At 61.5% G+C, this 57368-nt stretch carries 51 protein-coding genes; 27 read left to right on the plus strand and 24 right to left on the minus strand.

All coding sequences use genetic code 11. The features are described from left to right. Positions 1-240: 240 nt before the first annotated feature. From QRN36_RS12180 to QRN36_RS12190, 3 genes are all read left to right on the plus strand, one after another. The gene (locus QRN36_RS12180; RefSeq protein WP_285424299.1) at positions 241-696 is read left to right on the plus strand and encodes a MaoC family dehydratase; all 456 of its coding nucleotides are present in this window, start codon (positions 241-243) and stop codon (positions 694-696) included. Between the two features lie 139 nt (positions 697-835). Continuing rightward, positions 836-2530 carry a C13 family peptidase gene (locus tag QRN36_RS12185; RefSeq protein WP_285424300.1) on the plus strand — a complete coding sequence of 565 codons (1695 nt, stop codon included), beginning with the start codon at positions 836-838 and terminating at the stop codon, positions 2528-2530. A gap of 236 nt (positions 2531-2766) precedes the next feature. Then, entirely contained in the window at positions 2767-3408 is a 642-nt protein-coding gene (locus QRN36_RS12190; RefSeq protein WP_093469047.1) for a nucleoside-diphosphate sugar epimerase, read from the plus strand. 100 nt (positions 3409-3508) lie between these two features. On the opposite strand, the gene QRN36_RS12195 is transcribed toward QRN36_RS12190, so the two are convergent. The 4 genes from QRN36_RS12195 to QRN36_RS12210 all read right to left on the minus strand — a co-directional run bounded on the left by QRN36_RS12195 (position 3509) and on the right by QRN36_RS12210 (position 8146). Continuing rightward, positions 3509-3799, minus strand: coding sequence for a YceK/YidQ family lipoprotein (locus QRN36_RS12195; protein ID WP_093469044.1), 291 nt, complete (start codon positions 3797-3799; stop codon positions 3509-3511). Beyond that, complete coding sequence (gene ubiX, locus QRN36_RS12200) at positions 3792-4421, minus strand: flavin prenyltransferase UbiX (protein WP_285424301.1); 630 nt, start codon at positions 4419-4421, stop codon at positions 3792-3794. The genes QRN36_RS12195 and ubiX overlap by 8 nt, the downstream gene beginning before the upstream one ends. Next, on the minus strand, positions 4418-5767 hold the full coding sequence (gene mpl / locus QRN36_RS12205) for a UDP-N-acetylmuramate:L-alanyl-gamma-D-glutamyl-meso-diaminopimelate ligase (RefSeq protein ID WP_285424302.1): 1350 nt from the start codon (positions 5765-5767) through the stop codon (positions 4418-4420). Before mpl ends, ubiX begins: the two co-directional genes overlap by 4 nt. Positions 5768-6214: 447 nt before the next feature. Next, positions 6215-8146, minus strand: coding sequence for a sigma-54-dependent Fis family transcriptional regulator (locus QRN36_RS12210; protein ID WP_285424303.1), 1932 nt, complete (start codon positions 8144-8146; stop codon positions 6215-6217). Between the two features lie 301 nt (positions 8147-8447). Between QRN36_RS12210 and QRN36_RS12215 the strand changes: the two genes are divergently transcribed. From QRN36_RS12215 to QRN36_RS12245, 7 genes are all read left to right on the plus strand, one after another. Next, positions 8448-9968 carry an aldehyde dehydrogenase family protein gene (locus QRN36_RS12215; RefSeq protein ID WP_093469032.1) on the plus strand — a complete coding sequence of 507 codons (1521 nt, stop codon included), beginning with the start codon at positions 8448-8450 and terminating at the stop codon, positions 9966-9968. Positions 9969-10175: 207 nt separating this feature from the next. Continuing rightward, positions 10176-10628 (plus strand): GNAT family N-acetyltransferase, encoded by a 453-nt coding sequence (locus QRN36_RS12220; protein ID WP_093469029.1) that lies wholly within the window; start codon positions 10176-10178, stop codon positions 10626-10628. A gap of 254 nt (positions 10629-10882) precedes the next feature. Continuing rightward, the gene (locus tag QRN36_RS12225) at positions 10883-11530 is read left to right on the plus strand and encodes a DedA family protein (protein ID WP_285424304.1); all 648 of its coding nucleotides are present in this window, start codon (positions 10883-10885) and stop codon (positions 11528-11530) included. A 3-nt stretch (positions 11531-11533) separates the two neighbouring features. After that, positions 11534-12358 (plus strand): zinc-dependent peptidase, encoded by an 825-nt coding sequence (locus QRN36_RS12230; protein WP_285424305.1) that lies wholly within the window; start codon positions 11534-11536, stop codon positions 12356-12358. 101 nt (positions 12359-12459) lie between these two features. Then, positions 12460-12987, plus strand: coding sequence for an inorganic diphosphatase (gene ppa, locus QRN36_RS12235; protein WP_062384817.1), 528 nt, complete (start codon positions 12460-12462; stop codon positions 12985-12987). Between the two features lie 522 nt (positions 12988-13509). Then, positions 13510-14235 carry an XRE family transcriptional regulator gene (locus QRN36_RS12240; protein ID WP_306470354.1) on the plus strand — a complete coding sequence of 242 codons (726 nt, stop codon included), beginning with the start codon at positions 13510-13512 and terminating at the stop codon, positions 14233-14235. A gap of 569 nt (positions 14236-14804) precedes the next feature. Beyond that, a complete protein-coding gene (locus QRN36_RS12245; RefSeq protein ID WP_285424307.1) occupies positions 14805-20420 on the plus strand; it encodes a putative Ig domain-containing protein in 5616 nt (1871 codons plus the stop codon). A 149-nt stretch (positions 20421-20569) separates the two neighbouring features. Here QRN36_RS12245 and QRN36_RS12250 read toward each other — a convergent pair whose 3' ends face one another. From QRN36_RS12250 to QRN36_RS12275, 6 genes are all read right to left on the minus strand, one after another. Then, complete coding sequence (locus QRN36_RS12250) at positions 20570-21934, minus strand: TolC family outer membrane protein (protein WP_373568741.1); 1365 nt, start codon at positions 21932-21934, stop codon at positions 20570-20572. Continuing rightward, positions 21931-23301, minus strand: a complete 1371-nt coding sequence (locus QRN36_RS12255) for an HlyD family type I secretion periplasmic adaptor subunit (RefSeq protein WP_285424309.1) — start codon at positions 23299-23301, stop codon at positions 21931-21933. The genes QRN36_RS12250 and QRN36_RS12255 overlap by 4 nt, the downstream gene beginning before the upstream one ends. Further along, positions 23294-25015 carry a type I secretion system permease/ATPase gene (locus tag QRN36_RS12260; protein ID WP_285424310.1) on the minus strand — a complete coding sequence of 574 codons (1722 nt, stop codon included), beginning with the start codon at positions 25013-25015 and terminating at the stop codon, positions 23294-23296. Before QRN36_RS12260 ends, QRN36_RS12255 begins: the two co-directional genes overlap by 8 nt. Before the next feature lie 212 nt (positions 25016-25227). Further along, complete coding sequence (locus QRN36_RS12265; protein WP_285424311.1) at positions 25228-26109, minus strand: LysR family transcriptional regulator; 882 nt, start codon at positions 26107-26109, stop codon at positions 25228-25230. A 58-nt stretch (positions 26110-26167) separates the two neighbouring features. Next, positions 26168-26920 carry an Asp/Glu racemase gene (locus tag QRN36_RS12270; RefSeq protein ID WP_285424312.1) on the minus strand — a complete coding sequence of 251 codons (753 nt, stop codon included), beginning with the start codon at positions 26918-26920 and terminating at the stop codon, positions 26168-26170. A 142-nt stretch (positions 26921-27062) separates the two neighbouring features. Further along, complete coding sequence (locus QRN36_RS12275; RefSeq protein ID WP_285424313.1) at positions 27063-28028, minus strand: LysR family transcriptional regulator; 966 nt, start codon at positions 28026-28028, stop codon at positions 27063-27065. A gap of 122 nt (positions 28029-28150) precedes the next feature. On the opposite strand from QRN36_RS12275, the gene QRN36_RS12280 reads away from it, so the two are divergent. Next, on the plus strand, positions 28151-29347 hold the full coding sequence (locus QRN36_RS12280) for a fumarylacetoacetate hydrolase family protein (protein WP_285424314.1): 1197 nt from the start codon (positions 28151-28153) through the stop codon (positions 29345-29347). A gap of 132 nt (positions 29348-29479) precedes the next feature. Next, positions 29480-31264, plus strand: a complete 1785-nt coding sequence (locus QRN36_RS12285; RefSeq protein ID WP_285424315.1) for an IlvD/Edd family dehydratase — start codon at positions 29480-29482, stop codon at positions 31262-31264. 33 nt (positions 31265-31297) lie between these two features. Here QRN36_RS12285 and QRN36_RS12290 read toward each other — a convergent pair whose 3' ends face one another. After that, positions 31298-32203, minus strand: coding sequence for a LysR family transcriptional regulator (locus QRN36_RS12290; RefSeq protein WP_285424316.1), 906 nt, complete (start codon positions 32201-32203; stop codon positions 31298-31300). 107 nt (positions 32204-32310) lie between these two features. Between QRN36_RS12290 and QRN36_RS12295 the strand changes: the two genes are divergently transcribed. The 8 genes from QRN36_RS12295 (at position 32311) to QRN36_RS12330 (ending at position 41649) form a co-directional block, all read left to right on the plus strand. After that, complete coding sequence (locus tag QRN36_RS12295; RefSeq protein ID WP_285424317.1) at positions 32311-33318, plus strand: zinc-binding alcohol dehydrogenase family protein; 1008 nt, start codon at positions 32311-32313, stop codon at positions 33316-33318. 144 nt (positions 33319-33462) lie between these two features. Then, positions 33463-34560, plus strand: coding sequence for an L-dopachrome tautomerase-related protein (locus QRN36_RS12300; protein WP_373568742.1), 1098 nt, complete (start codon positions 33463-33465; stop codon positions 34558-34560). Positions 34561-34575: 15 nt separating this feature from the next. Next, complete coding sequence (locus tag QRN36_RS12305; RefSeq protein ID WP_285424319.1) at positions 34576-35352, plus strand: glycine betaine ABC transporter substrate-binding protein; 777 nt, start codon at positions 34576-34578, stop codon at positions 35350-35352. Between the two features lie 22 nt (positions 35353-35374). Next, entirely contained in the window at positions 35375-36028 is a 654-nt protein-coding gene (nfsB, locus tag QRN36_RS12310) for an oxygen-insensitive NAD(P)H nitroreductase (protein ID WP_285424320.1), read from the plus strand. 240 nt (positions 36029-36268) lie between these two features. Continuing rightward, positions 36269-36511, plus strand: a complete 243-nt coding sequence (locus QRN36_RS12315; protein WP_062384761.1) for an exodeoxyribonuclease VII small subunit — start codon at positions 36269-36271, stop codon at positions 36509-36511. Next, complete coding sequence (gene ispA, locus QRN36_RS12320; protein ID WP_285424321.1) at positions 36508-37395, plus strand: (2E,6E)-farnesyl diphosphate synthase; 888 nt, start codon at positions 36508-36510, stop codon at positions 37393-37395. Before QRN36_RS12315 ends, ispA begins: the two co-directional genes overlap by 4 nt. Before the next feature lie 222 nt (positions 37396-37617). Then, positions 37618-39516 carry a 1-deoxy-D-xylulose-5-phosphate synthase gene (dxs, locus tag QRN36_RS12325; RefSeq protein WP_285424322.1) on the plus strand — a complete coding sequence of 633 codons (1899 nt, stop codon included), beginning with the start codon at positions 37618-37620 and terminating at the stop codon, positions 39514-39516. A gap of 249 nt (positions 39517-39765) precedes the next feature. After that, entirely contained in the window at positions 39766-41649 is a 1884-nt protein-coding gene (locus QRN36_RS12330) for a TonB-dependent receptor domain-containing protein (protein ID WP_285424323.1), read from the plus strand. A gap of 593 nt (positions 41650-42242) precedes the next feature. Here QRN36_RS12330 and QRN36_RS12335 read toward each other — a convergent pair. The 12 genes from QRN36_RS12335 to nrdR all read right to left on the minus strand — a co-directional run bounded on the left by QRN36_RS12335 (position 42243) and on the right by nrdR (position 51052). Continuing rightward, entirely contained in the window at positions 42243-43040 is a 798-nt protein-coding gene (locus tag QRN36_RS12335; protein ID WP_285424324.1) for a cobalamin-binding protein, read from the minus strand. Next, entirely contained in the window at positions 43040-43462 is a 423-nt protein-coding gene (locus QRN36_RS12340; protein ID WP_285424325.1) for an MFS transporter, read from the minus strand. Before QRN36_RS12340 ends, QRN36_RS12335 begins: the two co-directional genes overlap by 1 nt. Then, positions 43459-44076, minus strand: a complete 618-nt coding sequence (gene ribA, locus QRN36_RS12345) for a GTP cyclohydrolase II (protein ID WP_285424326.1) — start codon at positions 44074-44076, stop codon at positions 43459-43461. The genes QRN36_RS12340 and ribA overlap by 4 nt, the downstream gene beginning before the upstream one ends. Before the next feature lie 111 nt (positions 44077-44187). Beyond that, positions 44188-44979 carry an ABC transporter substrate-binding protein gene (locus QRN36_RS12350; protein ID WP_285424327.1) on the minus strand — a complete coding sequence of 264 codons (792 nt, stop codon included), beginning with the start codon at positions 44977-44979 and terminating at the stop codon, positions 44188-44190. Between the two features lie 11 nt (positions 44980-44990). Next, positions 44991-45500 carry a phosphatidylglycerophosphatase A gene (locus QRN36_RS12355; protein ID WP_093468955.1) on the minus strand — a complete coding sequence of 170 codons (510 nt, stop codon included), beginning with the start codon at positions 45498-45500 and terminating at the stop codon, positions 44991-44993. Continuing rightward, positions 45497-46462, minus strand: a complete 966-nt coding sequence (gene thiL, locus QRN36_RS12360) for a thiamine-phosphate kinase (protein ID WP_285424328.1) — start codon at positions 46460-46462, stop codon at positions 45497-45499. Before thiL ends, QRN36_RS12355 begins: the two co-directional genes overlap by 4 nt. Before the next feature lie 35 nt (positions 46463-46497). Next, positions 46498-46998, minus strand: a complete 501-nt coding sequence (gene nusB / locus QRN36_RS12365; protein WP_093468949.1) for a transcription antitermination factor NusB — start codon at positions 46996-46998, stop codon at positions 46498-46500. Further along, positions 46995-47471, minus strand: coding sequence for a 6,7-dimethyl-8-ribityllumazine synthase (gene ribE / locus QRN36_RS12370; protein ID WP_074756916.1), 477 nt, complete (start codon positions 47469-47471; stop codon positions 46995-46997). The genes nusB and ribE overlap by 4 nt, the downstream gene beginning before the upstream one ends. A 147-nt stretch (positions 47472-47618) precedes the next feature. Next, entirely contained in the window at positions 47619-48710 is a 1092-nt protein-coding gene (ribBA, locus tag QRN36_RS12375) for a bifunctional 3,4-dihydroxy-2-butanone-4-phosphate synthase/GTP cyclohydrolase II (protein WP_285424329.1), read from the minus strand. Between the two features lie 17 nt (positions 48711-48727). Then, positions 48728-49399 (minus strand): riboflavin synthase, encoded by a 672-nt coding sequence (locus QRN36_RS12380; protein ID WP_062384719.1) that lies wholly within the window; start codon positions 49397-49399, stop codon positions 48728-48730. A gap of 46 nt (positions 49400-49445) precedes the next feature. Continuing rightward, on the minus strand, positions 49446-50585 hold the full coding sequence (gene ribD / locus QRN36_RS12385; protein WP_285424330.1) for a bifunctional diaminohydroxyphosphoribosylaminopyrimidine deaminase/5-amino-6-(5-phosphoribosylamino)uracil reductase RibD: 1140 nt from the start codon (positions 50583-50585) through the stop codon (positions 49446-49448). Positions 50586-50587: 2 nt separating this feature from the next. Then, a complete protein-coding gene (nrdR, locus tag QRN36_RS12390) occupies positions 50588-51052 on the minus strand; it encodes a transcriptional regulator NrdR (protein WP_165869747.1) in 465 nt (154 codons plus the stop codon). Positions 51053-51214: 162 nt separating this feature from the next. Here nrdR and QRN36_RS12395 point away from each other — a divergent pair, with 162 nt between their 5' ends. The 3 genes from QRN36_RS12395 (at position 51215) to trxA (ending at position 53312) form a co-directional block, all read left to right on the plus strand. Next, on the plus strand, positions 51215-51667 hold the full coding sequence (locus tag QRN36_RS12395; protein ID WP_285424331.1) for a YbaY family lipoprotein: 453 nt from the start codon (positions 51215-51217) through the stop codon (positions 51665-51667). After that, the gene (locus tag QRN36_RS12400) at positions 51664-52317 is read left to right on the plus strand and encodes a methyltransferase (protein ID WP_285424332.1); all 654 of its coding nucleotides are present in this window, start codon (positions 51664-51666) and stop codon (positions 52315-52317) included. Before QRN36_RS12395 ends, QRN36_RS12400 begins: the two co-directional genes overlap by 4 nt. 122 nt (positions 52318-52439) lie before the next feature. After that, positions 52440-53312, plus strand: coding sequence for a thioredoxin (gene trxA / locus QRN36_RS12405; protein ID WP_285424333.1), 873 nt, complete (start codon positions 52440-52442; stop codon positions 53310-53312). A gap of 65 nt (positions 53313-53377) precedes the next feature. On the opposite strand, the gene QRN36_RS12410 is transcribed toward trxA, so the two are convergent. Continuing rightward, on the minus strand, positions 53378-53731 hold the full coding sequence (locus QRN36_RS12410; RefSeq protein ID WP_093468928.1) for a hypothetical protein: 354 nt from the start codon (positions 53729-53731) through the stop codon (positions 53378-53380). Positions 53732-53967: 236 nt separating this feature from the next. Here QRN36_RS12410 and QRN36_RS12415 point away from each other — a divergent pair, with 236 nt between their 5' ends. The 4 genes from QRN36_RS12415 to QRN36_RS12430 all read left to right on the plus strand — a co-directional run bounded on the left by QRN36_RS12415 (position 53968) and on the right by QRN36_RS12430 (position 57110). Beyond that, the gene (locus tag QRN36_RS12415) at positions 53968-54537 is read left to right on the plus strand and encodes a DUF2796 domain-containing protein (protein ID WP_285424334.1); all 570 of its coding nucleotides are present in this window, start codon (positions 53968-53970) and stop codon (positions 54535-54537) included. Positions 54538-54600: 63 nt separating this feature from the next. Next, positions 54601-55311 carry an ABC transporter ATP-binding protein gene (locus QRN36_RS12420; RefSeq protein WP_285424335.1) on the plus strand — a complete coding sequence of 237 codons (711 nt, stop codon included), beginning with the start codon at positions 54601-54603 and terminating at the stop codon, positions 55309-55311. A gap of 1 nt (position 55312) precedes the next feature. Continuing rightward, positions 55313-56578, plus strand: a complete 1266-nt coding sequence (locus QRN36_RS12425) for an ABC transporter permease (RefSeq protein ID WP_285424336.1) — start codon at positions 55313-55315, stop codon at positions 56576-56578. 25 nt (positions 56579-56603) lie between these two features. Continuing rightward, positions 56604-57110 carry a DUF3299 domain-containing protein gene (locus tag QRN36_RS12430; RefSeq protein ID WP_373568739.1) on the plus strand — a complete coding sequence of 169 codons (507 nt, stop codon included), beginning with the start codon at positions 56604-56606 and terminating at the stop codon, positions 57108-57110. The last annotated feature ends 258 nt before the right edge of the window (positions 57111-57368 follow it).

Genomic DNA, 57368 nt, shown 5'->3' on the forward strand with positions numbered 1-57368 from the left:
GGCGACATTATAAGCATGCGGTTTCGTCAGCTATGGCTCGGCATTCGCAAACCTTGGGATTCTTGACCACAGCCCTGCGGCGTGCTGATCTTCATCGCGTCAGGCGATGATGATGTGCAAGCGCGCCGACCGAAGAGGCGCCAGACGCCGCCACAGAGCCAAGCAATAAAAGAGCCTATAGCCGCAGAAACCGGAAAACACAAAACCGCAGGACGTCAACGTTTCACAAGGAGAGTAACGATGCCCTATGTACCCGTCGCAGAACTCAAGAGCTATGAAGGCAAGGAACTGGGAAGTTCCGAGTGGCTGCTCATCGATCAGGAACGAATCAATCTGTTCGCCGAGGCAACCGGCGATTTCCAATTCATTCACGTCGACCCGGTCAAGGCCGCGCAGACGCCCTTTGGCTCGACCATCGCCCACGGCTTCCTGTCGCTGTCGCTGATCCCCAAGTTGATGGAATCGCTGCTGGTGCTGCCGGAAGGCTTGAAAATGGTGGTCAATTACGGCCTGGACAGCGTGCGCTTCGTCCAGCCCGTTAAGGTCGATTCGCGCGTTCGTCTAAAAGTTGCGCTGACCGAAGTCACGGAAAAGAAGCCTGGGCAATGGTTGCTCAAAGCGACGGCAACGCTTGAAATCGAGGGTCAGGACAAGCCCGCCTTCGTCGCAGAACCCCTGTCACTCTGCTTCGTGTAAATTTCTCAAAACGTGAAACAGTCGTAACAGACTGTTTCACCACGCTTACTGGCTGCGGCATACTCGCTGCGGCTGTGTGAGCGACTCGACACAAGTACGCGATCTGATCACGCCGACATATTTATTTGCGGGATTTACCATGCGCGCGCTTGCCCCTCTGGCCCTGACCCTTCTGCTTACCGCCTGCGGTGACGGCGAATCGCTGTTGCCTCCCGACGCTCGCCTGCCCGACGGCGGTCGTTATCGAGGCGACATCGTCAACGGCATGCTGCAGGGCAAGGGTCGTATCGATTACCCGAACGGCAGTTGGTACGCGGGTGCGTTCAAGAACGGTCAGTGGGATGGCCAGGGCGAATGGCATGCCAGCAATGGCGACGTGTATCGCGGCGGGTTCCAGAGCGGACTGTTTCAGGGGCAAGGGGCGCTCACCACCAGCGCTGGCAGTTATGTTGGCGGCTACAAACTGGGGCGACGTGACGGCGAAGGCACGCTCAAAGAGCACGGCATGAGTTATCGCGGCGAATTCAAGGCCGATCAGTACGATGGCCTCGGCCACCTGGAACTGGACGACGGCAGCCAGTACCAGGGCCAGTTCGCGCAGGGCAAGCCCAACGGCGAGGGCCAGCGCAGCGATGCGGCAGGCAACCAGTTCAGCGGCAAGTTCGTCGACGGCCAACTCGAAGGCACCGGCAATTTCAACAGCGCTGACGGTGATCAGTATGTCGGCGGCTTCCACAACAACCAGCTCAATGGCCGCGGGCGTTACGAAAACGCCGACGGCGATGTCTGGTCGGGTCAATTCAAGGACGGCGCCTTTACCGGCAAAGGCGAATTGATCGGTGCTGACGGCACCCGCTATCAGGGTCAGTTCCTGAACTGGCGGTTCGCTGGCGAAGGCCGTCTGCAGATGCCGGACGGCAGCACCTACGTCGGGCATTTTGAAAACGACAATTATCATGGCGCAGGCGTGCTGACGACCGCCGAGGGCGAGATTCAGAGCGGCACCTGGTCCAACGGCCAGCGCGTGCGCGACGCGTCGGGCAAGTTGTTGCCAGACCCGCTGGAGGTCGGCCTGCTCGCTCAGGGGCCGTTACTGGAGAAAGCGCTCGCCGCAGTGCCTGCCTCGACGCCGGCCATCGAACTCTACAGCCTGGTCGTCGGCGGCGATGGCAAGCAGAGCGTGTTTCTGCGCGAGGCGGACTTCGTCAACAAATTGCTCGCCACGCGCTTCGGCGCATACGGTCAGGTGTCGCTGGTGAACCATCGCGATCACATGACGGATCGACCGCTGGCCACACGCGAGAACATCAACCGCGCCGTCCAGACGCTGGCCAGACGCAGTGGTCCGGAAGACCTGATTTTCATCTACCTCACCAGCCACGGCACACACGAGCATGAGCTGGTGCTGGACCAGCCGCGCCTGGAGCTCTCGGACCTTCCGGCCAAGGAGATGTCGGGCGTGCTCGCGCCTTTGAAGAATCGCGACAAAGTGGTGGTGATTTCTGCCTGTTACTCGGGCGGTTTCATCCCTGCGATCAAGGATGAGCACACGATGGTCATCACCGCTTCGCGGGAAGACCGGGTCTCGTTCGGCTGCTCGGAAGAGGCGGATTTCACTTACTTTGGCGAAGCACTTTTCGGCAAAGCACTGGCCGAGAGCGACGACCTGATTCAGGCCTTCAACGAAGCCAAAGCCATCGTTGCCCAGCGGGAAACCGACGAGAACTTCGAAGCCTCCGAGCCGCAGATCTGGGCGCCCAAAGCGGTCGTCACGCGCTGGCAGCAGCTGCGCAAGAGCCAGGCAGAGCGGGCATTGAACACCGTGGGACGCTGACTGCGCACTTGACTGGCCCCGCGACCTGCGTGGGCCGGCAATCAATACTCGGGCGCCTGCTGAAGCGACCTTCGGCTTGCAAACGGCTCCCCACTGATCAGCAGACAAGCCTCGCCCCTGCGAGTCCGTGCCAGCGCCCAGATGAATATTTGAGCGCCGGGTGAAACCTGTCCGCTCGGCGCGCAGTCTGTTCCGATAGAGCGCCTATGCTTGTGACGTATCAAGGGAGAAAGACCATGTACTTGACGCCGCAACACATTTTGCTTGCCGGAGCGACTGGACTGACAGGCGAGCACTTGCTGGATCGCTTGCTCAACGAACCCACCGTCAGCCGTGTGCTGGCCCCCACTCGCCGTCCGCTGGCTGAACACCCGCACCTGGAAAACCCTGTCGGCGAGCTCATTTCACTGCTGCCCGAACTCGGCGGCCAGATCGATATCGCCTTCTGCTGCCTGGGCAGCACGATCAAGCAGGCGGGCTCGCAGGATGCCTTCCGTGCAATCGATCTGGACATGGTGGTGGCGTTCGGCAAGCGGGCCCGGGAGCTGGGCGCGCGTCATCTGGTGGTGATCAGCGCTGTGAATGCAGACCCCGAATCGAGCATTTTCTACAGCCGCGTCAAAGGCGAAATGGAAGAGGCGCTCAAGGATCAGAACTGGCCGCAACTGACCATCGCCCGGCCCTCGCTGCTGATCGGCGAGCGTGAGGACCAGCGGCTCGTCGAACAACTGGCTGCGCCCATCGCCAAGTTGATACCAGGTAAGTACGGCGGCATCGAGGCGTGTCAGCTGGCTCGTGCCCTTTGGCGCCTTGCGCTGGAAGAACAGGACGGGATTCGGGTCGTGGAGTCCGACGAGCTGCGGCGATTGGGCAAATAGCTACGCCCTGCTCGCGTATCGCCCTCAGAGCACCTTTGTAGCGGATGAAAGATTGTGCGCGAGCGGCGTCCCTGCTCCTGGCGATGACACTCGCGGCCGCCTACATCCCGCCCGTTGCCTGAAACCCGACGCCCAGCGCAGTCAGGATCGACAGCGGCAACAGCACCGTGTCGAGCAGCGCGCTGCCGGGCAGATCGAGCATCGGGTATTTCGGCGCTTCTGCCCCGAAACGGTCCTTCTCGCAGCAGCCACCCTCAATCGCATACAGATCCAGCCGCGTGCCGGAATACACCACCGGAGCGCCCGGCTGATTGGCATCCAGCGTGCGCACGGTCGAGCAGCCCGTGGCGAGAACCAGCCCCAGCGTCAGGACAAAAAGCTTCTTATTCATCGGCGCCAAAATGGTGTTCGCCCCAACGGGGCAGCATGTCTTGAGGGATGTTCAACAGGTTGAGAATGCGCGCCACGACGAAGTCGACCAGATCGTCAATGGTCTGCGGCTGGTTGTAGAAACCGGGTGAAGCGGGAAGTATCACCGCACCCAGATTCGACAGCTTCAGCATGTTCTCCAGGTGAATGCTTGAGAACGGCGCCTCGCGCGGCACCAGAATCAACTGCCGGCGCTCCTTGAGCGTCACATCAGCGGCGCGCTCGATCAGGTTGTTACACGCGCCGGTGGCGATCGCAGACAAAGTGCCCGTCGAGCACGGCACGACAACCATCGCGCTCGGGGAACCTGAGCCGGAGGCCACCGGCGACATCCAGTCTTCCTTGCCGTAAACGCGGATCTGCCCTGCTCCAGCGCCGGTGTATTCGGTCAGAAACGCCTGCATCATCTGCGGCTTGGGCGGCAGCGTGACATCGGTTTCGGTGGCCATTACCAGTTGGGCGGCCTTGGAAATGAGAAAATGCACTTCGCGATCTTCCCGCACCAGACAATCCAGCAAGCGCAGACCGTATTGCGCGCCGGACGCGCCGGTCATCGCCAGCGTGATGCGTTCCGGCCCGCTCATTTCAACGCCTCGGCCAGCTTGTTATGCAGCCCGCCAAAGCCACCGTTGCTCATGATGACCACGTGCGTGCCGGGCTGCGCCTGACTTTTCACACGTTCGATAATGCCTTCGAGGGAATCGCATACCACTGCCGGGACCGTGCATTCGGCAGCCGTTGCGCCCAGATCCCAGCCCAGATTGGCCGGCGAGTACCAGACCACCTGATCCGCCTGCGCGACACTTTCCGGCAGTCCGTCACGATGCGCGCCGAGCTTCATCGAGTTGGAGCGCGGCTCCACGATGGCGATGATCGGTGAATCTCCGACTTTCTTGCGTAGGCCGTCCAGCGTGGTGGCGATCGCGGTCGGGTGATGGGCGAAGTCGTCGTAAATCGTGATGCCGCGCACTTCGGCGACCTTTTCCATACGACGTTTCACGCTTTTGAAAGCACTCAGCGCCGCAACGCCTTGCTGCCCGACGACGCCCACGTGACGCGCCGCCGCGAGGGTCGCCAATGCGTTCGCCACGTTGTGCTGACCGGTCATGTCCCAGTCGACGACGCCCTGCGTTACGCCTTCGAACAGTACTTCGAATTTCGAGCCGTCTTCGCTCAGCAGTCTGGCCTGCCACTGACCGCCCTGCCCGGTGGTCTGCACCGGCGTCCAGCATCCCATCTGAATGACCCGTTGCAATGCAGGCTCGGTGGTGGGATGAATCACTAGGCCTTCGCTTGGAATGGTGCGCACCAAATGGTGGAACTGGCGCTCGATCGCAGGCAGATCGGGGAAGATGTCGGCATGATCGAACTCGAGATTATTCAGGATCGCGGTACGCGGGCCGTAATGCACGAACTTCGAGCGTTTGTCGAAGAAGGCGCTGTCGTACTCATCGGCCTCCACCACAAAAAACGGCGTGTCACCCAGACGCGCAGACACCGCGAAGTTTTGCGGCACGCCGCCGATCAGGAAGCCCGGGCTCATGCCAGCATGCTCCAGCACCCACGCCAGCATGCTGCTCGTGGTGGTCTTGCCGTGAGTGCCCGCAACCGCCAGCACCCAGCGACCGCGCAGCACGTGGTCAGCCAGCCATTGCGGACCGGAAACGTAAGGCAGCCCTTTGTTCAGGACGTACTCGACGGCCGGATTGCCTCGGGACATCGCATTGCCGACCACGACCAGATCAGGCGCCGGTTCCAGATGCGAAGGGTCGTACCCTTGCATCAACTCAATGCCTTGCGCCTGCAACTGCGTGCTCATCGGCGGATAGACGTTGGCATCGGAGCCGGTGACTTTGTGGCCCAGATCCTTGGCGAGAACCGCCAGCGATCCCATGAACGTGCCGCAGATACCCAGAATATGAATGTGCATGACCGACCTCTTAAAACGTTCGCGCAGGTTAGCGTAGAAGGCGGTGGATGCGCACGAGGGAATTGCGCAGAACGGCGGCCGCGCTTGAGGATGCCCCACGGTGAACGCCTCGTTGGACCGCCTCTCGGGTCAAGGCGTCACAGGACCGGCTTTAGCCGGGAAGGCGTCGGGGGGCTAACCGCAGAACTGATGGCGACCACACTGGCCTATTCCCGGCTGAAGCCGGTCCTACTGGCTGACCGCGACGCGCTGCAAAATCGCGGGTAAACGCGTCCCACTGACTGCGTCACGCTGCAATATCGTGGGTGAATGCCGGGCCCTGCTGACTGACCGCGACACGCTGCAATATCGCGGGCGAGCCGTCGTAGGACCGGCTTTAGCCGGGAAGGCGTCGGGGGGCTCGCCGCAGATTGGGACAATTCATACAAGCTTCATACACCCAGGGCTTCAGCGGTTGATCCCATGTTTGCGCAGCTTTCTATAGAGCGTATTACGGCTCACCCCTAGCTCCCGGGCGGCATGGGTCATGTGCCAGCGCTGGGTTTCCAGAGTGGCGATGAGCGCTGCGCGTTCGGCATCGTCCAGCGGCGAATCACTGCGCCTTGGATCGGGGTTCATGCGCGCGAGGGTGGACTGGGAAGCGGCCTGACGGACTGGCGCTGGCAGATCGGCCAAACGAATCAGATTGTCTTCGCACAGCGCCGCCAGAGTCCTCAACACGTTGCGCATCTGCCGCACATTGCCTGGCCAGTTGAAGGCCAGCAGCAAATCCCTCGCCTCAGGCTCGATCATGACGGCATCGCCGCCCGCTTCTTCTTTCAACAAGAAGTCCAGCAACTGGGCCTTGTCGCTGCGTGCTCGCAACGGCGGCAAACTGATTTCCAGGCCGTTGAGTCGATAGAAAAGGTCCTCACGAAAGCCGCCATCCTCCACACGTCCCAGCAGATTCCGGTGAGTCGCGCTGATGATTCGTACATCCACGGCGTGCGGCTCGCCACCAATCGGCACCACTAGCCGATCCTCCAGCACGCGCAAGAAACGGGTTTGCAATGCCACCGGCATGTCACCGATTTCATCAAGGAACAGCGTCCCACCATCGGCCTGCTGCAACTTGCCGCGCATGCCCTCCTTGCGCGCGCCCGTGAAACTGCCGCCGCGATACCCGAACAATTCGCTTTCGATCAGGGTTTCCGGAATCGCCGCGCAATTCAGGGCCACGAAAGGCTTACCGGCCCGCCGACTGGCGTAATGCACGGCTTTGGCGAACGCCTCTTTTCCCGAGCCGGTTTCACCGTTGATCAACAGCGGCACGTCGCGCTCGAACACCTTCAAGGCCCGACGAAAATCGGCTTGCAGCGAAGCGTCGCCCAGACACAAGCCGCCTGGTGGCGGAGGCACTGCAGGTTGGCTGACAACCGCTGTAGCAGGCGCTGTCATCTGCGGTCGCGATTGCCCACGCAGCATGGCGAAGAAGCCTCGGCCGTCTCGCGTTCTCAGCGGCCAGCAGGTTGCCGCGTCAGCCGATGCACGTGCCAGCAAGTCGCTCATAGCGCAATCAAACAACGCCTCGACGGGGCGACCGATCAGTTCGCAGCGCCCCAGGCTCAGCAAATTCAGCGCGCTCTGGTTCACCGCGCTGATGCAACCCTCGCCGTCGAATGCCAGCAAGCCTTCGCTGAACAGCCCGACGGAGCCCGCCTGCAAATGAAAGCGCAGCAGCCATTGATCGTCGAAATGGCGCAGAAAGTAGCTGCTCTCAATCATTTTTGCCGACAGATTGACCAGCGCCATGGTGTGAAACTGGCTCTGGCGGGTGACATCGTGCCGCGCCGAAGACACGTCGAGGACCGCGAGCAGGTCGCCATGAGGGTCGAAGACAGGACTCGCCGAGCACGTCAGCCCGGTGTGCCGGCCGCGAAAATGTTCGTCGCGATGAATCGTCACGCACTGGCGCTCCACCAGACAGGTGCCAATACCGTTGGTGCCCTCGCGCGCCTCGCTCCAGTCAGCGCCCAGCCACAGACCGGCGCGCTCGAAGATCCGCCGTTCGCCAGGCTCGGTGACGCAATTGAGGATGATCCCGCGCGCGTCGGTCAGCAGCACGGCATTACCGCCAGAGAGCTGCTGATGCAGGCTGTTCATTTCACCACCGGCGATGTTCAGGACCTGCTGCAGACGCTCGCGGCTCTCAAGCACGCGGGCGTGTTCGAGCACCGTTGGCGCCATGGCCTGCGCCGGATCGAGGTGGTAATCCTCAAGGCATCGCAACCAGGAGCGGGCGATGGAAGGGTCGGCGCCAGGGCCGTAACGATGGTGGGCTTTACCCTGCGCAACGGTCAGGACTTGTTGCGCATGTCGAGCGAAATGGCGGCTGTGCATTGTTATTGTTCTTCCTAGGTTGTGGCTCTCCCGGGGAGTCGCAGACCAGCATCCTCTTCGTAACCGGCCATTGCAATGCTTGCGCCGGAACGCACCGCCAGACCGTTGCACATCCGGTACAAACTGTCACATGCGCTGTATCAAGGGCGGGGCAAGCCGGCCGGCCAGCGATCTGATTTCTTCAGTAAAACCCTTGTAAACCGGCGTCCGGACGGCGGTGGCCCGCGCTTTGCTCTACGCTTTGATCAAGCGCAGCAGCGCGTTATCCCCACACAATCACAAGAGCAAGGAGATATTCACCATGCGTTATGCCCATCCCGGTACTGAAGGCTCGCTCGTCACCTTCAAGACCCAGTACGGTAACTACATCGGTGGCGAATTCGTGCCTCCGGTCAAAGGCCAGTACTTCGAAAACACCTCGCCCATCACCGGCAAGCTGATCGCAACCTTCCCTCGCTCGACTGCCGAAGACATCGATAAAGCGCTGGATGCCGCCCACGCCGCGGCGGATGCCTGGGGCAAGACCTCCGTGCAGGAGCGCTCACTGACGTTGCTGAAAATCGCCGATCGCATTGAGCAGAACCTTGAGCTGCTGGCGATCACCGAAACCTGGGACAACGGCAAAGCGGTGCGCGAAACCCTCAACGCCGACATTCCGCTGGCCGTCGACCACTTCCGTTATTTCGCCGGTGTGCTGCGTGCCCAGGAAGGCACCGCCGCCGAGATCGACGGCAATACCGTGGCGTACCACATTCATGAACCGCTGGGCGTGGTCGGCCAGATCATCCCGTGGAACTTCCCGCTGTTGATGGCCGCCTGGAAACTTGCGCCGGCGCTGGCAGCCGGAAATTGCATCGTGCTCAAACCTGCCGAGCAAACGCCGCTGGGTATCAGCGTGTTGATGGAGTTGATTGGCGATCTGCTGCCCAAAGGCGTGCTGAACGTCGTTCAGGGTTACGGCCGCGAAGCCGGTGAAGCGCTGGCCAGCAGCAAGCGCATCGCCAAGATCGCCTTCACCGGATCCACGCCGGTGGGCTCGCACATCATGAAGCTGGCGGCCGACAGCATTATCCCGTCCACCGTCGAGCTGGGCGGCAAGTCGCCGAACATCTATTTCGAAGACGTGATGAACGCCGAACCCGAGTTCATCGATAAAGCCGCAGAAGGCGTGGTGCTGGCGTTTTTCAACCAGGGCGAAGTCTGCACATGCCCATCGCGTTGCCTGGTTCAGGAGTCGATTTACCCGCAATTCATGGAAGCGGTGATGAAGAAAGTCCTGAAAATCAAACGGGGCGACCCACTGGATACCGACACCATGGTGGGCGCTCAGGCGTCGCAACAGCAGTTCGACAAGATCCTCTCCTACCTGGACATTGCCCAGGGCGAAGGCGCCGAGCTGCTGACCGGCGGCAAGGTTGAAAAAATGGAAGGCTCGCTCGCGACCGGCTATTACATCCAGCCAACGCTGCTCAAAGGCAATAACCGCATGCGCGTGTTCCAGGAGGAAATATTCGGCCCGGTGGTCAGCGTCACGACCTTCAAGGATGAAGCGGAAGCCATCGCAATCGCCAACGACACCGAGTTCGGCCTCGGTGCGGGCGTGTGGACCCGCGACATCAACCGTGCCTACCGCGTAGGCCGAGCCATCAAGGCCGGTCGCGTGTGGACCAACTGCTATCACCTGTACCCGGCCCATGCCGCGTTTGGGGGTTACAAGAAATCCGGCGTCGGCCGCGAGACCCACAAAGTAGCGCTCGAACATTACCAACAGACCAAAAACCTGCTGGTGAGTTACGACACCAACCCGCTGGGTTTCTTCTGACAAAAAGCGGTTTCAGTGACCAGCCAACGGCCTCTTCGGAGGCCGTTTTCATTGCGTAAACACTCAGGTGCCGGCGCTGCACAGCCAGGGCGCCGTGACTTTGGATTGCGCTTTCTAAACCGCTTAGGCACAGTCGAAATCGTCTGTCCCCGTGCCAGGCGCGCCCTCCCCCTTTCATGCATTGCACAATGAAGCTGAGGCCCAACCATGCGGATCGTTCAAGCCACCCTGGAGCACCTGGACCTGTTGACACCGCTGTTCGTCAAATACCGCGAGTTTTACGGCGAGCTGCCTTTTCCTGACTCATCCCGCGCCTTTCTGGAAAAACGCCTGCGCCGCGAAGAGTCCGTGATCTATCTGGCCTTGCATGACGAAGACGACAGCAAGCTGCTGGGCTTTTGTCAGCTCTATCCCAGCTATTCGTCGCTGTCTCTGAAGCGCGTGTGGATCCTCAACGACATTTATGTCGCAGAAGACGCCCGTCGCCAGTTGGTGGCTGACCACCTGATTCAGAAAGCCAAGAAGATGGCCCGAGAAACCCAGGCCGTGCGCATGCGTGTTTCAACCAGCGCCAACAATGACGTGGCGCAGAAAGTGTACGAATCCATCGGGTTTCGTGAGGACACTCAGTTCAAGAACTACGTCCTGCCGATCAACTGAACGACACACACTTCCCGTGCAGGAGCGCGCTTGTCCGCGATGACGTCGGATCAATCGATATTCGGCGCTGCAGGCCTGTAGCGTCCGCGGGCGAGCGCGCTCCTGCAGAGGTCTGTGCGTCATCACTACCAAATGTTTCAATCGCTGGTCCGGCGCCAGCAATATCCTGTTTCTTCCCTCTATAATGCGGCCCAATTCCCTTCGACTCATCGTCCGCACGACCCGAAATCGGGTCTCACAACCAGGTGCCGTACATGGATTTCAACCCGCTTGACCTGATTCTCCACCTCGACGTCTACCTCGACATGCTGGTGACCAACTACGGCACTTGGGTCTACGCGATTCTGTTTCTGGTCATTTTCTGCGAAACCGGTCTGGTCGTGACCCCCTTCCTGCCGGGTGATTCATTGCTCTTTATCGCAGGCGCGGTGGCAGCGGGTGGCGCGATGGATCCGGTGCTGCTGGCGTGCCTGCTGATGGCCGCGGCGATACTCGGCGACAGCACCAACTACGTGATTGGCCGAACGTTGGGGGACCGCCTGTTCCGCAATCCGGATTCGAAGATATTCCGCCGCGATTACCTGACCAAAACCCATGAATTTTATGAGCGCCATGGCGGCAAAACCGTGACGCTGGCGCGCTTTCTGCCGATCATCCGCACCTTCGCGCCATTCGTGGCAGGCGTGGGCAAGATGCATTACCTGCGCTTTCTGAGCTTCAGCGTGCTGGGATCGGTGCTCTGGGTAGGCGGTCTGGTGGCTCTGGGCTTCTTCTTCGGCAACATCCCCTTCATCAAGAAAAACCTGACGCTGCTGGTGCTGGCAATCATCCTGATTTCGCTGCTGCCGATGATCATCGGGCTGGTCCGCAGCCGCATGGGCCGCTCCGCAGAAGCCCGCTGATCGATGTGGTCGCTGGGGAACTGGCTCAAGCGTCGCACGCTGGCGCGCAATCCCGTCGATCCTGCCGTATGGGAGCGTGTGCGTCAGCGACTGCCGATCCTCGACGGCCTGAGCGCCGAAGAAGACCGCTACCTGCTCGACAGCTGCGTACTGTTTCTGCGAGCCAAACACCTCACCGCGCTCGAAGGCGTGAATCTGGATGAAGAGTCGCGGCTTTTTCTTGCTGCGCAGGCGCAGTTGCCGCTGCTGGCGCTGGGCGATCTGAACTGGTATCAGGGATTTCACGAGATCATTCTGTACGGCGATGACTTCGTCAGCCCGCAGCGGCACCGCGACGCCAGCGGCGTGGAGCACGAGTGGGACGGCGAGCACAGCGGCGAGGCCTGGTCGCAGGGACCGGTCATTCTGGCGTGGCCGGGGGTGCTGTCGAGTGGTGGCTGGGAGGCCTACAACCTCGTCATTCACGAACTGGCGCACAAACTGGACATGCTCAATGGCGACGCCAACGGCCTTCCGCCGCTGCACCCCGACATGCGCATCAGTGACTGGGCCAGCACCATGCAGAGCGCATTCGACGATCTCAACCGGCAGCTGGACGCCGACCCGGACGCCGAAACGCTCATCGATCCTTACGCCGCCGAGAACCCCGCGGAATTCTTCGCCGTGATCAGCGAGTACTTCTTCAGTGCCCCGGATTTGCTGGTCGAAGCGTATCCGCAGGTGTATCAGCAGCTCAGAGCCTTCTACCGTCAGGACCCTCTTGCACGGCTTACGGCACTTCAAGCGCAAAACCCGGTCTATCAGGCTCACGACGACGCCCGGGGCTGATTGGCGTACATGGCAACCGCTGCCGAATGTGCCTATAATCCGGCCCACTTTTTGGCGTTCGACGCCAGATTCTGAATGGTCAACCAAGGGGGCAAAGCCCAATGAGCTACAGCAAGATTCCGGCCGGTAAAGACCTGCCGAATGACATCTACGTCGCAATCGAGATCCCGGCCAATCACGCGCCGATCAAGTACGAAATCGACAAAGAAAGCGACTGCCTGTTCGTTGACCGTTTCATGGCCACGCCGATGTTTTACCCGGCCAACTACGGTTTCATCCCGAACACCCTGGCTGACGACGGCGACCCGCTCGACGTGCTGGTCGTAACGCCTTACCCGGTAGCGCCAGGCTCGGTCATCCGCGCCCGCCCGGTCGGCGTACTGAACATGACCGACGACGGCGGCGGTGACGCCAAAGTCATCGCTGTTCCACACGACAAACTCTCCCAGCTGTACGTTGACGTGAAGGAATACACCGACCTGCCACCGCTGCTGATCCAGCAGATCGAGCACTTCTTCGCGAACTACAAGGATCTCGAGAAGGGCAAGTGGGTCAAGATCGAAGGCTGGGCAGGCGCCGATGCCGCTCGCGAAGCGATCACCAAATCGGTCGCAGCCTACAAAGGCTGATTCGACTTGCCGTCTTCAGGGCACCCGCGACGGGTGTTCTGAAGGCTGCACCCTCCTGTTTTTTGTCTTTTAACGCAACGCCCTCTCGCTGCAAGGCGATTCATTCGCTGTCTTGCGTACAACAATTGCGCAATCCATCGCCTCAGTGATCTGATCACCACGCCCGCCGATTCGCCTGAATTATCCGATTCCCCCCTCGCGGATGTTTAAAAAGATCCACCTCCAGACAATCTGTTTATCCAGATAAAGCGCTTACCCGTTTCCGGCAACAATCGATCCTTCATTATCGCGCTGCTTCTCAATACCCAAGGCTCTGTAAAGCGAGTCATTAAAACACTCACAAATTTGCAGCCACTTCATTGCATTGCTGGCACTGTTGATCGCAATCAAAACAGTGAAGGAAACAGCCTACATACCTGCTTGAGTCTTGTAATCCGGCCACTCAATCGCAAGGTTGATCGCCCACTCATTTGAACACTTCGTTCATTTAAACAAAGCGCGGCCGCCCGTAAACTTCGGGGCATGAATACATCAGGTGATCGACTACGCATCCTCTTGCGAGAGTGCCATCTCTCTGCAACAGACTTCGCCGCCAACCGCAAGGTAACGCCGCAACACGTGAACAACTGGTTCAAACGCGGCATTCCGATGGCGCGCATGGAAGAAGTGGCTGAACTGCTGAGCGTCAATGCGCGCTGGCTGCGCAGCGGCGAAGGCCCCAAACACCCCGGAGAGGCACGAGACAAACCCGGCATGGACGGCATTCATAAAGGACGAGCCGAGCGCCACGGCGCGCGCGATGAACTCGATATACCGTTCTATTCCGAATCTCGCGCGCAGGGCTCGGGGCGAACGGCCGTGAGCGAGATACCCAACCATAAGGCGCGCCTGTCACGGCGGATCATCGACGCCATGGACGTGGAGCTGCACAACGCAATCTGCATCGCCATGGTCGGCAACAGCATGGCCGACAAGATCCAGGACGGCTCGCTTATCGCGGTCGACCGAGGCCGGGTGCAGGTCATCGACGGCGAAATGTATGCGATCGAGCACGACGGCATGCTGCGGGTAAAATGCCTGTACCGCCTGCCGGGTGGCGCGTTGCGGCTGCGCAGTCACAACGCTGGCGAATACCCCGATGAAATTTTCACTGCCGAACAGATTCAGGAGCAGAACATCCAGATTCTGGGCTGGGTCTTCTGGTGGGCGACCCTCAACAACCGCCGCCACCCCGCAACACTGCCTTGATTCAAAGCGAAAAGGACAAATGGCGGCACACCAACGCTGGGCAGACGCGTCGAACATCAGTATCCTGCACGCCTTCGTTTCAACATCCACCGGCTATCCGCGGGTGGATGACGGGCCTGGTCCAGTATTCGTGACTGGCCTCGCCGACCTGACAAGCGCCTCCTCGCAGCGCGCACTTTTGCGGATGGGTGCGGTTAGCCAAAAACTAATCAAACCTGTCACCGAGAAGCCGGCCACAAGCCGGCTTTTTAATTGTCCAAAATAATCCTGCCCCATCCGAACATTCTGCCGATGCTTATCTCTCTCGGACGTCGCAGGCTGATGTCGGCGCACGCCATTTCTGACGCCAACCCCCTGACCAGCCCCTCATCCCACTGTCATTTCTACACCGCCAAACAACCGTCAAAATCCCACCACCCAAATTTCAAAACTCATCAAAAATCCGAGTTTTGTTGACGCTTCTCCGACATATGGTCGCAATTTTTTCTCCGCACTGGGTCATATCATCAAGGTCGCTGATGGGAAATTGGCATCTACTGTGTATCCAGCCAGTCTTCGGAGATAACTGCATGATTTTCAATGTAAAGGATTTTGGCGCCGTGGGTGATGGCGTGACTGATGACACCGCCGCCATCCAGAGTGCAATTGACGCAGCGGCCGCCGCCGGCGGGGGTCAGGTTTATGTGCCTACTGGTACTTACATTGTTTCAGGTGGTGAGGAGCCTTCCGACGGCTGCTTGATGCTCAAGAGCAATGTCTACATGAACGGCGACGGGATGGGGCAGACCAATATTAAGGTCGCCGACGGTTCTGACACGAAGATCACTGGGATCATTCGCTCGGCCTATGGTGAGGAAACCCATGATTTCGGTTTGAGCAATCTGACGCTGGACGGCAACCGGGACCATACCACCGGCAAGATCGACGGTTGGTTCAACGGCTATATACCGGGCCAGGAAGGTTATGACTCGAACGTCACGCTGGATGGCGTCGAGATCAAGGACTGCTCGGGGTACGGTTTCGATCCGCACGAGCAGACCGTCAATATGGTGATCAAGAACAGTGTCTCCCACGGCAACGGCCTGGATGGCTTCGTGGCGGATTTCCTCAGCGACAGCACCTTCGAAAACAACATTGCCTACGACAATGATCGTCATGGCTTCAATGTGGTGACCAGCTCGCACGATTTCACGCTCACCAATAACGTTGCCTATGGCAACGGCGGTGGCGGGATTGTGGTGCAGCGCGGCAGTGAGAACATTCCTTCGCCGGACAACATCACGATCACGGGTGGTGAGGTGTATGGAAATGGCGCCGAGGGCGTGCTGATCAAGCTGTCCAGCGAGGTCTCGCTGACCGGCGTGAATATCCACGACAACAGCAGTGCCGGCATTCGTATTTATGGCAGTAACCACGTCGACGTCAGCGATAACGTGCTGAGCAATAACTCACTGGGGGCGCCGGTTCCGGAAATCATCATTCAGTCTTACGACGATACGCAGGGCGTATCGGGCAAGTACTACACCGGCAGCGACAACACCATCCAGGGCAATACCATCAGCGGCAGTGACCTTTCGACCTACGGGGTTGCCGAGCGTAATGAAGACGGGACTGATCGCAACACAATCATCGGCAACACCATCAGCCACACCAGCAAAGGCGACACGCTGGTGTATGGCGATGGCAGCTATGCCAGCGACACGGTGCCAGTTACCACCATTCAAGGTACGGATGGCAATGACACATTGCTGGGCAGCGCCGGTAACGAGATCATTTATGGCGGTGCGGGTAACGATGTCATCAATGGCGGCGCTGGCGACGACACGCTGGTGGGCGGCGCTGGAACGGACACGCTGACTGGCGGCGCGGGTGCCGACATCTTCCGCTTCGCGAATCAGTCTGACAGCTATCGCAATGCGACCAAGAGCTTCGATGACCTGATCACCGACTTCGATGTCACACAAGACAAGATCGATCTTGCCGGCCTGGGCTTCACCGGGTTGGGCAACGGTCGCGGTGGCACCTTGCAGATCAGCTACAGCGCCAGCAACGATCGCACCTATATCAAGGACTACGATGCCGACGCCAACGGCAATCGATTCGAGCTGGTTCTTGCCGGCAACCTCACCGGCACGCTGACCGCGGATAACTTCATTTTCAATCGCGTCGTCACTGGCACGGCGGGCAACGATACCTTGTCGGGTACCGACTCGGCGGAAACACTGCTCGGCCTGGCTGGCAACGACAGCCTGAACGGCGGCGCAGGTGACGACAAACTCGACGGCGGCGCGGGCATGGACACGCTGACCGGCGGCGCCGGGGCCGACACCTTTGTGTTCTCCAGCCGCATGGACAGTTACCGGAATTACAACGCCGGGGGTGCGAACCTTGGCGATGTCATCACCGATTTCGATGTCAGCGCAGACAAGATCGACCTGTTGGCACTGGGTTTCACCGCTCTTGCCGACGGCAAGAACGACACTGTTTACCTGGTGCTCAACGCTGACGGGACGAAAACTTACGTCAAGTCTCTATCGGCCGATGCCAACGGCAACCGCTTCGAGGTCGCGCTGGAAGGCAACTACCTCGACAAGCTGACCAGCGCCAATTTCGTCTTCGCGACGACGCCGACGGTCAACCACGCCCCGGTGGTGGCATCGCCGCTGCTGGACCAGAACGCGACTGAAAACACGCCTTTCAGTTATGTCGTGCCGGCCACCAGTTTTACCGACCCGGACAACGACAGCCTGAGCTACACCGCCACGCTGGCGGACGGCAGCCCGCTGCCGCAATGGCTGACGTTCGACGCAGCAACGCGCACGTTCAGTGGCACGCCGAGTGACACCGCGTCAGGCACCTACGCTGTTCTTGTCACCGCTACCGATGGCAGCAAAGCGACGGTCAGCGACAGTTTCACGCTCGCCGTGCAGGACGTCACCGGGACGCCGGGCGTCATCAATGGCACGCCGAACAACGACAGGCTCATTGGCACAGTCGCCAACGAGCAGTTGTTCGGCGGTGCCGGCAACGACACCCTCGATGGCGGCGCTGGCAACGACGTGCTTATCGGTGGCGCCGGCTCTGACAAACTCACCGGCGGCGCGGGGGCGGACGTGTTCCGTTTCACTTCCAAACTGGACAGCTATCGCACCGCGACCACGAGCAGCAGCGACCAGATCCTGGACTTCGATGTGTCGGCCGACAAAATCGACGTGTCTGCGTTGGGCTATACCGGCTTGGGCAATGGCCTCGATGGCACGTTGCAGGTGACGTACAACGCCACCACCAACCGCACCTACCTCAAAGACAACGTGGCGGACGCCAATGGCAACCGGTTCGAGGTCTCGCTGGCGGGCAATCTGGTCAACAGCCTCACCACCAGCCACTTTGTATTTGCCGATCACAGCACGCCGGGCAACGTAGCGCCGGTGGTGGTCATCCCATTGCTGGATCAGAACGCCACCGAAAGTTCGCCGTTCAGTTACACCGTCACCGACAACAGTTTCGCCGACGGCAATCGAGATGTTCTGACCTTCACGGCGACGCTGGCGGACGGCACGCCGCTGCCGGCCTGGTTGAGCTTCGATGCGGCCAGCATGACCTTCAGCGGCACGCCGTCGGACACTGCAGCAGGTAACTACAGTGTCTTGATCAAGGCCACTGATCCATCCGGCGCTTCGGTCAGCGACAGCTTTGCGTTGGCGGTAGCCGATGCCCCGGCCAATACCGTGACCGGCACCGACAACGCCGAGACGTTGAATGGAACAGCCGGCGCTGACCTGATCCTGGGCTTAGGCGGTAACGACACGCTCAGAGGCGGCGCCGGCTCGGACATCCTCGACGGTGGCGCCGGGCGCGATTCACTGTATGGCGGCGAAGGTGCTGACACGTTCCGCTACTTGAATGTGCTCGACAGCTACCGCGACTACGACGCAGGCGGCGCAACGGCCACCGACACCCTCTACGATTTCACTCAGGGTGTGGACAAGATTGATGTTTCGGCGCTGGGTTTCCTTGGCCTGGGTGACGGCAGCAACCATACGCTCTACCTCAGCCTGAACGCTGCGGGCGACAAAACGTACATCAAGTCCAGCGAAGCTGACGCCGACGGCAACCGATTCGAGATTGCCCTGAGCGGCAACTACATGGACAGCCTGACGGCCGACGACTTCGTGTTCGGCGAGCGGGCGCAGCAGGACATTCTTTATCTTCCGACGCTGGGTCAGTCCAATGCGCGGCTGCTGCGGATGACTGAAGACGACGATCAATCCGGCACCTCGATGCTGGTCAATGACCTCAGCAAATACACCACCTACGACGTGCGCAGCCAGTTCACCGACGCCGACGGAACCGGTATCGATATCGCGGTGGGTGGTAGCACGGTGAATGGCATGTCGACGTTGGGCGCAGAGGAGCTGAAGCTGTGCTGGTGGCTCACCGACACGAACCAACCTGGCCCTGCCCTGCTGCGCGCAGTTGCACTGCTGCAGGACCAACTGACGGAACTCAAGTCCATCGACAACGTGACGATGGGCATCATTTGGGGCCAGGGCGAGGAAGCGGCGCAGGAAATCGCCCGCGCGACTGACAAAGAAGCGGCGGCGGCCGCCTATAAGGCTGCGACGCTGTCGGTCTTCGACTATCTGCATGATCAGTTCGGCAACTTCAATGTGTACATGATGGAGACCGGCCACTACGACGAAGACGCGGCGCGCGTGCGCGGCTACTCCGAGGAGAAGATCGCGGACATCGTGGCCGGCGTTGGCTATGTCCGGGCGGTCCAGGAATCGATTGCCGCCACACGCGACGACGTCAAGCTGGCAGTCGATTACACCGACCTGCCCCTGCGCCATGAGGTCGATCCGTTGGTCTACCCGGATGACGTCTGGCACCTGCACGAGGAGTCGGCAGAGATCGTGGGCCAGCGTTTGGCCGATTACATCGCCGGGGATCTCGGCTTCCAGGGCGATGCAACCGACAACAACAGCGTGCAAGCGATCTACGACGGCGCCCACAACGAAGGCGGCAAGATTTTCGGCACCGACCAGGACGACACCCTGGTTGGCAGCAGTGGCGATGACACACTGGACGGCGACCTCGGCGCCGACATGATGATGGGGGGCGACGGCAACGACGTCTACGTCGTCGACAACAGGTTCGACAGCGTTGTCGAGAGCAATACCGCCCTTTCGCAAGTCGACACTGTGCAGGCGTCGGTCAGCTGGACCTTGGGGGACAACCTCGAGAATCTGATGCTCACCGGCGTGTCTGCCATCGACGGCACCGGCAATGCCCTGCGTAACTTCATGTCAGGCAACGCGGCCGACAACGTCCTCAACGGTGCGGGCGGCGCTGACAACATGACCGGCGGCAATGGCAACGACACCTACTATGTCGACGACGTCGGCGATGCGGTCATCGAAACCAACAGCGATCCGCTGCTGGGCGGTATCGACAGCGTTCACAGCTCGCTCGCCGCGTACACCTTGGGCAGCAATGTGGAAAACCTGTACATCGACGCGAGCGGCGCCGCCAACGGCACGGGCAACGCCCTGGACAACACGCTGTTCGCGGGTGCCGGCAATAACGTCCTGGATGGGCGCGACGGCAATGACACCGTGTCGTTCGAGCGGGCGCTGGCAGGTATCACCGCAACCCTGTCGACCTCGGCGCAACAGAACACCGTCGGCGCGGGTCTCGATACGCTGAAAAACTTCGAGAACCTCACCGGCAGTGCGTACGACGACAGCCTGACCGGCAACAGCGCCGCGAACGTGCTCAACGGTGGCGCAGGCAACGATACGTTGGTCGGCGGCTCCGGTAACGACCGCCTGATCGGTGGCCAAGGTACTGACAACCTGATTGGCGGCACCGGCGCGGATACTTACGTATTCGGGGCGTTGTCGGACATGGGCGTCGGAACTTTGCGCGACGTGATCGGTGGTTTCAAATCCGCCGAGGGCGACAAACTGGACTTCACTGGCCTGGATGCCAACCCGCTGACCGCACAGATCGACGCGTTCAGTTTCATCGGCAGCAATGCTTTCGACGCGACCAACGCGACCGGGCAATTGCGCTTCGCTGATGGCGTGCTGTACGGGAGTATCAATGCCGATGCGACGCCGGAGTTCGAAATCCAGCTGACCGGGGTCAAGGAACTGCACGCCAGCGACTTCACCGCCTGATCGATACCCGCGTTTCCCGGCAACACGAAGGCCCTCTGACTGAGGGCCTTTTCTTTTTTGGTTCGCCGCGCGTTTTGCTGGAGCAGGGTTTGAACGAAGAGGATTGACGACAGAGCCGTGTACCGACTGAACCGTCGCCAAGGCTGTGGTCAGAACAGGCTCTGCACCTGCTCAAGCACGGCGCGATTCATTTGCCCGGTGTGCGTGTGCAAGCTGACGTAGCTTTGCAGCATGTCGAGCTTGGTATTCAGCAAGTCACGGCGGGCCTGAAATACGCGTTGCTGGGCATCGAGGATATCCACGGTCGAGCGCACCCCGCCTTGAAAGCCTTTTTCCGTCGACGTCAGCGCTCGCTGGTTCGATTCGACTGCGCGCTGCATGGCCTTGCTTTTGGTGAACCCGGCGACCACACCCAGATAATCGGTCTCGATATCCTCTGACAGTTGCTGGCGCTGGACGTCGTAATCGGACTGCGCGCCCGCCAGTTGCGCCCGGGCTTTTTCGACCGATGCGCGCACCGCACCGCCGCGATACAGCGGGATGTCCAGCTGCACGCCGACGTAATAGCTGTCCTGCCGCGGGTCGAGCTCCTGGTACTGGCGCGTTTCGCGTCGGGTCATCTGAGTGGTCAGCGACAGCGTGGGGTAGTGGCCGGCGCGCTGGCTGTCGACCTGCGCTTCAGCCACCTTCACGGCCGCCAGCCGGGCCGCCAGTTCCGGGCTGGCGTCACGAGCAATCGCGGTCCAGAACGGCAGGTCCCGTTCCGGAGGAAGAGGGCTTTGGGCAGCGAGCGTTTCGCCCATGGGTTGAATGTCGTCGACGGCAACGCGGGTGCGCCCAGCCAGTGCTCTCAGGGCGGCCACGCGGCGGGCACGGGCCTCCGCTTCCTGGGCTTGCACCAGGTCGAATCGCGCCTGCGCTTCGTCGATGTCAGTAATAGCGCCCTGCCCCGACTCATAAAGCTTCTTGCTTTGGGTCACCAGTCCGCTGATGGCAGCTTTCTGCTGAGTGATCAGCTTGATTTCATTCTCGGCCCTGGCCACCTCGAAATATGCCTTGGCGACGCGATCGTAGAGACTCTGGCCTGCGACATCGAACTGCTGGACACCCAGTTGTCCCCGGGCCTTGCCTTCTTGATAGGCGGCCCAGCGTCCCTTGTCGTAGAGCGGTTGTTGCGCCGCCAGCGTCACGTTGTTGGACTGGTAGTCGTTACTGTTCACGTAGCTGCTGTCGGTGCCGCCATCGGTACGCCCGCCGTAGCCATACCGCGACGATAACGAGACCTGCGGGTAAAGACCGCCACGGCCGATTGCCTCTTCATGTTGCGAGGCGTCGTAAGCGTGCCCGGCTGACTGGATGGTGGGGTCGTTCAGCCGCGAAGCATCGAAGGCGGCGATAAGGCTGAGGCCGGGGTCAGCGGCCCACACCGGGCTCAACGCCACCCAACCGGTACACACACCCCACAAGAAGCGCGCACTGGACGCCCTATAGAAACGACGTGCAATCACGCTTATTCCTCCTTGAAAGCAGCGAGCAGGCGTTCGCGCAGGGGTTTCATCAGGTAGTTCATGAGGGTCCGCTCACCCGTGACCACGGTGACGTCGGCCAACATGCCGGGACGTACCAGCAAGCCTGCGTTTTGCAGTGAGGCCACAGTCTCTGCCGGGATCTCGACCTTGGCCGAAAAGTACGGGCGGTGGGTCTGTTCATCGATCAGTTGGTCCGCCGAAACGGTGCTGACCGTGCCGACGACCGTAGGTGTATCGACCCGTTGCAACGCGGTGAAATGCACGTGCACAGGCAGCCCCGGGCGCAGCTTGTTGGCCATCAGCGGCTCGAAACGCGCGGTGATCGCCATCGGCGCATCCAGTGGCACCACCTGCATCAGGCTCTGGCCCGCCTGGGTGACGCCGCCGACCGTGTGAATGGTCATGTCCATGACCTGCCCGGAGACGGGCGCACGAATCGCTCCGTTTTCCACCTGAAACTGCAATGCGCGAATCTGGTCGGCCAAGCCTGCGGCCTCTGCGGAAACATCACTGAGCTGCGTTTCGGCGTCGCGACGGAACTCCTGCTGAGTTTGCAGGACTTTGAGTTTGCTTTCGTTGATCGCCTGGCGGGTCTTGCCGATGTCGCCCACTCCGGACGCAATCTGCCCCGCCAACTGCGCGGCATTGCGCTCCGCTTCGAACAACTTGTTACGCGGGACATAGCCTTCACGCGCCAGATCGCGCAGGCCTTCGAGTTCTTGTCGCTGGAAGTTCATCTGCGCATCGTAATTGCGCTTGACGCCGTTATAGCCGCTCAACTGCTGCTGCAACGACTCGACCTCATGCTCGATGATTTGCACCCGACTGGCCAATTCTGCGCGCCGGGTCAGAAACAACTGAGTCTGCAACGCCATGGCCGCCTTGACCCGGCGCTCGTCGGCGCGCTCCAGCAACTCCGGCGGCCACTCAATCTTCTCCTCGCCCAGACGTTCGGCATTCAGCCGTGCCTCGACGCTGCGATCATTGAGTAACTTGCCCATCGTCACGTCCAATTGCGACTGCGGCTGGACTGTATTGAGCTGCACCAACAGTTGCCCCTGGGTCACGCGGTCACCCTCGCTCACCAGCAGCTGATCGACCACCCCGCCAACCAATGACTGCACCGCCTTGCGCTCGCCAGCGACCACTACCGTGCCACTGCCCACCACGCCCTGATCAAGCGGCGCAAGACAGGCCCACAGCAGGAAGCCACCGAGCGCGAGCACCATAAACCCTACGCCATAACGCGCAGCGCCCCGCGCGTCGGTGCTGGCAACGGGTGTGAGTCCAGCGTTGCGCAGGGACATGCCCTGCTCGCCGCGTGCCTGGGGAACGGATTTCACATCACGCATCCTTTCCGGCCTCCCTGACCGCGGCCGGCTTTGGCGCGGGCATGAGCGCCTTGAGCACCCGGTCACGCGGGCCAAAGGCTTGCTGCGTGCCGTCCCTGAGCAACAGAATCTGGTCGACAACCGCCAGCACGCTTGGGCGGTGGGTGATCAGCACCACGGTGCTGCCTGCGGCCTTGAGCGCATTGATGGCCTGGATCAAGGCCAACTCGCCTGCCTCATCCAGGTTGGAATTGGGTTCGTCCAGAATGATCAGCGTCGGGTTTCCATAAAGCGCTCGTGCCAGGCCCAGCCGTTGTTTCTGACCGCCAGACAGGCCCAGCCCGCCGGGGCCGAGCGGGGTGTCGTAGCCCTCGGGAAAACGCAGGATCATTTCGTGGATGCCTGCGTGGCGGCTCGCTGCAATCACCTTGTCGGCGTCTTGCTCGCCGAACCGGGCAATGTTGTCCGCGACGGTGCCGGCGAACAGTTCGATGTCTTGAGGCAAGTAACCCAAGTGCGGGCCCAGTGCATCGTGGGACCATTGACTGATTTCAGCGTCGTCGAGGCGCACCGACCCACCGAGCGGCGGCCAGACGCCGACCAACGCCCTGGCCAACGTCGACTTGCCGCTGGCGCTCGGGCCGACCACTGCCAGCACCTCACCCTTGGCGAGGCTCAGGTTGATCCCGCGCAAGATTGGCTGCGTCGCCCCCGGCGGTCCGACGTAGAGCTGCTCAAGGCGCACCGCACCGGTGGGTGGCGGTAACGGCATGCGCAGGCGGTGCGGTGGGTGCTGTGTCAGCAACTGACTCAAACGCTGGTAGCTCTGGCGCCCGGAGTTGAATTGCTTCCACGAGCCGATGGCGATTTCCACAGGCGCCAACGCGCGCCCCAGCAGCAGCGACATCGCGATCATCATGCCCGCGGAAAGCTGCCCCTCCAGAACCAGCAACGCACCCAGCCCCAACGACAACGATTGCCCGGAAATTCGCACAAATCGCGTGGCAGAAGTGATACGCGCGCTGCGGTCGCTGGCTTGCGCCTGAGCGGCGATGATCCGTTGCTGCAGCAAGCTCCAGCGCTGCCGGAGCGGCCCGAGCATGCCCAGGGCCTGAATCACCTCGGCGTTCTGCAGAGTGCTGTTCACATACGCCGCCGACTGCACGCCCAGCCGGTTGGCTTCGCCCAGTCCCGTTCGTGTCGCCAGCTCACCCCACAACGCCAGACCTGCCAGCACCAGCGCGAGCACCAGGGTCAGCACGCCGAACCAGAAGTGAAAAATGAACGCCACCAGCAAGAAGATCGGCAGCCAGGGCGCGTCCAGCAACGCGATCAGCCCCTGCCCGGTGATCAGCTGACGCAGTGTCGCCAGGTCAGTGAGTACCTGCGCCGGGTTGGCGTTGTGTTCGCGCAAGCTGCGGGCGAACGCAGCATCGAAGATGCGTTCCCCGAGCGCCTCGTCCAGCCCCGCGCTCATGCGGATCATGACCTGCCCGCGAACCCATTCGATGAGCCCGCTGAACATGAACAAGCCCAGCGCGATCAGCGTGAGCATGAACAGCGTGGTCTCATTTCGGCTGGTCAGCACACGATCGTAAACCTGCATCATGTACAGCGACGGCACCAGCACCAGCATGTTGATCACGCCGCTGAACAGGGCCAGAGACCAGAACACTCGCCGATAGCTCAGCAAAGCAGCATCAATGTCATGACGCGGATCGAGTAGGAAACGCATAGGAGTGAACCGTCAGGAAGATAGTCAGTCTGCTCGCAATCCGTGCGCTGGATGGCACATCGAGGGCAGGACTAAAGCCCTGAAACCCGGTCGTTGATACCGCGCACTAATGACAGCACGGGCGTGAAGAAGTGCCATCGCCGTGCCATCTTCCGATGGGTTGCACGGTCTGGATTATTCAGGCGAACCGTCGCTGTTCGTGCGTGTTCTCCCTATTCCCCCAACACATGCGCTAAGAACAGCTGCGCCGCTGTGGATAAACCTGCTCGCGATCTCACGCACACCGAGAGTTCGCGGCTGGCCCAGGGTTCGTTCAGGCGGACGATGCTGGCGCCATTGAGCTGATAAATCGCGGCGCTGCCTTCGGGCATGATGCCAATGCCGACGCCCGCCTGAACCATCAGGCACAACGCGTCGTAGCTGGCGACTTCCATGCGGATCTTCAGCGAGCGGCCGAGATCGTTGGCGGCTTTGATCAGCTGGAAATTCAAGTGAGTGCCGCTGCGCAGCGCCACGTATTCGTAGTCGAGGGTGTCGTTGAGGTCGACGCTGTCGCGCCCGGCAAGCGGATGCTCGTTGGGCACCAGCAACACGAGGCGGTCACTGCGGAACGGGAAGACTTCAATGTCCGCGCCATGGGGCAGGCGCGTGAAGATGCCGATGTCTGCACGGTTTTCCGCGACGGCCTTGGTGATCGCCAGGCTTTGCTGCTCCTCCAGGCTGACATGGATCAGCGGGTAAAGCGTCATGAACGACTTGATCAGCCCCGGCATGAATTGAGTAATGGCAGAAATGTTGGCCAGCACGTGCACGGAACCGCGCCGGCCGTGGGAGTAGTCGCGCATCTGCACGACGATTTCGTTGAGGTTGTTCAGTGCGCTGCGAGCCATGAACAACAACGACAGGCCCGCATCGGTCGGCGTGATGCCTTTGTTGGTGCGGGTAAGCAGTTTTGAGTCGAGCAGCTCTTCCAACTCGCTGAGCCGCTTGCTCACTGCCGCCGCCGCGATGTGTTCGCGCTTGGCGGCGGCGGCAATGGTGCCTTCTTCGACGACGCTGACGAAAAGGCGCAACGAAACGGGGTCGAGCTTCATGTGAGGTACCGGGCGTACTGGCCTGAGTGGCCGCCATAGTACCTCGTCAGACATCGACTCAGAACGCGCCGGACAACAGATGCCCTGCGTTCGGAACTTGCGCTTTGAGGCCCAGGGTTTTCAGCATCTGGTAAACGGTGGCGACCGATGCCGACAGCACCGGCTTATCCAGACGATCCTGTACGACCTGAATCGCCGGCAGTGAAGGCATCTGCACGCAGCACGACAGCACCACGCCATCGGCCTGACCGATGTTCAACTTGTCGGCGTGGGCAACAAGATTCATCGGGTCCAGACGACCGACCTCAAGGTTGTCGGAGACTTCCAGACTGATGGAATCAACCACCTCGATGCCGGCCGCTTCGATGTAGTCGATGACCTGCTGGGTCAGTGGCTTCATGTACGGCGTGATGATCGAGACCTTCTTGTACTCAAGCATGTTCAGGCTGTCGATCAGTGCGCCTGCCGAACTGAGGACCGGCGCGCTGGATTTGTTCGCGGCAACGGTCTTGCCCAGTCGCTCCTGGGATACGGAGTGATAGCCCGCGCCCTGGCACATGATCGCCACCAGACAGGCATAAGCCATCACGTCGACACGCGCATCGCTGAGTTCCAGGGCGCAGCGGTCGCTGTCGATGTCCATCTTCTTCAGCTCTTCAGGGCTGACGTGCATCATGCGCATGCGCGACGAGTGGAAGGTGAAGCGCTCCTGCGGGAACAAGTCATACCGCGAGGTCAGCATCGCCGGAATTTCAGTTTCCATGGTGGTGTTGGAGCTGGGGACGATCTGGCCGATTCGAAAGTTTTTCACAGGCTCTCCTTTCATTTCGCCACGGGCGGCGGGTCATGTGCGACCGATGGTAGGAGTGCTGGAAAGAGGCGTACATCAGGCATTGGCGAGCCTGCCATCGCGTATGACGATGGCAGCGGATCAGGCAGCGCAGCGGGCAGCGTTATAGGCGGCCGGGCGAGCCCTCTGCATCGCGCGCCAGTTGCGCGTTGGTCAGCAGGATTTCGGCAAATTCCGACGCAGCGCCGAGCAACGGCTCGCCCCGCCGCGTGAGGATTCCGTAGTCCTGCGGCGCAAGTTTCAGCGGCGTGTTGAGCACGGTCAGCAATCCGCTCTCCAGATGTGGCTGCGCCATCGAAGCCGGCAGCATCGCGATCATGGGACCGGACTGCAGCACTTGCAGGAAGGTCTGCATCGAAATGGTATCAATGGTGTTCTTCGGTGTGGAAATACCCGCCGCCGAGAAGGCCTGCTCCATGCGGGCGCGAATGGGCGTCCCGATCGGGTACAGAATCCAGGGCCAGTTGCCCAACTCCTGCAGCGGCGTTTCGTCCAGGCGGGTCAATGGGTGACGGCTGTTAACCACCATGCAGAAAGGCTCAGGCGCCAACGGCTGGAAATCGTAGACCTGCTGCTGGTTTTCATGGGTGTAGCGCGCAACGGCCAGGTCCAGTTTTTTGTCGTCGAGCATTTCCATGAGGTGATCGCTGGTCTGCTCCACGACCTCGATCGACAGCAAGGGCCAGCGATTTTTAAGCTGCACGATGGCATCTGGCAGCACGACCGCCGTGGCCGCGAAGATTGCGCCGACCTTGAGAAAGCCATGGCCGCCTTCACGCAGGCTACTGATCTGATCGACGAACTTGTTCGCATCGTTCAAGGCAATTTGCGCGTACCGCACCACATGCTCACCCAACGCAGTCGGCGGCATGTTGCGTGGCAGACGCTCGAACAGGTCAAAACCCAGCAAACGTTCGATCTCGCGCAGCATCTTGCTGACCGCAGGCTGGCTGAGGTTCATATGCAGGGCCGCAGCGTGCATGTTGCGCGTGCGAGCCAGCGTGTCGATCAGCACCAGATGCTTGAACTTGAGCCAGTTACAAACCGTCGAGAAGGAAATATCGGACATGGGCACAGCCTCGAATCGTGATAACCCAATGTTATCGATTATTGAGCAGATGTCATTGGAGTTTATCGGCGCCGCTCATTAGGGTCGGTAGGAAAACCATAAGAATGTCGAGGACTGCTTTCATGCCCATTCAACTTACCCCGGAAAACACCCTGCCCGCCGATGGTCTGAGCGGCACGCTGATTGGTCGCGCCTGGGTCCCGGGCAATGTCGGCGGGCCTTCGCCGATCGTGCTGCGCAGCGACGGTGTCTTCGATCTGTCATCCGCGTTCGCCACGTTGAGCCAGCTTCTGGAACGTGAATCGCCCCTTGAAGCGGTGCGCGCGACTCAGGGTCGACGGATCGCCAGCGTCGAAGAGCTGCTGGCCAACTCGACCGCCACGCCTGATCTGGACAAGCCTTTCCTCCTCGCCCCGGCGGATCTGCAAGTGATCAAGGCGGCAGGTGTGACCTTCGCAGCCAGCATGATCGAGCGCGTGATCGAGGAACAGGCCGCAGGCGATCCGGCCAAGGCAGAAAGCGTTCGGTCCATTGTGCACAACGCAATCGGCGACAATCTGCGCAGCATCAAACCGGGCTCGGAGCAGGCCAGCAAGCTCAAGGCGTTGTTGATCGAACAGGGCATGTGGTCACAATACCTTGAAGTCGGCATCGGCCCGGACGCCGAGATTTTCACCAAGGCGCCCGTGCTCGCAGCCGTCGCCAGCGGCAGCCAGATCGGCATTCATCCAAAATCGGAATGGAACAATCCAGAGCCCGAAGTGGTGCTGGCGGTCAACAGCCGCGGGCAGATTCACGGCGCGACCCTGGGCAACGACGTCAACCTGCGCGACTTCGAAGGCCGCAGCGCATTGCTGCTCAGCAAGGCGAAGGACAACAACGCCTCCTGCGCCATCGGCCCTTTCATCCGCCTGTTCGACGAGACCTTTTCCATGGATGACGTGCGCAATTGCGTGGTCGATCTGCAGGTCAGTGGCGAAGACGGCTACGTGATGCAAGGCTCCAGTTCCATGTCGCAGATCAGTCGCGATCCGCAAGACATCGCAGGGCAGACCCTCAACGCCAACCATCAATATCCGGATGGCTTCCTGCTGTTCCTCGGCACGCTGTTCGCCCCGACCGAAGACCGCGACACCGTCGGCGGCGGCTTCACTCACAAGCTCGGAGATCAGGTCAGCATCAGCAGCCGCCTGTTGGGTGGCCTGCATAATCAGGTGACGCACAGCAGTCAGGCGACCCCGTGGACGTTCGGCGTCGGCGCGCTGTTCCGCAATCTCGCCGCGCGCAATCTGCTGACGCAACAGGGCAAAGACGCCTGACGATGGCTGCAGAAGTCGGTTGGCCTGTGACCGACTTCTGTGGACGGCTCGCTGTCTGACCGATCCAGCGGTATGCAACATGACGCCTCGCTGGCGTATCGAAAAACCTAATTCCAAGAGAGACCCCGAATCATGTCCGACAAGCCTGTACGCCCCCTGCGCAGCCAGCAATGGTTCGACGATCCCAGCCACGCGGACATGACCGCGCTCTACGTCGAGCGCTACATGAACTACGGCCTGACCCGCGAAGAGCTGCAATCGGGGCGGCCGATCATCGGTATCGCCCAGACGGGCAGCGATCTGGCGCCGTGCAATCGCCATCACCTGGAACTGGCCCAGCGGGTCAAGGCAGGGATTCGCGATGCGGGCGGCATTCCCATGGAGTTCCCCGTTCACCCGATGGCTGAGCAGACGCGCCGCCCGACCGCGGCCCTTGACCGAAACCTCGCGTATCTGGGCCTGGTGGAGATTCTGCACGGCTATCCGCTGGACGGCGTCGTGCTGACCACCGGCTGCGACAAAACCACACCGGCCTGCCTGATGGCCGCGGCCACCACCGATCTTCCGGCGATCGTGCTGTCTGGCGGACCGATGCTCGATGGCCGCCACAAAGGTGAATTGATCGGTTCGGGCACCGTGCTGTGGCATGCGCGCAACCTGCTCTCCGCCGGCGAGATCAACTACGAAGGGTTCATGGAAATGACCACTGCCGCGTCACCGTCGGTGGGCCATTGCAACACCATGGGCACGGCGCTCTCGATGAACGCACTGGCCGAAGCGCTGGGCATGTCGCTGCCCGGTTGCGCCAGTATTCCTGCCGCCTACCGCGAGCGTGGGCAGATGGCCTATATGACGGGCAAGCGCATCTGCGACCTGGTGCGCGAAGACGTACGCCCCTCGCAGATCATGACCCGCGAAGCTTTCGAGAACGCTATCGCAGTGGCCTCTGCCCTTGGCGCGTCGAGTAACTGCCCGCCGCATCTGATCGCCATCGCACGTCACATGGGTGTCGAGCTGAGCCTGGACGACTGGCAGCACATCGGCGAAGACGTACCGCTGCTCGTCAACTGCATGCCCGCGGGCAAGTACCTGGGCGAAGGTTTTCACCGGGCGGGCGGCGTACCCGCGGTGATGCATGAATTGCAGAAAGCCGGGAAGCTCCATGAGGCGTGCGGCTCGGTGTCGGGCAAGACCATCGGCGAGATCGTGCGCAATGCCGTCGCACACGACGCCGATGTCATCCGCCCGTACGAGGACCCGCTCAAGCACCGCGCAGGCTTCATCGTGCTCAGCGGCAATTTTTTCGACAGCGCCATCATGAAGATGTCGGTGGTCGGCGAAGCCTTCCGCAAGACCTATCTGTCCGAGCCGGGCGCGGAGAACAGTTTCGAGGCGCGGGCCATCGTGTTCGAAGGGCCGGAGGACTACCACGCGCGCATCAACGACCCGTCGCTGGACATCGACGAGCGTTGCATTCTGGTGATCCGTGGCGCCGGTACGGTGGGTTATCCGGGCAGCGCCGAAGTGGTGAACATGGCGCCGCCGGCAGAACTGATCAAAAGCGGCATCGACTCGTTGCCCTGCCTGGGCGACGGCCGGCAGAGCGGCACCTCGGCCAGCCCCTCGATCCTGAACATGTCGCCGGAGGCCGCGGTAGGTGGCGGTCTGGCGCTGCTGAAAACCAATGACCGCCTGCGCGTGGACCTGAACAACCGCAGCGTCAACGTATTGGTGAGCGATGAGGAGATGGCCGAGCGGCGTGCCGCTTTCGAGCCCAAGATGCCAGCTTCGCAGACGCCATGGCAGGAGCTGTATCGTCAACTGGTCGGGCAGCTTTCCACCGGCGGCTGTCTGGAACCGGCCACGCTGCACCTGCGCGTGATCGCGCGAAGCGGCGAACCACGGCATTCGCATTGACGGCAGTTGATCCGCCCGCCACCGACGCGCGGATCACATCAACTTCGGCAAGCCTTTCTCCATCTCCGCAAAGCGGTTCTTCAACAGCGAATGCAGTTGCTGGACCGCAGGCGAAAACTGTTTGCGGTGCGGGCAGACCAGATGCAGCGGGGTCGGCTCGCCGGGGTAATCCGGCAACAGCAACTCCAGCGCGCCCGACCGCACGTCATCGCACACATCCAGCCACGACTTGTACGCCACGCCCTCGCCCGCCACGGCCCAGCGCCGCACCAGATCGGCATCGTCGGTCAACAGCGGGCCTGACACTGAAATCACCCGCCCGCCCACTCGCCACTTGTCATACACGCGACCGCTGAGCGTGAACAGAAGGCAGTCATGACGCGCCAGATCGTCAGACACCAGCGGCCTGCCCTTGCGCGCCAGATAATCAGGCGCGGCCACCAGCACGCGCCGATTCCAGGGTGCCAGCGGCAAGGCGATGTATTGAGCGTCTTCGATCACGCCATAACGAATGGCGGTATCGACCGGGTCGCGAAACATGTCGGCGACCTGATCGGAAACGTACAAACGCAGATTCAGCGCAGGATGTTGCCGGCGAAAATCGGTCAGCCAGGGCAGCAGCAGGTTTCGCCCCAGATCGGAGGGCGCAGCCACCTGCAGCGTGCCCTGCAATTGCGCGCTTTCGCGTCGCAGTTTTTCCCGGCCATCACGCAAGGTGTCGAGCACGCTCTGCGCGGTCGGCAGATATTGCTCGCCTTCGGCAGTCAGACGCAGGCTGCGCGTGGAGCGAGCGAACAGTCGGATATCCAGCTCACGCTCCAGGCGCTTTATTGCGGCAGCAACTTGACCGGGTAACAAGTCGACCTCGCGGGCGGCATTGGAAAAGCTGCCTAAAGCCGCCGTACGAACGAACAGCGCCAGGTCATCGATGCGGATCATTTTCACTCCAGCTGTGAAAGTGTTGGCGGATTCTGCCGGTTTTTCTGAGAGAGGAACAAGAACATGATAGGTCCAACTTCAAATCGAATCCCTCTACGGAGAGCGCCATGAAAGCAATCGCCTTTACCCAACACGGCTTGCCCATCGAAGACCCGAACGCGCTGATGGATATGGATCTGCCCAAGCCCACTCCAGGGCCGCGTGACCTGCTGGTCGAAGTCAAAGCGATTTCGGTGAATCCGGTGGACACCAAAGTGCGCGCAGGTTCCGCCGCAACCGAGCCCAAAGTGGTCGGTTGGGACGCGGTCGGTGTGGTTCGCGAAACCGGCAGCGAGGTTTCGCTGTTCAAGGCCGGCGACGAGGTGTTCTACGCCGGTTCCATCGCGCGTCCCGGCAACTACAGTGAATTCCATCTGGTGGACGAGCGCATCGTCGGCCACAAACCCAAGTCCATCGACAACGCCCACGCGGCCGCATTGCCGCTGACATCCATCACTGCGTGGGAGCTGCTGTTCGATCGACTGGGCGTTACCGAAGGCGGTGGTGAAGGCGACAGTCTGTTGATCATCGGTGCGGGCGGCGGCGTCGGCTCGATTCTGGTTCAGCTTGCTCGTCAGTTGACGAAGCTGACCGTCATCGGCACCGCGTCGCGTCCCGAAACCCGCGAATGGGTCAAAGGCCTCGGCGCCCACCACGTCATCGATCACAGCCAGCCGCTGGTCGAGCAACTCAAGGCAATCGGCGTTGGCCAGGTCAGCCACGTTGCGAGCCTGACGCACACTGACAGTTATTTTCCTCAACTGATTGAAGCGCTACGCCCGCAAGGCCAGCTGGCGCTGATCGACGACCCGAAAACCCTTGATGTCGTCCCGATGAAACGCAAGGCACTGTCGCTGCATTGGGAGCTGATGTTCACGCGTTCGCTGTACGAAACCCCGGACATGATCGCGCAGCATGAGCTGCTGGACCGCGTATCGGCACTGATCGACAAAGGCGTGCTGAAGACCACGCTGGGCGAGCACTTCGGTGCGATCAACGCCGCGAACCTGCGCCGCGCTCATGCCGTGATCGAGAGCGGCAAAGCCAAGGGCAAGATCGTTCTGGAAGGTTTCTAACCCCCTTTTTCCATCATCAAAATGGCCTGCTCCCGCAGGCCACGGAGCACTGTCATGTCCATGAAAAAGCATTTAGCGTGGTCGGCACTGGCCTTGTCAGTCGCACTCGCCAGCCAGACCACGTTTGCAGCCAGTGTTTCGGCCATGCCGGGCAACGCGCCAGCGGAAAAAACCATCGGTCAGCTGGAACAGGTCTTCACCTTTCACGACGCCATGCCGACCGGCGTGACCGTCACTGAAACCGGGCGAATCTTCGTCAACTACCCACGCTGGGGCGATGACGTGCCCTTCACCGTGGGCGAAATTCGCGACGGCAAAGTCGTGGCCTATCCCGATGCTGCATTCAATCGCGAAGATCCGAAAGCACCGGCCAAAGGGCTGATCAGCGTGCAAAGCGTGGTCGCGGACGGCCAGGGCCGAGTCTGGCTGCTCGATACCGCTGCGCCGAACTTCGCCGCGCCCAAAGCGGGCGGCGCCAAACTGGTCGCGGTTGATCTGGCCAGCAACAAGATCGTCAAAACGCTGGTGTTCCCGGCCAACGTGATCCTGCCAAGTACATACGTCAACGACATGCGCTTCGATTTCCGCACAGGCAAAGAGGGCACCGTTTACGTCACCGACTCCTCGGTTTCAGGCCCCGGCGCAATCATCGTGATGGACATTGCCAGCGGCAAGGCGACACGCCGTCTGAGCGGGGCGAAATCCACGTCGGTCGACCCCGACTTCGTTCCGGTGGTAGAGGGCCAGGCCGCGTTGATCACTAAAGGGCCGGACGGCAAGGCCAAGACCCTGGGCGTGGCGTCCGACGGCATCGCGCTGTCCGCTGACGGCAAGACCCTGTATTTCTGCCCGCTTTCCAGTCGCCACCTGTACTCGGTCCCGACCGCTTTGTTGCGCGACCCGAACGTCAGCGAAGCGCAGTTGGCAGCGGCCGTGAAGGATCTCGGCGAGAAAGGCGCCTCGGACGGTCTCGAAGCCGACGCCAACGGCGCCGTGTACGCCGGCGATTACGAGCACAACGGCATTCGTAAACGCCTGGCCGATGGCAGCTGGCAGACCATCGTGCATGACCCTCGCGTGCTGTGGCCGGACACGCTGTCGGTCGGCCCGGATGGCTACCTGTATTTCACCGCCAACCAGTTGCAGCGTCAGGCGGGTTTTCATGACGGCAAGGATCTTCGCGAAAAACCTTACAGCCTGCTGCGCGTGAAAATTGACGCCGCGCCGGCTCCCACTCGCTGACAGAGGGCCAAGGCCATGAAACCGGTCATTCGTCTGGGCAACATCGATCTGAGCTTTCACGCCGCCAGCGCCGCTGTCGTGCAGCGGATTCTGGAGCGGCACGGCTACGAGGTGATCACCAGCACCTCGCCCCACGAAACAATGTTTCTGCGTTACGGCGCGCGCGAGGTCGACATGCTGGTGTCGGCCTGGCTACCGGCCAGCCATGGCGGCTACCTCGCGCCCCACGCCGCGAACACCCGCAAACTAGGCGTGCTGTATCAGCCTTATTGCATCTGGGGCGTGCCCGAGTATGTCCCGGTCGACCAGGTCGCCAGCGTGATGGACCTGGCTCGACCAGAGGTGGCATCGCGGATGAGCCATCTGATTCAGGGCATCAATCCGGGCGCCGGTATCAGCCGGTTTTCCAGGGCGATGGTGGAGCAATATGGCCTGGCCGAGTTGGGCTACCACTTTGAAAACGGCAGTGAAGCCGACTGTTTCACTCGCTTCGAAAAGTCTGTAGAACGCCGCGAGTGGTTCGTGGTGCCGCTGTGGCATCCGCAGTTTCTGCATCACCGCTACGCCATCCGCGAACTGGCAGAACCCAAAGGACTGCTCGGCGGCCAGGACGACGCCACGTTGATCGTGCGTGAAGAAGTGGCTCAGCGCATGGCGCCCGAACTGCTCGATGAACTGACTCGCCTGTCCCTCGGCAACGCCGTGGTCAGCGAGCTTGATTACCTGATCTGTCGCGAAGGCCTGTCGCCGCTCGCGGCGGCCGATACCTGGCTTTTTCGTCAATCTGCCTGACCTTTTAGATTCGGAGAACACCATGCAACTCACTGCTCTGGCTAAATCCCGCTACACCACCAAGGCGTATGACGCCACCCGCAAGATCCCGCAGGAGACCATCGAGACGCTGCTGGACCAATTGCGCCACAGCCCTTCTTCGGTGAACTCACAGCCGTGGCATTTCATCGTCGCGTCTGACGAGCAAGGCAAAGCGCGCGTGGCCAAAGGTGCCGAAGGCGGTTTCGTGTACAACGAGAGCAAGATTCTCAACGCCTCCCACGTGATCGTGCTGTGCACGCGCACCGAGATGCCCGAAGCTCACCTGCAAGCGGTGCTGGCAAAAGAAGAGAGCGACGGACGCTTTGCCAACGACGAAGCCAAGGCCGGTCAGGACAAATCCCGCCGTGGCTACGTGAACATGCACAAATTCGATCAGAAGGACGTGCAGCACTGGATGGAAAAACAGACCTATCTGGCGCTGGGCACCTTGCTGTTGGGCGCGGCTTCGCTGGGTGTGGACGCCACGCCGATGGAAGGCTTCGATTTCAAGAAGCTGGACGAAGAACTGGGCCTGCGCGACAAAGGCTTCACCAGCCTGGTAATCGTCAGCCTGGGCTACCGCAGCGAAGGCGATTTCAACGCCAAACTGCCGAAATCACGTCTGCCGGCCGAGTCGGTATTCACCTTCCTGTGATCCGGCGTTACGCCGGGATCTGAAACAGGGCCTGCTGCAGGAGCGTGCCTGCCCGCGATGGAGACGTGCGACGACGCAGATGCGTTGGAGGCACGACGAGTCGCGGGCAAGCGCGCTGACCATTGCGGCGCTCGGCGAAAATTCACGCCCGAAGCGTTCCCCGCCCGGCACCTCTCATTTGCCCCATCGCCGCCGCTCTGCTAGTGTCGCGCCGGTTTAACGTCTACCGGGATAGCCGCCATGGCCCGCAAGAAAGCTGCACTGGATTTCGAACAGTCCCTCACGGATCTGCAAACGCTGGTCGAGCGTCTGGAGAACGGCGAGCTGTCGCTGGAAGATTCGTTGACCGCTTTTGAACAAGGTATTCGCCTCACGCGTGAATGCCAAAGCGCCCTGGCTCAGGCCGAACAGAAGGTCCAGGTTCTGCTGGAGCGCGATGGCGAACTGGCCGAGGAACCCTTCGACGCGGAACAGCCCGAATGATTGCCGAATATCAGGCCCTCAGCCAGGCTCGCGTCAATGCGGCGCTGGAAGGCCTGTTCGATGCACCCGCCCCTGAACTCACCCGTCTTTATGCTGCCATGCGCTACAGCGTGACCAATGGCGGCAAGCGCGTGCGCCCGCTGCTGGTCTATGCCGCGTGCGAAGCGCTGGGCGGCAACGCCGAACAGGCGAATGGCGCCGCCTGCGCCGTCGAGCTGATCCACGCGTATTCGCTGGTCCACGACGATTTGCCGGCCATGGACGACGATGATCTGCGTCGCGGCATGCCGACCACCCACAAGGCGTTCGACGAAGCCTGCGCGATCCTCGCCGGCGATGGCTTGCAGACCCTGGCGTTCAGCGTACTCAGCGACAGCCGGCTGACGCCGCAGGACGCCGACACCCGCCTCAAGATGGTCGCCACCCTCGCCCACGCGGCCGGGCCCGCGGGCATGGTCGGCGGGCAGGCGATCGATCTGGGATCGGTCGGCATGAAGCTCGACCAGACCGCGCTCGAGTTCATGCACCGCCACAAGACCGGCGCGTTGATCGAAGCCAGCGTCAGGCTCGGCGCTCTGGCCAGCGGCCGTGCCAGCAAGACGCAGCTCGACTCGCTGCGAATCTACGCTCGCGCCATCGGCCTGGCTTTCCAGGTGCAGGACGATATCCTCGATGTCGAAAGCGATACCGCGACCCTCGGCAAACGTCAGGGTGCAGACATCGCCCGCGACAAGCCGACCTACCCTGCGCTGCTGGGTCTGGATCAAGCCAAACGATACGCGCTGGAATTGCGCGATCAGGCGCTGGTTGCGCTGCGACCTTTCGACGCGGCAGCTGAGCCGCTGCGGGCGCTGGCCCGTTACATCGTCGAACGCCGCAACTGATTGCCCGTCCCGGTCACGTTGTGATCAGGCGGGTTTTCCCCTGCCTGACCGGGCATCGCGCACATTTTTCTCATCCGATGGATTTATCGCGCCCGCGTGCGCTCCTACAAGAGCGTCCGCCGCTCAAACAGACCGAGCTGAGCATCGCATTGCTGTCCCGCGTGGGCAGCTTGCGATGCATCAGGTAAACTGCCGCCTCTTTTACTTATAACGATTCGCCTGATGCCCACGACGTTCAAAGAGATTCCCCGCGAGCGCCCGTCCACGCCACTGCTCGACAAGGCAGCGACGCCGGACGGCCTGCGCCGGTTAGGTGAAGCAGAGCTCGAAGCCCTGGCTGATGAACTGCGCCTGGAGCTGCTCTATACCGTTGGCCAGACGGGCGGCCATTTTGGCGCCGGCCTTGGTGTCATCGAACTGACCGTTGCCCTGCATTACGTCTTCGATACCCCCGACGACCGGCTGGTCTGGGACGTCGGTCATCAGGCGTACCCGCACAAGATCCTCACGGGTCGTCGCGAGCAGATGTCGACACTGCGCCAGAAAGGCGGCGTGGCGGCGTTTCCGCGCCGCAGCGAGAGCGAGTACGACACCTTCGGCGTGGGCCACTCCAGCACCTCAATCAGTGCCGCGCTGGGCATGGCCATTGCCGCTCGCCTGCAAGGCAGCGAGCGCAAGTCGATCGCGGTCATCGGCGATGGCGCCCTCACCGCGGGCATGGCGTTCGAGGCATTGAACCACGCGCCAGAAGTCAAGGCGGACATGCTGGTGATCCTCAACGACAACGACATGTCCATCTCGCGCAACGTGGGCGGACTGTCGAACTACCTGGCGAAGATTCTCTCCAGCCGCACGTACGCCAGCATGCGAGAAGGCAGCAAGAAGGTGCTCTCGCGTCTGCCCGGCGCGTGGGAAATTGCCCGCCGCACCGAGGAGTACGCCAAGGGCATGCTGGTGCCGGGTACGCTGTTCGAAGAGCTGGGCTGGAATTACATCGGCCCGATCGATGGCCACGATCTGCCAACGCTGATCGCCACGCTGCGCAACATGCGCGACCTCAAGGGCCCGCAGTTCCTGCACGTGGTCACCAAGAAGGGCAAGGGCTTCGCGCCGGCGGAAGTCGATCCGATCGGCTACCACGCCATCACCAAACTCGACCCACTCGACGCGCCAGCCGAGCCGAAAAAAGCCAGCGGTCCCAAGTATTCCGGTGTTTTTGGTCAATGGTTATGCGACATGGCCGAGGCTGACGAGCGCCTGGTCGGCATCACACCGGCCATGAAGGAAGGCTCTGATCTGGTGGCGTTCAGCGAGCGCTTCCCCGAGCGTTACTTCGACGTCGCGATCGCCGAGCAGCACGCCGTGACCCTGGCGGCCGGCATGGCTTGCGAAGGCAGCAAACCGGTCGTGGCGATCTACTCGACGTTCCTGCAGCGCGGCTACGACCAGTTGATTCACGATGTCGCGGTGCAAAATCTCGATGTGCTGTTCGCCATCGACCGTGCCGGTCTCGTAGGCGAAGACGGTCCGACTCACGCCGGCAGCTTCGACCTGTCTTACCTGCGCTGCATCCCCGGCATGCTGGTGATGACGCCAAGCGACGAGAACGAACTGCGCAAGATGCTCACCACCGGGCACCGCTTCAACGGCCCTGCCGCCGTGCGTTACCCACGCGGCACCGGCCCGAATGCAGTGATTGAAAGCAGCCTCGAGCCGCTGGAGATCGGCAAGGGCATCGTCCGCCGTCAGGGCAGCAAAGTGGCCATGCTGGTGTTCGGCGTGCAGTTGTCCGAAGCGCTGGTCGTCGCCGAGAAGATCGACGCGACCGTGGTCGACATGCGCTTCGTCAAACCGCTGGATGAAGCCATGGTGCGCGTCATGGCCGCCAGCCACGATCTGCTGGTCACGATCGAAGAGAACGCGATCATGGGGGGTGCAGGCGCGGCGGTCAGCGAGTTCCTCGCACGGGAAGACATTCTCAAGTCGGTGCTGCATCTGGGTCTGCCGGACGTTTACGTCGAGCACGCCAAACCTGCGCAAATGCTCGCGGAATGCGGGCTGGATGCCGCCGGAATCGAAGCGTCGATCAACGCGCGTTTGCAAAAAATCCAGAACGCCTGACTGCTCCTCTGATCATTCCCGCGCTCGGCGTGGGAATGCATCCCATGGCGCTCCGCGTCATTCTGCGCTGGACGCGGAGCGCCCGGAAGCGTTACCACGCAGAGCGTGGGAACGATCACTGAAACGGCGTTTCACTGCAGGAGCGCGCTTGCCCGCGATAGATTTTTCCAACGACGCAGATATGTCGGATGGACTTTCGCATCGCGGGCAACCGCGCTCCTACAGAGATCGCGTTAGACAAGAAAAAACATGACCCTGCCCCGCTTTATCCTCACCCTGTCTCTGCTGCCCGCTTCCCAAGCCTTCGCCGACCTGCCGGACCGGGAAAACGCCTTGAAACTTCCCGACGTGCTGATCAGCGCCAATCGTCAGGTCGAACAGCGCGACGCCAGCACCGCCGCGAACACGGTGTTCACGCGCCAGGACATCGAGCGCTTGCAGCCGACCGACCTCACCGACCTGCTCAACCGCGTACCGGGTGTGCAAATCGCGCCCAGCGGCGGACGCGGCAGTCTGCCCGGCATCTACATCCGCGGCACTAAAGCCGCGCAGAGCCTGGTGTTGGTGGATGGCCAACGCATCGCCAATGCCACGTCGGCCGACAGCGCGCTGCAATACCTGAGCGTCGATCAGATCGAGCGGGTGGAAGTGCTGCGTGGCTCGCGTTCTGTCGTCTACGGGGCCGACGCCATCGGCGGCGTGATCCAGATCTTCACCCGACGCGGCGCCGAGCAAGGCCTGCAAGCGCGCGTGCACAGTGGTTTCGGTAATCGCGACAGTTGGCAGCACAGCCTGGGACTGTCAGGCGGGGACGAGCGGACGCATTTCAACCTCAGCACCAGCCTCGACGAGACGGCAGGCATAAACCGCACGGGCCCGTCGTTCGCCAGCGATGCCGATCACGATGCATACCGCAACACAGCGTACAGCCTGAACCTCAGCCACTGGCTCAGCGATGACGTGGAAGTGGGCGTCAACGCGCTGGATAACCGGGGCAAGACCGAGTTCGACAATCCGTTCGGGTTGTTCGACCCGGTTACCTTCAACACCGTTGGCCAGCAGCAGTACAGCGATTTCGAGCTGAGCAGCCTGGGGACTTACATTGATGCGCGCATCAATGAACGCTGGAAAACCCGCCTCGAGATCGGGCACAGCGAAAACCGCGAGAAGACCTTCGACAAGCTCAGCGACGATCGCTATGTCTTCAACACCTACCGCGACTCGATCAACTGGCAGAACGATCTGACTCTTGATGCGCGCAACAGCCTCATGCTCGGCGCGGACGCCTACGAAGACCGGGTCAACAGCAGCACCGCGTTCGACGAAGACAGCCGATGGAATCGTGCTGCGTTCGTCCAGCATCGCTACAAGGGCGACGGATTCTCCACGGAGCTGGGCCTGCGCCACGATCAGAATCAGCAGTTCGGCAGCCAGAACACCTGGAGCGGAACGTTGACGTTAGCGCTCAACGACACCAACGACCTGTTGGTTTCCTACAGCGAAGGCTTCCGTGCGCCGACCTTCAACGATCTCTATTACCCGGACTTCAGTAACCCGAATCTCAAGCCCGAGCATTCGAAAAGTTACGAGCTGCAGTGGCGAAGCCGCTTGAGTGATACGAGCAAGCTGGAGGCGTCGCTGTATCGCACCGACCTGCAGGACGCCATCGCGCTGGACAGTGACTTCCGACCGCAGAACATCGCTTCGGCACGAATCAATGGGTTTGAAGCCGCGCTGGAGCAACAGCTGTTCGGCTGGACCGGAAAACTGGGCGCATCGATCATCGACCCGCGCGACCGGGACACCGGCCGCACGCTCAACCGGCGCGCGCGCAGAACCCTGAATCTGGACCTGGATCGTCAATTCGATCGGCTCGGCGTAGGCGCCAGCTGGCAGGCGGTGAGCAGCAGCTTCAACGACGAAGCCAACACCCAGGCTATCGGCGGTTACACCTTGTTCGGTTTGCGCAGCAGTTGGAAAGCCAGCGACGAGGTAAAGCTGGAATTCAAGCTGGATAACGCCTTCGACAAACGCTACAGCCGCACGCTGTACAGCTTCGATGGCGGCAATTATGGCTATCGCGAAGAAGGCCGGACGTGGATGTTCGGCGTCACCTGGACGCCTGAGTTATGACTCGCCACACCATGCCGCCACTGGCGCCGTCTGGTCTTTAGAAAAACGGCAAGTCACCTGAGGAAGCGCTTGCTCGGGGCTGCCATCGGAAGAACACTGATTCCAGCCGCTCCCTCTCCACAGCATGCACCGGCCTCTTCGTGAGCAAGCTCACTCCCACCGGGATCTCCGGACATTTCCAGCTCTTCGGCCAGATGCAAATCCCGTGGGAGCGAGCTTGCTCGCGAAGACTGGCTCTGGGCCGCTGCATCTCCATCGGATGTACAGACCATTTGTCCGTGGCTCGGGCGCACGTCCTGTAGGAGCGCGCTTGCTCTGGGCCGCACTCGGACGATCTGCCGGGTACCGGCAGCAAAACCGGTGAACGCGGTGATTCAGGCAAAACACGGTGATGGCTTTACGACTGCTGCGCAGCCGATCGTCCGAGTGCGGCCCAGAGCAAGCGCGCTCCTACAAGGGTAATGCGGGGCTGACTGGTATAGCGCCAGGCCACAAAACCTGTTGGGCAAGAAAGCGGCGGGTATTACGCCGCTGATCGAAAAGGGCTTTAGAGGCCGCTGGCTCAGTCCCCAGAAGTATCGACGTCAGCACGTTCAGCGATCTGGCGCTATCGCTTCACACAACTTCGCAACGGCCTCGATCATCTGCCCGCTGGCGCGCTCCAGGCCTTTGTCGGGCACTGACAGCAAACGCTGCGCCCTGACGGCTTTCAATTGAGGCCACGCGGTCCAGGCCTTCAACAGCGCGGCATCACTGGCCACGATCACATCAGGATCACGCTGCAACACCGCCTCCAGACTCACCTGCGGCGCTGGCAGGGTCAGGTCGTCGAAGACATTTCGCGCGCCGCACACGCTCAGCGCATCACTGATGATCTGCCCGCCACCGACCGTATACAGCGGCGGATCCCATACCTGATAGAACACGCGCATCGGGGCGTCGCGGTGATAACGCTCGCGAAGCCCAGACAGCCGCTGGCGAAATTCACCGGCCAACTGACGCCCACGTTCGCCACGGCCCAGGCGTTCGCCAATCTGTTCGATCTGATCCGCCAGTTGATCCAGCGTGTGCGGCTCGGCGATGAAGGTCGGAATGTTCAGCCGCTGCAATTGTTCACGCTGCGCGACGCCGACACTGCCGGGCCAGAGCAACAACAGATCAGGCTGGAGGCTGAGCAGCCGCTCCATTTCCAGTTGGCCGTAACGACCCACCGAGGGCAACACCTGAACCTGCGCGGGACGTTCGCCACCGTCGAGCACGCCAACCAGCAGATCGGCCGAATCGAGCTCGATCACGATCTCAGTGAGCGATGGCGCAAGGCTGATCACGCGCTCGACGGCCAGCGCAGGGCTTACCATCATCGCCAGCAGGCAGGCTAGGAAGAGGCGCATCAGGCCAGCTGACGGGGGATGCGATAGAGGAGCAGCAAAACAACGCTGGAGAGCGCCAGCAATGCGAGCGCGACGGGCTCCAGATCGGCGAAGACCGCCAGCGCCGCAATCCACGCAGGCAAGCCTGCAGTGAGGAAGGCCATGCGCCGGTCGGCGGCCAGTTTCAGCCAGGCCGCAGGCTCTTCAGGGGTGTCGAGCGCCTTCTGCGTGGCGATCAGAGAGCGCTTGTACACACCGAATGGCTTGAGGCTGACGAACATCGAGGCGATGCCCGCGATGAACAATGGCATGGCGAAAACCGAAGGACCGGTAGCCTTGCCGCCGCCGAAGAACATACAGACCACCAGTAACGGGCCCAGCGTCAGGGCCATCTGCCGCCACCAGGCCAACGCCAGGCGACGGCGTACATTACTGCGTGTCACGCAGGGTCGACCTCGCTTTGGTGCTCATTGCCCATCATGTGGCCGAGCTTGCCGGCCTTGGTCGCCAGATAGAGTTTGTTGTGCGGGTTCTGGCCGGTGTGCAGCGGCACGCGTTCGGCCACGTTGATGCCCATGTCAGTCAGCGCTTTGACCTTGCGCGGGTTGTTGGTCATCAGACGCAGCGACTTGATGCCCAGATGCTCGAGCATCGGCAGGCAAATGGCGTAATCGCGCTGGTCGGCGGCGAAGCCCAGACGCTCGTTCGCTTCGACCGTATCAGCACCGCCGTCCTGCAATTCATAAGCACGGATCTTGTTCATCAAGCCGATGCCACGCCCTTCCTGACGCAGGTAGAGCAACACACCACGACCTTGCGACGCGATTGCACGCAAGGCCGCTTCCAGTTGGGAGCCGCAGTCGCAGCGCTGACTGAACAAGGCATCGCCGGTCAGGCATTCGGAATGCACGCGCCCCAGCACAGGGGCGCCATCTGACACATCACCGAGGGTAAGTACGACATGCTCGCGACCGTTTTCCTCTTCGAGGAAACCGTTCATTGTAAAAGTGGCAAAAGGGGTAGGCAGCTTGGAAGCCGCGACAAATACGACGGGCACCGTGTGCTCCTGATCAGTATGAGGGCTGGAAATTCGCAAGGCGGCATTGTAACAGCACGTTCCAGGAGACGCTTAGGCTGAATTGTCGGCTATTCAGATCAGGAAGTTTGATCATTGGCCGGCGCTGCCAGCGCTGTGAACATCGTTTGCATCGAACGGATAAGGCTGCTTCCAGCGAGCGAATATCGGTTTCAGCCTGCCGGACCGCACCAGATGCGCCATGCGCTCATCGAACACATCCCGCAGGGCGCGACCGCGAGCGTTGTCGGCAAAACTCAGGTACAGCGGGATCGCGGTCAGGTACGTCGTGCGGTAACTCTGCGGCGCTTTGGTCTGGCCGAGGATGAAGTCGACTTCCGGTTTGGCATCGATGTACAGATCGGCACGGCCGTGTTCGAGCATCGAGAGGATGTGGTCCCGTCGCGCCACCTCGTTGAAATGAACCACGTTGGGCAAGTAATGCTGAAACTCGTAACCGCGAACCCACGCCAGGCGGTAGCTGCCCAGGTTCTGCAGTGTCGGCGCAGGGTGGGAAGCCAGCCCCAATGCGTAGATTTCATCGGTGTCGTAGTGCCATTTCGGATACAGCGTGCCTTCGACCTCGTTCTCGTAGGCGCCGACCCAGGCATCGGCCTCACCTCGCTGCACCAGCCCGACCGCCCGGGTGTAGGGCTCGATACGGGACTGCACCTTGACGCCAGCGGGCTCGAACACCTCGCGCATCAGGTCCCAACCCAGGCCGGTTCCGTCGGCTTCGGTGTAGGCGTTCCATTGCTCGCTGACCAGCACGATATCATCGGGCTTCTCGGTCAGAAGGTCGCTGCCGCCTGGCTCCGCGGCCACGCAAAGCCCCGTCGCCAACAGCGACAGACCCAGCAGCAAGACCTTCCCGATACCGCCCATGAGTGTGGTTCCTATATCACTCCCCACAGCCAGACTAGACCCTGCATCGCCATCCAGGCAAAAACCCCGGCCAGAACGTCGTCGAGCATGATGCCGACACCGCCGTGCACGTGCTTGTCGATCCAGTGAATCGGCCAAGGCTTGAGAATGTCAAAGAAGCGGAACACCAGAAACCCGACCAGCAGCCAGACCCAGCCTTCCGGCACGAGCCAGAGCGTGATCCACATCCCGACCATTTCGTCCCAGACGATGCCTTCGTGGTCATGCACGCGCAGATCGTCGGCCACCTTGCCGCACAGCCAGAAGCCGAACAGCATGGTGATCCCCAGCATCAGCCAGTAACCCCAGTCCGGCAGCATCTGCCACAGAGGAATGAAGGGCACCGCGACCATCGAGCCCCAGGTTCCGGGCGCTTTGGGCAAGGTGCCTGAACCGAAACCGAAGGCCAGAAAATGCCAGGGATTGGTCCAGACCGACGGAGGAACGTTCTCCGCCGGGACCTGATTAGGATGATCTGTCACCGTGTCTCCCGAAAATGTTGGTAACCCCGAGTCAACGGAGTGACGTCCTGCCCCAGGTCGTCGAGCAATGCCACGCCCTGGCCTGCAACCACCTGACCGATCACCGATACGGGCCAGCCAGCCGACGTCAGACTATCAAGCCGCGATGGCGGCAAGGTGAATGCGAGCACGTAGTCATCGCCGCCGCTTAGAGCGGCATTCAGCCCTTCGTCTCGTCCGAAAAATCTCAGCAGCGCGTCGGACATTGGAATCCTGTCCCGCTCGATCAACAAGCGAACGCCCGATGCCAGGGCAATATGACCGCAATCGGCCAGTAAGCCGTCAGAAATGTCCAGCGCCGACGTGGCATTGCCCCGCAGTGCCTGACCCAGCGCCAGCTGCGGCTGGGGCGACCAGTACCGCGCAAGCAAGGCCTGAGTGGTAGACGCCTCGCTGCTGCGCTGGTTCAACACCAGCGGCAGCGCACCGCCGCCGTCGCCCAGCGCGCCACCTACGCAGAGCAAATCGCCCGGTCTCGCACCGGCACGCGTCAGCGCCATGCCCGCAGGCACCGCGCCGAATACGGTCACGGTAATGCTCAGCGGTCCGCGCGTGGTATCGCCGCCGATCAGACGCAGCGAGCAGCCCTGCGCCATCAGATTCAGGCCGCGCGCGAACGCTTCCAGCCAGGCGGCAGAAACTTCCGGCAGGGTCAGGGCAAGGGTGAATGCGAGGGGCTTGGCGCCCATGGCTGCCAGGTCGCTGGCAGAAACGCCGAGGGCGCGCTGGCCCAGCAAGAAAGGATCGCAGACGTCGGGGAAGTGCACCCCGGCGACCAGTGTGTCGGTCGAGACAGCGAGTTGTTCGCCGGCAGGCACCGACAACAGGGCGCAATCATCACCGATGCCCAAGGCAACGCCTTCGCCGGGCTGCGCGCAGGGCGCAGCGGCGAAGTAATTGCGGATCAGCTCGAATTCGCCCATGGCGTCATACGCTCAGGTCTGGAAATCCAGACGCCTCAGCGCTTGTGAGCCTTCACTTCGACTTCGCGCAGACGCGGAGCCAGCTTGTCGAGTACGCCGTTGACGAACTTGTGACCATCGGTCGAGCCATAGACTTTCGCCAGCTCGATGCCTTCGTTGATGACCACGCGATACGGCACGTCGATGCGCTCGAGCATTTCCCAGGTGGACAGGCGCAGTACCGCCAGTTCAACCGGGTCCAGTTCGTCGATGGTGATGTCCAGGCAAGGGGTCAGCGCGACGTCGATCTCGACCTTCTTCGCAGGAACCCCGTGCAGGATTTCGCGGAAGTAAGCGGCATCGACGTCACTGAAATCGTTGTCGACCCGAAACTGGGCTTCGATCTCGTTCAGCGACTGCTTGGCCATGTGCCATTGATACAGTGCCTGCATGGCAAGCTTGCGCGCGGCACGGCGCTTTTCACTCTTGGAGGGCTTGCCAGCATCGGCCGGGCGAGGGTCGCGCGGGTTGAACTGATCGCTTTCGTCGTTAATCACTTGGCCTCCAACTGCGCCAACAGGCTGACCATCTCGATGGCGGACAGGGCAGCTTCAGCGCCTTTGTTACCGGCCTTGGTGCCGGAACGTTCGATGGCTTGTTCGATGGAGTCGACAGTCAGTACGCCGAAAGCGACCGGAACGCCGAACTCCATGGAAACCTGGGCCAGGCCTTTGGTGCATTCGCCAGCCACGTATTCGAAGTGCGGAGTGCCGCCGCGGATGACAGCGCCCAGGGCGATGATCGCGGAGAATTCGCTGCGTTGGGCGACTTTCTGCACGACCAGCGGGATTTCGAAAGCGCCAGGCGCGCGGATGATGGTGATGTCGCTTTCGCTCACGCCATGGCGAACCAGGGCATCAACGGCACCGCTCACCAGGCTTTCCACGACGAAGCTGTTGAAGCGGCCAACCACCAGGGCATAGCGACCTTGGGGGGCGATGAAGGTACCTTCGATGGTCTTCAGGGTCATTCGGCTGAGTCTCGTGTTCTCGTATTAAAGAGCAAGCAAGCGCGCATTCGACGCGCGCGTGCAGGGATTTTAGGCCACGAATCGGCGACCGCAGGGACAAAAGCCGCGAAAACCCGGCGGGCTTCACGGCTGCTGACCTGCCGGTCTTTATTCGGAGGGCACGTATTCTACAACTTCCAGATCGAAACCGGATATCGCGTTGAACTTCATTGGCGAACTCATCAGGCGCATTTTGCGCACGCCAAGGTCGCGAAGGATCTGCGAACCGGCACCGACCGTGCTGTAAGTGGTCGGCGTCTTGATCGGCGAGCCACCGGCGGTTTCCCGCACATGTGCCAGAACGGCATCGCCGTCAAGGGGATGCCCCAGCAGCAGAACGACACCGCTTCCCGCGTCGGCAACCGCAGTCATCGCGGCCCGCAGGCTCCAGCGGCCGGGCTGCTTGACCATCAGCAGGTCGCGCACGGGGTCCATGTTATGAACCCGGACAAGCGTCGCTTCTTCAGCGCAGATCTTGCCCAGCGTCAGCGCCAGGTGAACGTCGCCTTCGACCGAATCGCGGTAGGTCACCAGGTTGAACTGGCCCAGTTCACTGTCCAGCGGCTGTTCGGCAATCCGCTGAACGGTACGTTCGTGGATCATCCGGTAATGGATCAGGTCGGCAATGGTGCCGATCTTGATGTTGTGTTCGGCAGCGAAAGCTTCGAGTTCCGCACGACGGGACATGGTGCCGTCGTCGTTCATCACTTCACAGATGACGCCGGTCGGCTCGAATCCGGCCATGCGCGCCAGATCGCAGGCCGCTTCGGTGTGACCGGCGCGGGACAACGTGCCGCCAGCCTGCGCCATCAGCGGGAAGATGTGGCCGGGGCTGACGATGTCTTCAGCCTTGGCGTCCTTGGCGGCTGCGGCCTGCACGGTGCGCGCACGGTCAGCGGCGGAAATACCGGTGGTGACGCCCTCGGCGGCTTCGATGGAAACAGTGAACTTGGTGCCGAAGCCCGAGCCGTTGCGCGGCGCCATCAGCGGCAGCTTCAGTGTTTCGCAGCGCTCGCGGGTCATCGGCATGCAGATCAGGCCACGTGCGTAACGGGCCATGAAGTTGATGTGCTCGGCCTTGACGCATTCGGAAGCCATGATCAGATCGCCTTCGTTTTCGCGATCTTCGTCATCCATGAGGATGACCATCTTGCCTTGGCGAATGTCTTCAACCAGTTCTTCGATGCTATTGAGCGCCACTCGGCACCCCCTTCGATTCAGGATTTGAGGTAGCCGTTGGCGGCCAGAAAGCTTTCGGTGATGGTGCCGCCTTGGGCGGGCGTCGGGTCGGCGGCCTTGTCACCGAGCAGCAAACGCTCCAGGTAACGTGCCAGCAGGTCGACTTCCAGATTGATCTTACGGCCCGGGCGGTAGTCGCCCATGATGGTTTCCGCCAGCGTGTGGGGAACGATGGTCAACTCGAACTCGGCGCCGTTAACGGCGTTCACGGTCAGGCTGGTGCCGTCGACGGTAATCGAGCCTTTGTGCGAGATGTACTTGGCCAGCTCGCGGGGTGCGCGCATGCGAAATTGAATCGCGCGGGCGTTTTCTTCACGGGAGAGCACTTCGCCGACGCCGTCGACATGACCGCTGACCAGATGCCCGCCCAGGCGAGTGGTCGGGGTCAGGGCTTTTTCAAGGTTGACGCGGCTGCCGGTCTTGAGATCGACGAACGCGGTCACATCGAGGGTTTCGCGGCTGACGTCGGCCCAGAAGCCATCGCCTGGCAGTTCGACCGCGGTCAGGCAAACGCCGTTGACTGCGATGCTGTCGCCGAGCTTGACGTCGGAAAGGTCGAGTTTGCCGGTCTCTACATAAACGCGGACATCGCCGCCTTTAGGAGTAATGGCGCGGATGCTGCCGATGGATTCGATAATGCCGGTAAACATGGGTCCTCCGGGAGAACAGGGCCAGCGCAGAAAGCGAAAGCCGGAATTATACGCTCGGGCCGTGAGCAGGTATCGCAATGACTCGCCAGTCATTACCGACCGCGCGCATTTCGATGATTTTCAGTTCCAGCGCCTCGCTCATCTGCGCCAGCGGCAGGTCCAGTAACGGGCGGGCCGATGAGCCCATGAACTTGCCGGCGACGAAAATCTGGAACTCGTCGACCAGACCCAGACGGGTGAACGCGCCCGCGAGTCTGGGGCCCGCTTCTACCAGCACGTCGTTGACGCCACGGGACGCCAGTTCGACCAGCAACTTGCGTAGATCGACATGCCCCCCACTGCTCGCCAGTGCGAGCATTTCGTGGCCTTCTTCGTGATACCGCTCGCGCGCCGAAGCCGCCGCGCACGTGACGACCAGCGCGCTGCCGGCCTTGAAAAAGGGCGCATCGAGCGGCACGCGCAGACGCCCGTCAACCAACACGCGCAGCGGCGGACGAGTGACCGCCAGCGCCGTCAATTCCGCGCTGAGGCCCAGCTCGTCGGGCCGAACGGTGAGACGCGCGTGGTCGGCCAGCACCGTGTCGGCGCCCGTCAGCACCACGCTCGATTGCGCCCGAAGACGCTGCACCGCCGAACGCGCTTGAGGTCCTGTGATCCACTGGCTCTCGCCGCTGGCCATGGCCGTGCGGCCGTCCAGACTCATCGCCAGCTTGACCCGCACGTAGGGCAAGCCGTGTTCCATGCGTTTGAGAAAGCCTTTGTTGATCGCCCGCGCTTCACCCTCCAGCACGCCGCTCTGCACGGCGATGCCCGCGCTCATCAGGCGCAGAAGCCCTCGACCGGCGACATCCGGGTTGGGGTCCTGCATCGCGGCAACGACACGCGCGACGCCGGCATTGACCAGCGCGTCCGCGCACGGCGGGGTGCGGCCATGATGGCTGCACGGTTCAAGGGTGACGTAGGCAGTGGCGCCCCTGGCTTTTTCCCCCGCATGACGCAGCGCGTAGACCTCGGCATGGGGCTCGCCCGCACGCACGTGCCAGCCTTCGCCGACAATCTCGCCGTCACGCACGATCACGCAGCCGACGCGCGGATTGGGGTGCGTCGAGTAGACGCCCTTGCGCGCCAGCTCCAGCGCTCGCGCCATATAAGCGGCGTCGAGCACGCTCTGCTCTGTGGGGGACATGCTCACTCTTTAACCGGCTCGCGGGCCAGTCGGTCGATTTCTTCGCGGAATTCGTTGAGGTCCTGGAACCGTCGATACACCGAAGCAAAGCGGATATACGCCACTTCGTCGAGTTTCTGCAGTTCGCCCATCACCAGCTCACCGACGATCAGCGACTTGACCTCGCGCTCGCCGGTCGCACGCAACTTGCTCTTGATGTGGGCCAGGGCCGCTTCGAGACGTTCGACGCTTACAGGGCGCTTTTCCAGCGCGCGCTGCATACCGGCGCGCAGCTTTTCTTCGTCGAATGGCTGACGGCTGCCGTCTTGCTTGATCAGACGCGGCAGGACCAGCTCGGCGGTTTCAAACGTGGTGAAACGCTCGCCGCAGGCGACGCATTCGCGACGTCGGCGAACCTGATCGCCTTCGGCAACGAGGCGCGAGTCAATGACTTTGGTGTCGTTGGCACCGCAAAAGGGACAGTGCATGGTGGCAGGCAACAAAAAAAGGGAGGGCCATGGTAGCGCATCCCGCTGGCAAGACAAGTCCGGGCCTTTGAGGTATACAGACGCGCATTCGCTGCAGCCAAAGTCGCCGCCCTCGGCGATACTGCTGATGCCCACCCGTATTTTGTTTTGCTGGAGCTGTTCATGACGCTACGTACGCTTGCTGTAATCAGCCTGGTCGGCCTGCTGGCTGCCTGTAGCACCGCTGAGCCGCCCAAGCCCGCCGCCCCGGCCAAACCTGCAATCAACGCCATCAAACTGCCGGACAGTCCGGGGCCCTTGCTGCCTTATCAGCGGGAATTGAGCGGCCAGTTGCTCGGTGTTCCGGCAGGCGCCGAGGTGGAGCTGGCGTTGTTGGTGATCGATGATCGCAATCGCCCGCAAAAACTGCTGAGCAGCACCAAGCTCACGGGCAACAATCAATCCCTGCCGTTTCAGTTGCGCTTCAATCCCGAAGCGTTTCCCCAAGGCGCCCGCGTCGAGTTACGTGGACGGGCCAGCCAGTCCGGGCAATTGATCCTGCATCTGCCGTCGGTGCTGATCACTCAGCCGACGACTCAGGCGCTGGGCCAGTTGCAGTTCGCCCCGGCGCCATGACTGCGCCGTCTCACCTTCAGGCTGCACTGAGCGATCTGTTGGGTGACGCACGTCTGGTGGCCGAAACGCTGCCCGGCACCGATCTGAAACTGTGGCTGATCGACGCCGACAACATGGATCGCGCGTTCAGCCCCGAAGAAACCCGACGAATTCTCGAAGAGCCGCCGTACTGGAGTTTCTGTTGGGCAAGCGGGCTGGCAATGGCCCGGTTCCTCGCTGAACACCCTCACTGGGTCGAGGGCAAGCGCGTGCTGGATTTCGGCGCAGGTTCAGGCGTGGCCGGCATCGCGGCAGTGAAGGCTGGCGCGCTCGAAGTGGTGGCCTGCGATCTTGATCCGATCGCCGTCGCCGCTTGCCAGGCCAACGCCGAACTCAATGACGTGCAGCTGGGGTATTCGACGGACTTTTTCGCCGAGACCGATCGTTTCGATCTGATCCTGGTGGCTGATGTTCTGTACGACCGGGCGAATCTGCCTCTGCTCGACCAGTTCCTGACCCGCGGCAGGCAAGCGCTGGTCGCGGATTCGCGGGTACGGGATTTTCAGCATCCGCTGTACCGACGGCTGGGCATTCTCGAGGCGCTGACACTGCCCGATCTGGCTGAGCCCTGGGAGTTTCGCAAAGTGAGTCTGTATCACGCGGCGCGCTGACCGGCGACTCAATGATGAACGCTCTGCCGGGGCGAGATTTCTGTCGCGCCAGTGACCCCGCTTCCGACAATCCCCGCAGCCCTTTATAGTTGGCGTCATTAGCGCCTATTTCGAGATTTGTGATGAGCCAGGAAACGCCGTACATCTTCGATGCGACCACCGCCACGTTCGATCAGTTGGTCATCGAAAATTCCTTTCATAAACCGGTGCTCGTGGATTTCTGGGCTGAGTGGTGTGCGCCGTGCAAAGTGCTGATGCCGCTGCTCAAGCAGATTGCCGAGAGCTACCAGGGCGAACTGCTGCTGGCCAAGGTCGATTGCGACGCCGAGCAAGACATCGTCGCCCGCTTCGGGATTCGCAGCCTGCCGACGGTCGTGCTGTTCAAGGACGGCCAGCCGGTGGACGGGTTTGCCGGCGCGCAGCCTGAATCCCAAATTCGCGCGTTGCTCGAGCCGCACGTGCAAATGCCGCCGCCCGCTGCAGCCGACCCACTGCAGACCGCTCAGGAGATGTTCGCCGCGAGTCATTTCGCAGAGGCTGAAGCTGTTCTGCAGACCATTCTGGCCGAGGACAACACCAACGCCGCCGCGCTGATTCTGTATGCCCGCTGCCTGGCTGAACGTGGCGAGCTGACCGAGGCGCGTGCCGTGCTGGATGCCGTGAAAGGCGACGAACACAAAGCGGCGTTGGCCGGTGCAAAGGCGCAATTGACCTTCCTGGGTGATGCCGCAGCGCTGCCGGATGTCGCAGACCTGAAGACGCGTCTGGCGCAGAATCCACAGGACGATGAGGCTGCGCATCAGTTGGCGATCCACCAGTTGTCGCGTCAGCAGTACGACGCGGCACTGGAAGGCTTGCTCAAGCTGTTCATCCGCAACCGCAACTTCAACGAAGGCCAGCCGCACAAGACGTTGCTGCAGGTGTTTGACCTGCTGGGCAATGATCACCCGCTGGTGACGACCTACCGTCGCAAGTTGTTTGCAGCGCTTTACTGACCTCACTCAGGTCCGCGGGGTTGACGATCCGCCTGACCGCTCTGTGTCAGGCAATCATCTGAGCGTCACTCGATCCAGTGATACACCGGCGCATCGCCATGGCTTTCGACTTTGACGTTGGCGCTGTGGCGCATGCGCACCATCAAACGCTTGCCTGCCGCCGTGCTGCCCGCCAGCCCCTCCAGTTGCCCCAGCAGATCCGGCCCGCTCATTTGCCCGGCTTTGCGCAGCAGGTCTTGCGCAATGTCCCAGACTGCATCGTTACGGCTGGCGACCGGTCTGGCTGCTGACTCGCTGACCGGTTGGCTCTCCTGCACTGGCACGCCGAGTTGAGCGCCCAGTCGAGCCCAGTCGCTTTCGTCCATTTCCACGGTCAGGTCCACAGGCAGGTCGCCAACGGTTCCACGGATTCGCAGCATGATGTGTGTCCTCTGGTTGACTGAGCGGCATGGTCCCATAGGATTATCCGCGCCGCACGTAATCCCCTGACACGGACACATCCCAGATATGTCGGGCAGCGCCAGGCTGGCTGACCCGATGCAATCCGGGGACAGGTCACGCTCATGGAGTCCCGGCGAAAAATTTAAGAACGGGCGAGCATTATTGTTATAAGATCACATAACAAATTTCAGACCTTCCTGCGGAGCCCTCTCACATGCGTCGTCTGCTTCTCGCTTTGCCCCTCGCGCTGCTTCCTCTGGCCATGACCCACGCGGCCGACGAACATGACCACGACCATGAACACGGCAGCCTCGGCGCTCACGTCCATGGCGTGGCGCGACTGGACATGGCGCTGGACGGCCGCACCCTGGAGCTTGAACTGGATACGCCGGCGATGAACATCGTCGGCTTCGAGCACGTGGCCACCACCGATGCAGACAAAATGAAGCTCGCACTGGCGCGCGAAACCCTGCTCAAGCCGCATGGCCTGTTCAGTATTCCTGAAGCGGCGGGATGCACCGTGGTCAAGCAGCAGCTCAACAGCCCGCTGTTTGGCGACAAAGACGACGAGCATGACCACGGCGATGGTGACGACCACGATCACGCCGAAATCCACGGTCACTATCAGCTCACTTGCAACGTGCCAAACGTGCTGAACAAACTTGATCTGACCCAGCTGTTCAAGAGCTTCCCGGCGACCCAGACCGTTCAGGTCCAACTGGTGACGCCGAAGCGTCAGATGGGTGCCGAAGTGCGCCCGAGCAATCCTGTGGTCAAGTTCTGACCAGCCTCGATGCACACGCGACCGGGACTTCCCGGTCATTCACCTCAAGATGTGATTCAGGCCATGACGCAAGCACTCATCGAACTCTCGGACCTGGGCTTCAACTGGCCGGGCCATCCGCTGTTGCTGGACATCCCGGAGTTTCGCCTTGAGCGCGGCGAAACCCTGTTCCTCAAAGGCCCCAGTGGCAGCGGAAAAACCACACTGTTGGGTCTGCTCGGCGGCGTGCAAAAGCCCGGTCGCGGCATTATCCGCCTGTTGGGGCAAGACCTGACGCAACTGTCGGCAGGTGCCCGTGACCGTTTTCGGGTGGATCACACCGGTTACATTTTTCAGCAGTTCAACTTGCTGCCTTTTCTGTCGGTGCGAGAAAACGTCGAGCTGCCCTGTCACTTCTCGGCCGTGCGCGCCGCCCGGGCGACCCAACGCCACGGCAGCGTTGCGCAGGCCGCAGCGACGCTGCTCGCCCACTTGGGTCTGAAGGACCCGCAACTGCTGGGGCGGCGCGCCGACGCGTTGTCCATTGGCCAACAGCAACGGGTGGCCGCGGCGCGCGCGCTGATCGGCCAACCGGAACTGGTCATCGCCGACGAGCCCACTTCCGCGCTCGATGCCGACGCCCGCGAGGCGTTCATTCAATTGCTGTTCGCGGAATGTCGGGAAGCCGGTGCCAGCCTGTTGTTCGTCAGCCATGACCAGAGTCTGGCGGCGCTTTTCGATCGCAATCTGTCGCTGGCCGAACTCAATCGCGCTGCCGTCGCTCCCGAGGTCTGAGATGTATCTTCTTCGCCTGGCGCTGGCCAGCCTCGCCAATCGCCGTTTCACTGCCTTTCTCACCGCCTTCGCCATCGCGTTGTCGGTCTGCCTGTTGCTGGCTGTCGAGCGTGTGCGCACCGAAGCACGCGCCAGCTTCGCCAGCACCATCAGCGGCACCGACCTGATCGTCGGCGCGCGTTCGGGCTCGGTCAATCTGCTGCTCTACTCGGTGTTCCGCATCGGTAACGCAACCAACAACATTCGCTGGGACAGTTTCGAGCACTTCGCCACTAGCCGACAGGTCAAGTGGGCGATCCCCATTTCCCTCGGCGACAGCCATCGCGGCTACCGAGTGATGGGCACCAATGAATCCTATTTCGAGCATTACCAGTACGGTCGTCAGCAACATCTGGAGATGGCCGATGGACGGCCGTTCGACACGGATCCTTTCGAGGTGGTGCTGGGTGCCGAGGTGGCCGACGCGCTGCATTACAAGCTCGGCGACAAACTGGTGCTGGCTCACGGCGTGGCGACCGTGAGCCTGGTCAAGCACGATGACAAGCCGTTTACCGTGGTCGGCATCCTCAAGCGCACCGGCACACCCGTGGACCGCACGCTGCACATCAGCCTGGGCGGCATGGAGGCCATTCACATCGATTGGCACAACGGCGTGCCGGCTCAGGGCGCTGGCCGGATCAGCGCCGATCAGGCGCGCAACATGGACCTGACGCCCACCGCGATCACAGCGTTCATGCTGGGTCTGAACAGCAAGATTTCCACGTTCGCGCTGCAACGCGAGATCAACGAATTCCGGGGCGAGCCGATGCTGGCCATTCTTCCCGGCGTTGCCCTGCAGGAGCTGTGGAGCCTGATGGGCACGGCCGAGAAGGCCTTGTTCGTGATCTCGCTGTTCGTGGTACTGACCGGACTGATCGGCATGCTCACGGCGATTCTCACCAGCCTCAACGAGCGTCGCCGCGAAATGGCGATTCTGCGCTCGGTAGGTGCGCGGCCCTGGCATATCGCCAGCCTGTTGGTGCTGGAAGCGTTCGCGCTGGCGCTCGCCGGTTCAGTCAGCGGTCTTGCGCTGCTGTACGTCGGCATCGCTGCGGCTCAGGATTACGTGCAGGCCAACTACGGTTTGTATCTGCCGTTGTCGCTGCCGAGCAGTTACGAATGGACGCTGCTGGGCGGCATCCTAGGTGCAGCGCTGCTGATGGGGACCGTGCCGGCATGGCGCGCCTATCGCCAGTCGTTGGCCGATGGCCTGTCGATTCGTTTATGAGGACGTCGTGATGCGCGCGCTGTGGATGTTTATTTGGTTACTGGTCGCGACGCCGATCTGGGCGCAAGACCTGCGGGTGCTGACCTGGCAGGAAATGATTCCGCCCGACGCGCCACCGGTGAAGCTGATCACCGCCCCCATTCATAACCTGTCCAGCATGGCGGATACCTTGTCGGTGGAGTCGGCACCTGCCGCTCACCAGCTGGCGCCCGATGCGCCGGTGGTGAAGTCACTGGACGGCCAGATGGTGCGTTTGCCTGGCTACATCGTGCCACTTGAGGTCAGCGAGGAAGGCCGCGTCACGGAGTTTCTGCTGGTGCCGTATTTCGGCGCCTGTATCCACGTTCCGCCCCCGCCGCCGAATCAGATCGTCCACGTCACCAGCGAGCTGGGGGTGAAAGTCGACGAGCTTTATCAGCCGTACTGGATCGAAGGGCCGATGCAGGTCAAATCCTCCACCAGCGAACTGGCTGATGCCGGGTACCAGATGGAAGCGGACAAAATCCTGGTGTACGAACTGCCGGATCAATAAACACTCAACGAGCAACACAAGTCCCTTTAGGAGCGCGCTTGCTCTGGGCCGCCATCGGACGGAGGCTGGTTTCCAACCACTGCATCTCTACAGCTTGCACCGGTCTCTTCCCGGCTAAAGCCGGTCCTACAGACGCGGCAGGCTTTCCGTAGGACCGGCTTTAGCCGGGAAGGCGTCGGGTGTTACGCCGCAGATCGAAGGGGGCGTCGAAGACAGTTGGCTCACGCCCACAGATTCATTTCATTTAACTGCTCATCC

The organism is Pseudomonas sp. efr-133-TYG-103a (genome assembly GCF_030209235.1).
In the GTDB taxonomy this organism is placed as follows: domain Bacteria; phylum Pseudomonadota; class Gammaproteobacteria; order Pseudomonadales; family Pseudomonadaceae; genus Aquipseudomonas.

Excerpts from the sequence above, each read along its gene's own strand:
- QRN36_RS12180 (WP_285424299.1), top strand. The coding sequence starts at position 241 with ATGCCCTATGTACCCGTCGCAGAACTCAAGAGCTATGAAGGCAAGGAA.
- QRN36_RS12185 (WP_285424300.1), top strand. The coding sequence starts at position 836 with ATGCGCGCGCTTGCCCCTCTGGCCCTGACCCTTCTGCTTACCGCCTGC.
- QRN36_RS12190 (WP_093469047.1), top strand. The coding sequence starts at position 2,767 with ATGTACTTGACGCCGCAACACATTTTGCTTGCCGGAGCGACTGGACTG.
- QRN36_RS12195 (WP_093469044.1), bottom strand. The coding sequence starts at position 3,799 with ATGAATAAGAAGCTTTTTGTCCTGACGCTGGGGCTGGTTCTCGCCACG.
- ubiX (WP_285424301.1), bottom strand. The coding sequence starts at position 4,421 with ATGAGCGGGCCGGAACGCATCACGCTGGCGATGACCGGCGCGTCCGGC.
- mpl (WP_285424302.1), bottom strand. The coding sequence starts at position 5,767 with ATGCACATTCATATTCTGGGTATCTGCGGCACGTTCATGGGATCGCTG.
- QRN36_RS12210 (WP_285424303.1), bottom strand. The coding sequence starts at position 8,146 with ATGCACAGCCGCCATTTCGCTCGACATGCGCAACAAGTCCTGACCGTT.
- QRN36_RS12215 (WP_093469032.1), top strand. The coding sequence starts at position 8,448 with ATGCGTTATGCCCATCCCGGTACTGAAGGCTCGCTCGTCACCTTCAAG.
- QRN36_RS12220 (WP_093469029.1), top strand. The coding sequence starts at position 10,176 with ATGCGGATCGTTCAAGCCACCCTGGAGCACCTGGACCTGTTGACACCG.
- QRN36_RS12225 (WP_285424304.1), top strand. The coding sequence starts at position 10,883 with ATGGATTTCAACCCGCTTGACCTGATTCTCCACCTCGACGTCTACCTC.
- QRN36_RS12230 (WP_285424305.1), top strand. The coding sequence starts at position 11,534 with ATGTGGTCGCTGGGGAACTGGCTCAAGCGTCGCACGCTGGCGCGCAAT.
- ppa (WP_062384817.1), top strand. The coding sequence starts at position 12,460 with ATGAGCTACAGCAAGATTCCGGCCGGTAAAGACCTGCCGAATGACATC.
- QRN36_RS12240 (WP_306470354.1), top strand. The coding sequence starts at position 13,510 with ATGAATACATCAGGTGATCGACTACGCATCCTCTTGCGAGAGTGCCAT.
- QRN36_RS12245 (WP_285424307.1), top strand. The coding sequence starts at position 14,805 with ATGATTTTCAATGTAAAGGATTTTGGCGCCGTGGGTGATGGCGTGACT.
- QRN36_RS12255 (WP_285424309.1), bottom strand. The coding sequence starts at position 23,301 with ATGCGTGATGTGAAATCCGTTCCCCAGGCACGCGGCGAGCAGGGCATG.
- QRN36_RS12260 (WP_285424310.1), bottom strand. The coding sequence starts at position 25,015 with ATGCGTTTCCTACTCGATCCGCGTCATGACATTGATGCTGCTTTGCTG.
- QRN36_RS12265 (WP_285424311.1), bottom strand. The coding sequence starts at position 26,109 with ATGAAGCTCGACCCCGTTTCGTTGCGCCTTTTCGTCAGCGTCGTCGAA.
- QRN36_RS12275 (WP_285424313.1), bottom strand. The coding sequence starts at position 28,028 with ATGTCCGATATTTCCTTCTCGACGGTTTGTAACTGGCTCAAGTTCAAG.
- QRN36_RS12280 (WP_285424314.1), top strand. The coding sequence starts at position 28,151 with ATGCCCATTCAACTTACCCCGGAAAACACCCTGCCCGCCGATGGTCTG.
- QRN36_RS12285 (WP_285424315.1), top strand. The coding sequence starts at position 29,480 with ATGTCCGACAAGCCTGTACGCCCCCTGCGCAGCCAGCAATGGTTCGAC.
- QRN36_RS12290 (WP_285424316.1), bottom strand. The coding sequence starts at position 32,203 with ATGATCCGCATCGATGACCTGGCGCTGTTCGTTCGTACGGCGGCTTTA.
- QRN36_RS12295 (WP_285424317.1), top strand. The coding sequence starts at position 32,311 with ATGAAAGCAATCGCCTTTACCCAACACGGCTTGCCCATCGAAGACCCG.
- QRN36_RS12300 (WP_373568742.1), top strand. The coding sequence starts at position 33,463 with ATGCCGGGCAACGCGCCAGCGGAAAAAACCATCGGTCAGCTGGAACAG.
- QRN36_RS12305 (WP_285424319.1), top strand. The coding sequence starts at position 34,576 with ATGAAACCGGTCATTCGTCTGGGCAACATCGATCTGAGCTTTCACGCC.
- nfsB (WP_285424320.1), top strand. The coding sequence starts at position 35,375 with ATGCAACTCACTGCTCTGGCTAAATCCCGCTACACCACCAAGGCGTAT.
- QRN36_RS12315 (WP_062384761.1), top strand. The coding sequence starts at position 36,269 with ATGGCCCGCAAGAAAGCTGCACTGGATTTCGAACAGTCCCTCACGGAT.
- ispA (WP_285424321.1), top strand. The coding sequence starts at position 36,508 with ATGATTGCCGAATATCAGGCCCTCAGCCAGGCTCGCGTCAATGCGGCG.
- dxs (WP_285424322.1), top strand. The coding sequence starts at position 37,618 with ATGCCCACGACGTTCAAAGAGATTCCCCGCGAGCGCCCGTCCACGCCA.
- QRN36_RS12330 (WP_285424323.1), top strand. The coding sequence starts at position 39,766 with ATGACCCTGCCCCGCTTTATCCTCACCCTGTCTCTGCTGCCCGCTTCC.
- QRN36_RS12335 (WP_285424324.1), bottom strand. The coding sequence starts at position 43,040 with ATGCGCCTCTTCCTAGCCTGCCTGCTGGCGATGATGGTAAGCCCTGCG.
- QRN36_RS12350 (WP_285424327.1), bottom strand. The coding sequence starts at position 44,979 with ATGGGCGGTATCGGGAAGGTCTTGCTGCTGGGTCTGTCGCTGTTGGCG.
- thiL (WP_285424328.1), bottom strand. The coding sequence starts at position 46,462 with ATGGGCGAATTCGAGCTGATCCGCAATTACTTCGCCGCTGCGCCCTGC.
- ribE (WP_074756916.1), bottom strand. The coding sequence starts at position 47,471 with ATGACCCTGAAGACCATCGAAGGTACCTTCATCGCCCCCCAAGGTCGC.
- QRN36_RS12380 (WP_062384719.1), bottom strand. The coding sequence starts at position 49,399 with ATGTTTACCGGCATTATCGAATCCATCGGCAGCATCCGCGCCATTACT.
- ribD (WP_285424330.1), bottom strand. The coding sequence starts at position 50,585 with ATGTCCCCCACAGAGCAGAGCGTGCTCGACGCCGCTTATATGGCGCGA.
- nrdR (WP_165869747.1), bottom strand. The coding sequence starts at position 51,052 with ATGCACTGTCCCTTTTGCGGTGCCAACGACACCAAAGTCATTGACTCG.
- QRN36_RS12395 (WP_285424331.1), top strand. The coding sequence starts at position 51,215 with ATGACGCTACGTACGCTTGCTGTAATCAGCCTGGTCGGCCTGCTGGCT.
- QRN36_RS12400 (WP_285424332.1), top strand. The coding sequence starts at position 51,664 with ATGACTGCGCCGTCTCACCTTCAGGCTGCACTGAGCGATCTGTTGGGT.
- trxA (WP_285424333.1), top strand. The coding sequence starts at position 52,440 with ATGAGCCAGGAAACGCCGTACATCTTCGATGCGACCACCGCCACGTTC.
- QRN36_RS12410 (WP_093468928.1), bottom strand. The coding sequence starts at position 53,731 with ATGCTGCGAATCCGTGGAACCGTTGGCGACCTGCCTGTGGACCTGACC.
- QRN36_RS12415 (WP_285424334.1), top strand. The coding sequence starts at position 53,968 with ATGCGTCGTCTGCTTCTCGCTTTGCCCCTCGCGCTGCTTCCTCTGGCC.
- QRN36_RS12420 (WP_285424335.1), top strand. The coding sequence starts at position 54,601 with ATGACGCAAGCACTCATCGAACTCTCGGACCTGGGCTTCAACTGGCCG.
- QRN36_RS12425 (WP_285424336.1), top strand. The coding sequence starts at position 55,313 with ATGTATCTTCTTCGCCTGGCGCTGGCCAGCCTCGCCAATCGCCGTTTC.
- QRN36_RS12430 (WP_373568739.1), top strand. The coding sequence starts at position 56,604 with ATGTTTATTTGGTTACTGGTCGCGACGCCGATCTGGGCGCAAGACCTG.